Here is a 49,302-nt window from a genome sequence, read left to right as displayed (position 1 = left end):
GAGGCTAGGGCCCCCCCCAGGGGCGCCCACGACACACCCGCAGGGGTGGCGGCTTTTGGCTCTTTGCTTGGTAGAAAATGCGTGCATTTTCTATGCCTCTATCTATTGCTTTTCTATTATTTAGGCTATTGCATAAATATTAGAATAGCAATAGGATAATGCGCATAACGTTGCGCATACTTAAAGGCAACGGAAAGGGCTTGCCTGCCGGGGGGAACGATGCCGCGAAGCGCATCACGACCTAAGCGCAAACCGCTTGCCTTTAAGTTTCCGATTCGGAAACATGCCGAGGCGAGAAGGCATCGCCAGCCGGCGCCAGTTTCCGATTCGGAAACTGATCAAGGCGCGACAGCTTTCGGGAAAGATGAAATGAGGGGAAGTTTCCGAATCGGAAACTGGACGGTAAGGCTAGAGCGTTTCCGATTCGGAAACAGCACACGAGAAAAACGGAATGGAATTTCTACGACTGATATTGGTGAATACGAATCCGGGGATAGCCGCAGCTATGTCCTTGCTTCTGGGCATCCTCCTTGTCTTGAGCATCACCGGAGCCGTGCGAGAGACAAAGGAAACCACAGCCCTGGAGCTATTCCTTATATGGCTGCGCCGCGCCATGGTGATTCTTCTCGCGGTGCTTCTCCCGCTTACCGCTGCCGCCCTCTACCTACTTGCATACTTCTCATTTGGGCAGGACTGGGCAGCAGCAAGCAACTATATGGACTTGTGGCTGGCCGAGCTGAAAGCCGCCATATCCGATATGTGGTGGTCGCTGATAGTTGTATTCCTGATGCCAGTCCTTATCAGGACTATTGCGCTGCGCTGGGTGCGGCCCGCCTTCTCTGCCTGGCGCCGAAAATTCCGTGTTCGCCAAACTGGTGACGCTCTGTCGGACATTCGCGTCGAGGTATCCAGGATCAAGGCAAAGGACTTCAACCCTCGCTCGTTCTATCAAGACGGAAAGGTTTTTCTTGGCCTCAATGCCGAGGGGAGCCCCATCTATATGGACGATGAAGTTTTTAGAAAAAATCACCTGAAAATCATCGGCCCCTCGCAGACCGGTAAAGGCGTAGGCCTGGGCGTTCTGCTGGATCAGGCTATTAAGAAAGGCTGGGGGGCATGGTTCGTTGACCTTAAACCCGACGATTTCATATACGACATTATGCGCGAGAGCTGCGAGATAAATGGCCGCCCTGCTCCCCTGGTGATGGACTTCAACGGAGTTGGTGATGGCTACTATGCGCCGTTCGTAAACGGCACCATGCGCGAACGTAGAGAGCGCGTCGTTAAGGCTTTCACAATGGCTGACACCGGCCAAACTGCCGACTTCTACAAGCGTAACGAGCGCGAAGTTCTTGATTACCTCATGCCCCTATGGGACGGCACGCTGGCAGACCTGAAGAAGCTGCTAAAAGGCAAACACCCGGAAATAAGCGACCAGAAGAGGAACTGGATCCGCGAGAACTGCGGAAGCATCCAGTCGAATGTTAGTGAATTCAGCCAGCTTGAGGCGCTGTGCGCCACTAAGGATCAATCCTTTGATGTTGCGGCAGCACTGCACGGTAGCCAGGTTGTGTATGTGCGTTCGCACATGAAGGACACGATTGTTCGCAAAGGCACTGTCGCGCTGCTTGATGAAGTCGTGCAAGTGGCTCTGCGCCGCCCTCTTCCCAAGCATGTATTGCTGATCATAGATGAATGTCGATTCGTCGTTTCGGACACCATGGCCGATGCCTTGGCGACCGTTCTGTCAAAAGGGATTAGCATGGGGTTGGCGTATCAGTCTGTAAAAGATTTGCTCAACCTTCCAGACAAATCACTTAACGCCGAGTCCATCAAAACCGGCATCGAGACCAACACGCAAGTGACGGTTAGTTATCGCGCAAATGACGACGAAACTGCCGAGTGGGTATCGCTCCAGACAGGCACGGTACAGAAGAGCGTGACCAAGCTAGAAAAGGTAGAAACAAACCGGGGCGGCGCCGAAGAATGGAGCCCGGAGCGGTCGGTTGGGCAGGTCGAAGAACAGCTAATCCCTGCCAACCAGCTTTTGTCGCTCCCGCCCCGAGTGGGCGCGCTAATACGGCCAAACACGCTGGCAACCTTGGTTTATACATGCTGGATCCCGGTTAAAGAATTGCGCGGCATTCCGCCGCGAGGTACAGCTAACGCAGCGGCGGTCACGCAAAAGCCGCAACCGCCAGCCCCAACCATCGCACCCGAGTCAGATCCATTCGCGGCCGAGGTTGCTACCGAGCCGCAAGCGGATCCATTTGAAAGCATGGACTCCGATAACGATCCGTTCGCAAGCATGGAAGTAACTGATAACGACCCCTTCGCTGAAGCAGAAGAGAAGCCGGCTCCGACTCTGGATGCACACGAAAGCGACCCCTTTAACGCGCCCGACTCAGACCCATTTGCCGAGCAACACCAGAGCACTCCAAAAGCAGGCAAGGGAAAATTGAGCGCTGATGAAGAAGCAGCAATAACCGCAGCACTGGCCGGCATCCTCACCGAGGAAAAGCCTAAGCAGCAAAAAAGCCAAACAGAACAAACTGACAAGCAATCCCGAGTAGACCTATCCGCACTCGACGACATAGAAGGTATTTGACATGAGAATTGCAGTTGCACACATCAAAGGCGGCGTTTCCAAATCCACCACCGCTGTTCACCTGGCAGCAGCCGCTGCAAAGCGAGGCCCTACCCTTCTTATAGATGGCGACCCGCAGGCCAGCGCGGCCTCCTGGGCTGCTTGGCGGCGCGACGCGAAGCGTAGTCCCAGCCCCACCACCATCGTTTTGAAAGATCGCGCCGTTCTCGATGAAGGCCGAACCCTCAGCGCGAATTACGAAACGACGATTGTTGACGTTGGTGGCCGCGACTCCGGCGCCTTGCGCGCCGCGCTACTACTCGCTGACCTTGCGATTATCCCTGTAGGCGCTAGCAGCTTCGACGCGGCGACTATGACTGATCTGCAAGAGATTATCGGCATGGCGCGCGATTTTAACCGCGACCTGAAGGTCAAGATTCTACTTTCGAGAATCGACCCCCGCACCAAAAACACCGAAACAAAGGAGCTGATCGAATTCCTTCAAGAAGAAGGCATGGAAATCCTGGAATCAATCATCTGTGAACGTGTTGGCTTTCGCCGCGCCATTAAAGAAGGCGCGACTGTCGAAGAGCTTGGCAAAGACCAGCTAGCCATCAATGAAATGCAAGCTCTCTTTAATGAGGTACTGAAGTAATGCAAAAGAAGCCGAATCTGGATGAATTTCTCGTCCCTGGAACAGCCCGCCCCGAGCCGAGCGTATCAAGCGATAACGGTCGCGTTCTGTACGCCCCAATAGACAAGCTGCGCCCAAACAAGCAGCAAGATCGGGACGACATGGACAGCGAAGCGAGCGCGGATCACATCAAGGCGCTCGCTGAATCCATCAAGCTCAAGCTTCCAAATGGCCAGCGATACGGGATCCGTCGCCCTATCGAAGTTCGCCCCGCCGACGAAGAAGGCATTCATGAAATCATCGCCGGTGAGAACCGTTGGCGCGCCGGTCAGTTGGCTGGCGAAACAGAGGTTCCCATCATCATCAAAACCGGTGATGAAATCGAAGCGCGCCTGGATCACGTTACTGACAACGCGCTGCGCCGCGACCTAAACCTGTGGCAACAGGCTTGCTCGATCCAGCGCGACCAGGACGAATTCAAGATGACAACCGAGCAGGTCATTGTTGCTCACGGACTCCGCAATAAGTCGCAGCTGAGCAAGTTGATGGCCGTCTTCAAGCTTTCTGAAGAGGCTCAGACGTTCGTTAAGAAGGGGCTTTGCCAGGACGTGAACCTGGTCTATGACCTCCGCAAGCTGCAACCCGAGCAGCTATCAAAGTTAGCCACTCGCGTGATGAACAAGGGCGAATCCTTCCCTGTTGCACTTAAAGCCGTTTTGCCGAAAGAGCCCAAGACTCCGAAAGAACCCAAATCAACGCCGGGGCAGGGCGGCGACGCGGGACCTGAGAGCAACGGCCAGGAGCAGGGGGACGCGCCTCAAGCAAACGCAGGGGTCACTATCAACGTGGACATGAACGCAGCACTAGCTCTCGCCGTATTGCTTGACATAGACGCCCCCGAGGGCGTTGCTGCAGCCGAGCTAACTCAGTTGCTCCACGACAAGATTCGCGGTCTGGTTGGAGATACTGAGTAATGCCCTTGGTGCGCCTGGCAACAGCAAGCGATTATGAGTCATTCGATTTCATGGGGCGCACCATGTACCGCGTCAGTTGGTGTGATCGTCTGTGTCCAGGCAACCCCTCGGAAGACCCGGCAACTGGCGCAGAGCTGTTCAATGAATGGCAATGCGCTATAGCTGCCGGCCATGACCCGCAATCTGATCCAGGGCAACGCCTGGATCAGATTGTTGAATGGTGTTTAAACGCAGATAATAAAGATGCATTTAAACTTGCCGCCACCATAGCAAACAAGTTTAAAAGAAGCGCGGAACATATAACTCTAGAGTTTTCGACGGATGACTATAGAGAGCCAGCCCTGGCATATAGATATGAACTAGCGTTTCTAAATAAGCAGGTTATGGAGTTATCTGCCGAAGTTATTTTAAAACTTCAAAACCTATCCAAAGGTAGTTAGAAATGACAAGCATGGAAAAACAAGCTGAATACGATGTTAGGATAAAGGTTCACGACCTTTATCTAATCATCCTTTGGGATACAAGTTACTTCGCCCCACGCCCTGAGGATAAGCGGATATGCGGCCGGCGCGTAGCTGAAAACCTGTTCTCGCTAGAAGCGTTCGCTAGCAACCCGAAACCAGAGCACAGAATTGCACAAGCTCTCGCCGAGAAACTTCGACCAGAGTTGGCGAAGCAAATCAAGGATGTTGAAGAAAAGCTTAAAGCGAGTCTGATCCAGGTAAACCAGGAGCTAGCGGATCCACTGATTAAAGCGGTCGATGTGTCTTTGCCTGAGGGCAATACATACGAACTCAAGATCGACAAAGGACGCGGAACGCCGCTGGTAAATAGCTTCATCCGCCTGTTTGTTCTTGCTGACCAGATAACCGCCTCGCTTAAAGAACTGCATTATCGCGGAGCGCTTACAAAAGGCGAATACAAAAAGCGCGAAGATCAATATGCCAAACCTCTTCGCAAGGTCATGCACGAATTGAACCTGATCATCAAGCGCTATCACCAGCAGCGAAAAGCAATACTCGCCAAGTAATGTCTCTATCAGAAAAACCTGCAGAAGCCGCCCTAATAGGGCGGCGACTCTATCACGAACGAAAGAATGCAGGATTGACACAAGAACAGTGCGCGGAAGTAGGCGGCGTTAGGCGAAGAACACAGCTTGCTTACGAAACCGGAAGGTCTTCTCCAGACGCACTTTATCTTCAACGCCTGCACAACTTCTCAGGCGGCGCGAACCGAATAGATATTTTCTATGTAGTAACGGGGCGCCGAGTTTTATTTACCACTCGGAGTTTCGGATGACTGATTTAATTATTGTTGAATCCCCTGGAAAAGTTAGAACTATTGAAGGCTACCTGGGCGCTGGGTACAAAGTAGCGGCGAGCGTCGGCCATATCCGCGACCTACCAGAGAAGCGCATGGGAATCTCGCCTCCAGACTTTCGCCCCGAGTATGTTTTTACCGAGCGAGGCAAGGAGGTGGCCAGCAGGCTCAAGCGACTGGCAGCGGAGTGCCAGAACGTCTATCTGGCCACTGATGACGACAGGGAAGGGGAGGCCATTGCTTGGCACATTCAACAGGCCCTGGGCCTGCAAAACCCCAAAAGAATTACGTTCACTGAAATCACTCCGAGCGCCCTAAAACAGGCGCTCGCCCAACCAGGAACCATCAACTTAGGCAAGGTGGCAGCTCAGGAAGCCCGGCGCTGCCTTGATAGACAGGTCGGATATATGGTGAGCCCGGTTGTTGCTGAACAGCTTGGCGACCGCAGCTTTTCAGCTGGGCGCGTTCAATCCGTTGCTGTTCGCCTCGTCGTAGACAGAGAGGAAGAGATTGCTGCGCATGTGTCCATTGCACATTTCGGCGCCACTCTATGCTTTGGAGACTGGACAGCGAAGTGGCAAACAAAACCCTTGCTCCAGGACGGCGAAGAATACTGGACGGACAGGGCGTTTGCAGAGCAGGTTGCTCAGCTGAAGAGCGTTCGCGTCGTTTCATGCCAAGCAACCGAAAGCAAGAGCAGTCCACCCGCGCCATTCATAACCTCAACCCTGCAAAAGGCTGCGGGGAACGCCTGTGGCATGAGCCCCAAAGACACCATGAAGGCCGCGCAGGCGCTGTATGAGCAGGGCGCTATTACCTACATGCGAACGGACAACCCAAACCTTTCCAATGATGCTTTGAAAGCGATTGCCGACTACTGCAGAGAAAACGGCCTGCCACTAGTTGAAACCCCGCGAAAGTTCAAAGCGAAGGGTAATGCTCAAGGTGCTCATGAGTGCATTCGCCCCTCCAAAATGTCCGTAACCGAAGCCGGCGAAACCGATGAACAACGCAAGCTATACCGTTTGATATGGCAGCGAACGATCTGCAGCCAACTTCAAGATGCTCGGTTCGATGTGCGCACCGCCATCCTCGAAAGCGTCGATGAAATCGACGGCAAGGTCATCACGCTCCTGGCCAGAGGCAAGAAGCTGGCCTTCCCTGGCTGGAAAAGCCTCGTCGCTCAAGATGCGGCCGAGGATCCAGACAAAGCCGCTTCGGACGAAGCAACCGAAGCGAGCAACCCCGTCCCCAACGTCAACGCCGGGGACCAGCTGGAGGTGAAGTCTGGAGAGCTGACGGTTTCCAAAACAAACCCTCCAGCACGATACACCGAGGTGTCATTGGTCGATGAACTGGAGAAACGCGGCATCGGGCGCCCATCGACCTATTCCGCGATTATCGAGAACATAATCGACACCAGAGGGTATGTTGAAAAGATCGACAAAAAGGTGCCTGGGCCTTTAAGGCCAACGCCTCGCGGTGTGCGCTTAATTAAGGCTACAAGGGGTAAATTCAAATTCTTAGAATATGACTTTACCCGAATAGCAGAAGAACAATTGGAAGCGATAGCAGAGGGCAAAACAACGTTTAAGGCGCTCATAAGTAACGTGCACGGAAAGTTAGTAAATGAAATTTCGGACTACAAGAAAAACACGCCAGCAGCTCACCCGTGCCCGCAATGCGGGCGCGGCCTGATGCTGAATATGCCCCAAAAGAAAAAAGATTCGCCCTGGTGGGGCTGCAGTGGTTTTGAACCGGATGGCGAAGGTTGTGATTACGCAGCCGAGGATAACAACGGAACACCTGGTAAATCCCGCGCTCCCGAGTTATCAGAGTTTGAATGCAAGTCGTGTGGCAAACCCCTTATTCATCGCACTAAAGAAGGGGAGGGCGGTTGGAGTTTTTTCAGTTGCTCAGGATACAAAGCCGGCTGCAAACAAAGCTATCCTGATAAGAATGGCTCGCCCGCATATGAATCACCCAAAGTAAAGGATGATGAATAAAAGATGGACAAGGCAGCTTTACGAGAGCAACTAGAACGCGACGCAAAACGGTTTACAGAGATATACGGCGGCGAAGTCGTAACATACGCTGCAGCCCCTAAGCCGGAGCGTAAAGCGTGGAAGCGCAAGCCCAGCTTACGCGATCTTGCCTATACGGAAGAGCTCCGCAAGATCGAGCAACAAAAGGAATGATTGCATTTCTCCATCCTGGATCCCGACGATTCGGGTAAAAATGCTATCTCAAGGCCGCTTTAAGCGGCCTTTTTTGTGGTGCGCCAGGCATGGCGCGTAGCGCCGTGACTGGCGCTGTCGGGTTCACTGTGGTGGTGAGCCTGGCGACTTGGAGGTGAAAGTCCTCTACACACCCGGCAAGGGGAAGTGTTAGCTGAAGGCAAGGGTGTCGCGGGCGACTGCGAATCTGAAGGAAGCCCGAGGCAAAATGCTGGCCTGACGAACAGGAAGCGGATGAGGCGGCGCAGCGGGGTGAGGTGGCCATAATCGCCAAAGCCCGATACTTGCACGGAACGCTGCGACGTAGATCCGACAGGCATAAGCAGGAAGGTCGCGCGAATTACCCTGGGAGATCTGTACGCTTGCCATTGTGCTACCGATTGTCGAGAGGCGACGGGATGGGCGTGCAGAAGTCAGCCGAGGCCGTAGTAAGTGGCGGTCAACCACGCCATCAAGGGCCGAACAGGTCATGCCGCCAGTAGGCGTCAGCGTCTCGTCGATAACCGAAATGCAGAAATTTCTCCAAGAGAAGACTGTCACCCCGAGTCCCGGCCAGAGGCCGAGGATGACGCCTGACAGCGCAGAGGTATCGGCGGCGTCGGTGACGTGGATGAACGCGGAGCCGGACACGCTGATGGAGCGGGTGCTTGCACCGGCGAATCTCAAGCGTGCGTATCAGCGCGTGGTCAGCAACAAGGGGGCGCCGGGTGCCGATGGCATGACGGTCGCCGACTTGGCAGGCTACGTGAAACAGTATTGGCCCATCCTGAAGGTCAGGCTGCTGGCAGGTGAATACCATCCCCAGGCAGTGCGGGCGGTCGAAATTCCCAAACCGCAGGGCGGTATGCGGCAACTGGGCATTCCCAGTGTCGTGGATCGCCTGATCCAGCAAGCCCTGCTGCAACAGCTCACGCCGATCTTCGATCCGCTGTTCTCGGACTATAGCTACGGCTTCCGTCCGGGCAGAAGCGCTCACCAGGCTGTCGAGATGGCCCGCACCCATGTGGCGGCGGGTCATAGGTGTTGCGTGGAACTCGATCTGGAGAAGTTCTTTGATCGGGTCAACCACGACATCCTGATGTTCTGTGTTGAGCGCCATGTCGAAGACAAACAGGTGCTCAGACTCATCCGCCGTTACCTCGAAGCGGGCGTCATGTCGGACGGGGTTGTCAGCCATCGGCAGGAGGGGGCGCCGCAAGGCGGCCCGCTTTCGCCGCTGCTGTCGAACATCCTGCTCGATGAACTCGACCGTGAGTTGGAGCGGCGAGGCCATCGCTTCGTGCGCTATGCCGATGACGCGAACATTTATGTCCGTAGTCCGCGTGCTGGCGAACGAGTGCTGGCCAGTGTCGAGCGGTTCCTGAATCACCGTCTGAAACTGAGACTGAATCGGGACAAGAGTCGCGTGGCTGGGTCGTGGAAATGCGACTACCTGGGGTATGGGATGAGTTGGCACTCGCTGCCTAGACTGCGAGTGGCAACCATGAGCCTGCGCCGTGTGCGCGACCGTCTCAGGGAACTGCTGCGAGGGGTGCGGGGCCACAAGATGGCGAATGTCATCGAGCGGGTAAACCCGGTGCTGCGAGGCTGGGCAGGCTACTTCAAGCTCAGCCAGAGCAAGCGTCCACTGGAAGAGCTGGATGGCTGGGTCAGGCACAAACTTCGCTGTGTCATCTGGCGGCAATGGAAGCAGCCCTCTACGAGGGCGCGCAACCTGATGCGCCTGGGATTGAGCGAGGAGCGTGCCTGCAAGTCGGCCTTCAATGGCCGAGGCCCGTGGTGGAACTCAGGAGCGCCGCATATGAATCAGGCGCTGCCGAAGAAGCTATGGGACAGACTTGGACTGGTCTCGATACTGGATACGATCAATCGGCTTAACCGCATGGCCTGAACCGCCGTGTACGGAACCGTACGCACGGTGGTGTGGGAGGACGGCGGCCGTGAGGCCGCCTCCTACCCGATCGCGTTTCCACGCTGAAAGCCGCATAAACACTGGAACACCCGTCCTGCTTAGGCTAGGATTACCCCGTCAGCGTTTAGAGCACATGGCTGACTGAAATGCTCTCTCACTAACCGTTACAAGGAAATAACCATGTCTGGTATCAACCTCGACTTTCAATCGTTTCAATCCATTTTCGATTTCGCTCCTGGTGTTGAGTCTGCTGTTGCAGAAACTCATGAGCCGTATGCAATTGCATACCTCACCTATCTCGGTGCAAAACCTTTCGGTCATGCCCAGATTCACCAGAAAGCTCAAAATGATGGTTCCATCAAATCTGAAAAAGTCGAAGCTTTTTCTGATAAGCAATTCCTGTATGTATGCCGCACCATCAATGGCATTACTCGGGTTTTCAAATTTTATGCTCCTACCGGCCTGCTTCTTGTTGAAGCTTGCCGTATTGCAGAAGAGCATTACAAAATGTCTACCCTCGATCTTCAATGATCTAGGTTAGACACAGACGAGATAGCTTCGGCTATCTCGTTTTTTTTTGCCCTCAAAAAAAATTCTGCTATATTCAAGCTGCAGCGTTAGAGCACTCGGCTGCATATTGCTCACCATTAATTGAAGGAGTTCCATCATGGGCCACACTGAAGCTTATCAATTCATTGATCCGCGTGACGGTGAATATGGTGTTTGCTACAGCAAGCCTACACTGGAGCAGGCCGAACAAGCCGCAGCAGAGATAGGTTATTCTGGAGCAATTCAGAAGATAGTTATCGCATCCCCGCCAAAACCTTCCCCTCGCCAAGCTAAACGCGAAGAAGAATGTGAGTGGCTGGATATCGACGGTTATCCTGGTATTCCTGGCGGTTTCAGGAGCTGAGTGCAACACGGTTATTGAATTGAAGCTGGAGCATCATGCCGCATAGCCATGGCTTCTTGCATCACCTCGCTCATGACTTCAATCGGGCATTTGAAGTCGAAGCGCTTGCGCGGGCGCATATTCAATTGCAGTGCAATGGCATCCAGCTCTTCCTGGCTGTGTACCGACAGGTCTGTGCCCTTGGGCAGGTACTGGCGGATCAAGCCATTGATGTTTTCGTTGCTGCCGCGCTGCCAAGGACTGTGCGGGTCGCAGAAGTAGATCGCCACCCCGGTCTTCTGGGTGATCTCGGCGTGCCGCGCCATCTCCCGCCCCTGGTCGTAGGTCATGCTCTTGCGCATCGCCAGCGGCATGCGATTGAGCGCCGCGCTGAAACCTTCCATCGCCGAGGTCGCCGTCGCGTCGTTCATCTTCACCAGGATCAGGTAGCCACTGGTGCGCTCTACCAAGGTGCCTACGGACGAGGCGTTGGCCTTGCCCTTGATCAGGTCGCCTTCCCAATGGCCCGGCATCAGTCGGTCTTCGATCTCCGGCGGGCGCACGTGGATACTGACCATCTCGGGGATCTGGCCGCGCCGATCTACACCGCCAGAGCGCGGCCGGCGGGCCGTCTTGCCTTGGCGCAGGCAGATGATCAGCTCCTTGCGCAGTTCGCCGACCGGCAGGGCATAGATCGCGTTGTAGATCGTCTCGCGACAGACGTAGGCATCTCTAAGGCTGGAAATGTTCATGCTGCGCAGCTTGCCGGCAATCTGCTCGGGAGACAAACGCTCACGCAGCATGTGGACCACCAACTCGAAGCGCTCACTGCCCGGCAGCAGCTTGCGCTTGGGCCGGCAGGCTTGGCGCCGAATCCTCATCTGTTGTTGGGCGCTACGGGCCGCGTAAGCACCAATGCCGTCTTGATTGCGTCTCAGCTCGCGGCTGATGGTCGAGGGCGATCGGTTGATCAGGCGAGCAATCCCGCGCAGGCTGAAACCTTGGGCTTGACCGAGTTGAATGGCGGCGCGCTCTTCGACGCTGAGTTCGGAATAGGACATGGGGCAACACCGTACCGGAAAGGTCAGGTGTTGCACTCAGTTTTTGCGGCCGCCCCTTTTTAGGTGATCCAGGAACACAAAAAAGGGGCTAATTATTAGCCCCTTTCTTTTTGCCTGGCGGCGCCCCCGGTTATTTCGCTTGGCAGACTACGCTAGCCAACCAAAATAACCGGGTCGATTAATAGCGATCCTCTAGGATTGAGCCTAGCCAGTACCCCCCAGCCACCAGCGCAAACAAGACCACCGTCTTGGTGTACCAGGCCGCCCACCAGGCAACTTCAGGTTCAATGCCCCTAAACGCAGGTGTAAGTGCGGATTTCGGTGAACGTGACCGCTCATTTCGCTAACAACGTGACCGGTGCCTCCACCCGATTGCGCGGGGTTTAAATTCTAACCGCATCGGTCACGATGCGGCTTCTTCCTCCGTGTTTTTCCGCCGCAGTGACTCACCTTTCATCATGATTCGGTAGGCGTTGTGCACCAGGCGGTCGAGCAATGCGTCGGCCAGCGTGGGGTCGTTGATCCAGCCGTGCCAGTGCTCGACCGGCAATTGGCTGGTCAGGATGGTGGAGCGGCTACCGGCGCGGTCGTCGATCACTTCCAGCAGGTCATGCCGGGCGTTTTCCTCCAGCGGGGCCAGGGCCCAGTCGTCCAAAATCAGAACGTCGACCTTAGCCAGCTGTTGCAGGGTGCGCCCGAAGCTACCGTCGCCGTGGGCGATGCGCAGTTGCTCTAGCAGGCGCGGGGTGCGCAGGTACAGCGCGCTGTAGCCCTGGCGGCAGGCCTGGTGGCCCAGGGCGCAGGCGAGCCAGGTCTTGCCGACGCCGGTTGGGCCGGTCAGCAACAGGTTGTGCCGTTGGCGGAGCCAGTCGCCGCTGGCCAGGGTCGCGATCAGGCGCTCGTCCAGAGTGCGGCCACGGCGGCGATCGAGGTCTTCCAGGCAGGCGCCGGCGTACTTGAGCTTGGCCTGTTTGCGCAGCCGCTCCAGACGCTTGTCGTCGCGCCAGGCCAGTTCGCGATCGAGCAGCAGGCCGAGGCGTTCATCGAAGCTCAAGCTGTGGCTGGCCGGCAGCGTCCACTGCTCTTCCAGCGCTCGGGCCATGCCGCTCAGCCGCAGTTGGTGCAGCTGGCTCAGGGTGTGTTGGGTCATCATCGAACAGTTCCTCTTGGGTGTAGTAATCGGCGCCACGGACGTTCTCGTGGCTGCTGGGTTGCGCTGCCGGCGTCGCGGGCTTGGGCAGTGGTTGTTGGTCGAGCCCTTGCTTGAGCAGGTTGCGCACGGTGCGGCCGTTAAGCGCCCGCAGTTGCACGGCGCGGCTGGCCGCCGCCTCCAGGCGCGCGTTACCGTACTGGCGGGCCAGCGAGAGCAGGCCCAGGCAGGCGCGATAGCCCATCTCCGGGTGCGGTTTGTGGGTCAGTTGGTACTCGACGATCTGCCGGGCGTGCGGGCCGATTCGCTCGCCCCAGTCGAGCAGGCGCTGCGGCGTCCACTCGCGGTGCGCCTTGTGCGACGCCGGCATGTGTTCGCTCTGGGTGCTGTAGGCGCCGCGCCGCTGAAGTCGCAGGTGGCTGGCGACCCGCCGGTTGCCGTGCAGGATTTCCACGGTATGCGCGCTCAGCCGCACATCGACGCTCTGTCGGGCCAGGGCCGAGGGCACGCTGTAGAAGCCGCCGTTCACTTCGATGTGGTAGTCGATGTTGACCTTGCAGCGCTTGAAGGTCACCACCTCGTAGGGGTGCTGTGGCAGTGGCCGCAGCACCGGTTGATCGAGCCGCTCGAACCACTCCCGGCGGCAGCCGTCGAGCTTCTTGAACGGGCGCTGGTTCAAGTCCTCAAGCAGCTCGGCAATCGCCTGATTGAGCGCATGCAGGCTGAAGAACTGCTGGTGGCGCAGCCGCGCCATGATCCAGCGTTCGACGATCTGCACCGCCACCTCGGCCTTGGCTTTGTCCTGCGGCTTACGCGGCCGCGCCGGCAGCATCACCGTGTCGTAATGCCGGGCACACTCCAGCGCGGCGCGGTTCAAGCCCGGCTCGTAGCGATCAGGATGGGCGATCAGGGCGCGCGGGTTGTCCGGCACGACCATCTCGCTGACCCCGCCAAAGTAGCTGAACGCCTGGCCCAGCGCGGTCAGCCAGTCCACCTGGGCTTCACCCGGCGTGGCGCAGGCATAGGTGTAGTTCGAGGCCCCCAGCGCCGCGACGAAGATATGCGCCCGGCTGATCTCGCCGGTGGCTGGTGTCATTTTCAGAAGACGACTGCACCAATTGACGGGGCGTAACGCCAGATGTGCAGGCGACTCCTGACAACGCAATATCAGAAGTCATCTGCACCAATCTCGACTATGCTCAATACTCGTGTGCACCAAAGCGAGGTGTGAGCATGGCGTCAGACACATCATTGATTGCCGAGCAAGGCGTGGCCACCCTGCCCGATGCGGCTTGGGCGCAGGCCCGGCAACGGGCGGAAATCATCGGGCCGCTGGCAGCGCTTGATGTGGTCGGGCATGAAGCCGCCGATGCCGCTGCTCACGCGCTTGGCCTGTCCAGGCGGCAGGTGTATGTCCTAATCCGCCGTGCCCGGCAAGGTGCTGGGCTTGTGACGGACCTGGCTCGCAGCCGATCCGGCGGCGGAAAAGGCAAGGGACGCTTGCCGGAATCAGTTGAGCGCATCATCCGCGAGTTGCTGCAAAAGCGCTTCCTGACCAAGCAGAAGCGCAGCCTGGCGGCCTTTCACCGCGAAGTCACTCAGGTGTGCAAGGCTCAAAAACTGCGAGTGCCGGCGCGCAACACCGTGGCCTTACGGATCGCCGGCCTCGATCCGCTCAAAACCATGCGCCGCCGGGAAGGCCAGGATGCCGCCCGCGACCTGCAAGGTGTAGGCGGCGAGCCTCCTGCCGTGACCGCGCCGCTGGAGCAGGTACAGATCGACCATACGGTCATCGACCTGATCGTGGTCGATGAGCGCGACCGGCAACCGATTGGCCGCCCGTACCTGACCCTCGCCATCGACGTGTTTACCCGCTGCGTGGTTGGAATGGTGGTCACGTTGGAAGCGCCATCCGCCGTCTCGGTCGGCCTGTGCCTTGTGCATATCGCCTGCGACAAGCGCCCTTGGCTGGAAGGGCTGAACGTGGAAATGGATTGGCCGATGAGCGGCAAGCCCTTGCTGCTCTACCTAGACAACGCGGCCGAGTTCAAGAGCGAGGCCCTGCGCCGGGGTTGCGAGCAGCATGGCATCCGGCTGGACTATCGTCCGCTGGGACAGCCGCACTATGGCGGCATTGTGGAACGGATCATCGGCACGGCGATGCAGATGATCCACGACGATCTACCGGGAACAACCTTCTCCAACCCGGACCGGCGCGGCGACTACGATTCCGAAAACAAGGCCGCTCTGACATTGCGCGAGCTGGAGCGCTGGCTCACATTGGCGGTCGGCACCTATCACGGCTCCGTGCACAACGGCCTGTTCCAACCGCCGGCGGCGCGCTGGGCTGAGGCCGTGGCGCGTGTCGGTATACCGGCCGTCGTCACCCGCGCCACGGCTTTTCTGGTCGATTTTCTGCCCATCATCCGCCGCACGCTGACCCGCACCGGCTTCGTCATCGACCACATCCACTACTACGCCGATGCGCTCAAGCCGTGGATAGCTCGGCGCGACCGCTTGCCTGCGTTCCTGATCCGGCGCGACCCGCGCGACATCAGCCGCATTTGGGTGCTGGAGCCGGAGGGTCAGCACTACCTGGAAATTCCCTACCGTACCTTGTCGCACCCGGCTGTCACCCTATGGGAACAACGGCAGGCGCTGGCGAAATTACGGCAGCAAGGGCGCGAGCAGGTGGATGAATCGGCACTGTTCCGCATGATCGGGCAGATGCGCGAGATCGTGACCACCGCACAGAAGGCCACGCGCAAGGCGCGGCGCGATGCGGATCGACGCCAGCACCTCAAGGCAACGACACCGCCTGTCAAAGCGATGCCACCGCCGGACGCAGAGATGGCTGACCCGCAGGCAGACAAGCAGCCACCAGCCAAGCCGTTCGACCAGATCGAGGAGTGGTAGCCGTGGACGAATATCCCATCATCGACTTGTTACACCTGTTGCCGGCGGCGCAGGGATTGGCCCGGCTGCCGGCGGGCGAGCGCATCCAGCGTCTTCGCGCCGACCGCTGGATCGGCTATCCGCGCGCGGTCGAAGCGTTAAACCGGCTGGAAACCCTGTATGCGTGGCCGAACAAGCAGCGCATGCCAAACCTGCTGCTGATTGGCCCAACCAACAACGGCAAGTCGATGATCATCGAGAAGTTCCGGCGCACGCATCCAGCCAGCGCCGACGCCGACCAGGAGCACATCCCGGTACTGGTCGTTCAGATGCCGTCTGAGCCGTCGGTGATCCGTTTCTATGTTGCGCTGCTCGCCGCAATGGGCGCGCCACTGCGCCCGCGCCCCCGACTGCCAGAAATGGAACAACTGGCGCTGGCACTGCTGCGCAAGGTCGGCGTGCGCATGCTGGTGATCGACGAGTTGCACAACGTCCTGGCCGGTAACAGCGTCAACCGCCGGGAATTCCTCAATCTCCTGCGCTTCCTCGGCAATGAACTGCGCATCCCACTGGTCGGGGTCGGCACGCGTGACGCCTACCTGGCCATCCGCTCCGATGACCAGTTGGAAAATCGTTTCGAGCCGATGATGCTGCCGGTATGGGAGGCCAACCACGATTGCTGCTCACTGCTGGCCAGCTTCGCCGCTTCGCTTCCACTGCGGCGACCCTCGTCGATTGCCACGCTGGACATGGCCCGCTACTTGCTCACACGCAGCGAGGGCACCATCGGCGAACTGGCGCACTTGCTGATGGCGGCGGCCATCGTCGCCGTGGAGAGCGGCGAGGAAGCGATCAACCATCGCACGCTGAGCATGGCCGATTACACCGGTCCCAGCGAGCGGCGGCGGCAATTCGAGCGGGAACTGATGTGAAGCCAGCGCCACGCTGGCCACTGCATCCGGCCCCCAGAGAAGGCGAAGCCTTGTCTTCGTGGCTCAACCGCGTGGCCATTTGCTATCACATGGAGGTGTCCGAGCTGCTGGAGCACGATCTTGGTCACGCTCAGGTCGATGACCTGGATACCGCGCCACCACTGGCGCTGTTGGCGATGCTCTCCCAGCGGAGCGGCATCGAGCCGGACCGGCTGCGTTGCATGAGTTTCGCCGGCTGGGTGCCTTGGCTACTGGACAGCCTTGATGATCAGATTCCAGACGCATTGGAAACCTATACGTTCCAGCTCTCGGTGCTGCTGCCGAAACTCCGCCGTAGGACGCGATCCATCACGAGCTGGCGTGCCTGGCTGCCCAGCCAGCCGATACATCGCGCCTGTCCGCTCTGCCTGAACGATCCGGAGAACCAAGCCGTACTGCTCGCGTGGAAGCTGCCCCTGATGCTGAGTTGCCCGCTGCATGGCTGCTGGCTGGAATCCTATTGGGGCGTGCCAGGGCGGTTTATCGGCTGGGAGAACGCCGACGCCGAACCGCGCACCGCCAGCGACGCGATTGCGGCGATGGACCAGCGTACCTGGCAGGCACTGACAACCGGTCACGTGGAGCTGCCGCGCCGAAGCATCCACGCCGGATTGTGGTTTCGGCTGCTACGCACGCTGCTCGATGAGCTGAACACCCCGCTTTCCGCGTGCGGAACCTGCGCGGGGTATCTCCGCCAAGCCTGGGAAGGCTGCGGGCATCCGCTGCGTGCTGGGCAAAGTCTGTGGCGACCGTATGAAACCCTGAATCCGGCAGTACGGTTGCAGATGCTGGAGGCGGCGGCAACGGCAATCAGCTTGATTGAGGTGAGGGACATAAGCCCGCCGGGCGAGCATGCAAAGCTGTTCTGGTCCGAACCCCAAACCGGTTTCACCAGTGGCCTGTCGGCGAAAACGCCGAAGCCCGAACCCGTCGATCACTGGCAACGGGCAGTCCAGGCCATCGATGAGGCCATCATTGAAGCGCGGCACGACCCCGAGACGGCACGCTCGCTGTTCGCGTTGGCTTCCTATGGTCGGCGCGACCCCGCTTCCTTGGAACAGTTGCGCGCCACCTTCGCGAAGGAAGGCATCCCCCCGGAATTTCTGTCACATTATGAGCCTAGCCTACCCTTTGCATGCCTTAGACAGAATGACGGGTTAAGTGACAAATTTTGACGTGCAGAGCTTCCCGATGCAAACTGTCACATAATCGAACGTATACGTGACGGGTGAAAAGGTGCTGATCGGCTACATGCGGGTATCGAAGGCGGACGGATCCCAGTCCACCAATTTGCAACGCGATGCGCTCATCGCCGCTGGTGTGAGCCTTGCGCACCTTTACGAGGATCTGGCCTCGGGCAGGCGCGATGATCGCCCAGGGTTGGCTGCTTGCCTGAAGGCGCTTCGTGAAGGGGACACGCTGATCGTGTGGAAGCTCGATCGGCTTGGCCGTGATCTGCGCCACCTGATCAACACCGTGCACGACCTAACTGCGCGTAGCGTGGGCCTGAAGGTCCTGACCGGTCACGGTGCGGCGGTCGACACGACGACTGCCGCCGGCAAGCTTGTGTTCGGTATTTTTGCCGCGCTGGCCGAGTTCGAGCGTGAGTTGATTTCCGAGCGAACAGTCGCTGGACTTATCTCGGCGCGCGCTCGCGGCAGGAAAGGGGGGCGCCCCTTCAAGATGACCGCCGCCAAGCTACGCCTGGCGATGGCCAGCATGGGGCAACCGGAAACCAAGGTGGGCGATCTCTGCGAAGAACTCGGGATTACCCGGCAGACGCTCTACCGGCACGTGTCGCCCAAGGGCGAACTGCGGCCAGACGGCGTAAAGCTGCTCTCCCTCGGTTCAGCCGCATAAATGGAGGCGACCTGGAACGGGGCGCTGTTCAGTGCGGCAACGATCCGATTACCGGTGTCGACCCAGAGCAGCCGTAGAGCTTTTGGGAAAGCTGTCGTTCAACGTTTGAGTTGAGGGCGCGGCCCGTCAGGGCCATCGGCCCTCGAACGAATTGTTAGGCGTACCTGCATTCTTGGCCAATTTGTTCAGCCAAGGTAGAAAGACCATTTACAGTTAACGTTGGCTCGATTCCCCACGGATCGAATAATGCCTCAGGGGAACGTTTAATCCACGCCGCACGCATTCCTGAAGAAATGGCTCCAATTACATCGAATGGATTACTTGATACAAGCCAAGCATCCGCTCCCAAAGCACCAGCCCTTCTCAAAAAATGACTATATACGCCGGGGTTTGGCTTGTATGACTTCATTTCATCAACACTCACCACGCCGATAAAGTGGTCCCGGATTCCAGCATTCTTTAGCAATATCTCTACCGCATCGGCGCTGCCATTCGAGAACGCGAACATTCTAAAGCCGGCTTTCTTTGCGCGAGCCAACCCGTCTTCTACATCGTCGAATGCCGGCAGTACTTTATATGCGCCCAAGAGTTCCTCCTTCTCTTTCAGGCCAAGCGGGACTTTAAAGTATGAACTCGCGTAATCGAGAGCATTGCTGGTACATACGGAAAAGTTTTCATAATTCTGCATTAACCCACGACGAAATGAATATTCGAGTTGTTTCTCACGCCAAGTACGAGAAAATTCAGAGGCTTTATCGCCAACATGTTTTTCCAACGCAACGATAACGCCATGCGTATTGATTAGAGTTCCATAGACATCAAACGCAAGTGTAATAGCCATGTGATTCCTTTTCATTATTGCGGTGCCAAGATTGGACGCCTAACTTTGTTTTAGGGCGACTGCCCTGCTGCGTAACATCGTTGCTGCTCCATAACATCAAACATCGACCCACGGCGTAACGCGCTTGCTGCTTGGATGCCCGAGGCATAGACTGTACAAAAAAACAGTCATAACAAGCCATGAAAACCGCCACTGCGCCGTTACCACCGCTGCGTTCGGTCAAGGTTCTGGACCAGTTGCGTGAGCGCATACGCTACTTGCATTACAGCTTACGAACCGAACAGGCTTATGTCCACTGGGTTCGTGCCTTCATCCGTTTCCACGGTGTGCGTCACCCGGCAACCTTGGGCAGCAGCGAAGTCGAGGCATTTCTGTCCTGGCTGGCGAACGAGCGCAAGGTTTCGGTCTCCACGCATCGTCAGGCATTGGCGGCCTTGCTGTTCTTCTACGGCAAGGTGCTGTGCACGGATCTGCCCTGGCTTCAGGAGATCGGAAGACCTCGGCCGTCGCGGCGCTTGCCGGTGGTGCTGACCCCGGATGAAGTGGTTCGCATCCTCGGTTTTCTGGAAGGCGAGCATCGTTTGTTCGCCCAGCTTCTGTATGGAACGGGCATGCGGATCAGTGAGGGTTTGCAACTGCGGGTCAAGGATCTGGATTTCGATCACGGCACGATCATCGTGCGGGAGGGCAAGGGCTCCAAGGATCGGGCCTTGATGTTACCCGAGAGCTTGGCACCCAGCCTGCGCGAGCAGCTGTCGCGTGCACGGGCATGGTGGCTGAAGGACCAGGCCGAGGGCCGCAGCGGCGTTGCGCTTCCCGACGCCCTTGAGCGGAAGTATCCGCGCGCCGGGCATTCCTGGCCGTGGTTCTGGGTTTTTGCGCAGCACACGCATTCGACCGATCCACGGAGCGGTGTCGTGCGTCGCCATCACATGTATGACCAGACCTTTCAGCGCGCCTTCAAACGTGCCGTAGAACAAGCAGGCATCACGAAGCCCGCCACACCGCACACCCTCCGCCACTCGTTCGCGACGGCCTTGCTCCGCAGCGGTTACGACATTCGAACCGTGCAGGATCTGCTCGGCCATTCCGACGTCTCTACGACGATGATTTACACGCATGTGCTGAAAGTTGGCGGTGCCGGAGTGCGCTCACCGCTTGATGCGCTGCCGCCCCTCACTAGTGAGAGGTAGGGCAGCGCAAGTCAATCCTGGCGGATTCACTACCCCTGCGCGAAGGCCATCGGTGCCGCATCGAACGGCCGGTTGCGGAAAGTCCTCCCTGCGTCCGCTGATGGCCGGCAGCAGCCCGTCGTTGCCTGATGGATCCAACCCCTCCGCTGCTATAGTGCAGTCGGCTTCTGACGTTCAGTGCAGCCGTCTTCTGAAAACGACACCGATGTCGTTTTCAGAAGGCGACTGCACCAGTTCACTGGGCTGGCCGCCGTGTGTGCATAGAACTTCTGACCGGGAACGGTCAGAAGTTCTATGCACGAAGCGCCGCGAGAGATCGGAATTGCTCAGAACTCTTGTGCACGGCGCGACAAAGCCGGAACCGCCGAAAATTCCGGCGATCAACCGGCAAGCTGCTTGATGCGCTCGGCCAGGCGGCCGAAAGCCTCGTTCACGTATTCCAGCACCTTGGGTTCTGCGCCCTGCGTGCGCAGCGAGTCTTTGAAGGCTTCCAGGTCGGACAGCCATTGCCGATGCAGGCGGCCCAGCTCGTCGAGCTGAGGCCGGAAGTCTTGGAGACTGCCGCTCGCACGAAACGCCTGGTAGCCACGCTCAAGCGTGGCCGCCGTGGTCAGCAGTTGCGCGCCCATTTGCTTGTGCTGTTCGGAGAACTCGGCCATGCCGTCATAGGGCCGCGAAGCCTTGCGGCGCTCGGCTTCGGATGCCTCTTCCATGATGCGGGCGTAGCGGTAGAACCCTGGGAACTCGCGGGACAGCGCCATGAGCTGCTGATCGGATGTGCCGACCCAAATCCTGTGCAGGTCAGGCCCGTACCCCATCATGCGATTGATGATGGCATGGGCCTCGCTGACACCCTGGGCGGCAAGCTGCTGCATGTGTTGGTCGATCTTCGCGGCCAGTCGGCGGAATTCGTTCATGCTCATGTCCGTCACAAAAGGCGCGTTGATTGCCCTTGCGCCGTGAGAAGTGCCACCGCCTTCTTATCGAAGGAAACGAAGGTTTCCCCGCCAAGCCAGTTGCCTTCGTAGGCAATGACGCCATCGGCAAAGTCTCCGCCCGCGTCGAGCACCAGCAAGCCAGCCTCCACGGCAGGCCGGTTCACTTCCACATTCGCGGCGGCCAGTAGTGCCCGGATCGCGCTGGCCGCGTCGGCTTGCTGGAAGCCGTAGACACGCAGCAGCACCCAAACAAATTCGCATAGGCACGGCAGCGCGACCGCGATCAACTCGGCGTCGGTCAAGACTGCGGCGGCAACGTCCGCTTGTGCGGGATCGTCACGCACAACCGCACGCACAAGGACGTTGGTATCGACTGCGACCTTCATTGCTTACCTGCCCAGCCTTGCGCCGCCGCCTCGTTGATTTCTTCGATGGTGGCAACCTTCTGCGTCTTGCCCGCGAGCAGGCCGACAAAGCTGGCTATCGTCCCTGCGGGCCGTGCCGCCTTGAGCACGCCCCGACCGTCTGGCAACAAGTCCAGCTCGATCTTGTCGCCTGGCCTGATGCCGAGGTGTTGCAGTACGTCCTTCCGAAACGTCACTTGTCCCCGTGCGGTAACGGTCAATGTGGTCATGGTGGTTTGCCCTCGCAATCAAGGTTGATGCTTCACATAGTAATGCAAAAATGCCTTACCGTCAATGTCCGTCAAACGATCATTAGTCGGCCATGCCGGACACTGTCCAGCAAAGTTATTGCACAACGGGTTGTCGGACATTAAGATAGGCGGACGGAATGACGGACAAGAGAGGCGGCAAATGGCACTGATCGGCTATGCGCGGGTATCGACGGCGGAACAGGACACCGCCTTGCAGACGGATGCGCTACGCAAGGCAGGCTGCGAGCGCGTTTTCGAGGACACGACTTCCGGGGCCAAGGCCGACCGCCCCGGCTTGGCTGATGCGCTGGCCTACCTGCGCGACGGCGACGTGCTGGCCGTCTGGCGGCTGGATCGGCTCGGGCGCTCTATGCCGCACCTAATCGAAACGATAGGCGCGCTGGAAGCGCGAGGCGTCGGCTTCCGTTCTCTGACGGAAGCCATCGACACCACCACGCCAGGCGGGCGGCTCATCTTCCACGTGTTCGGCGCGCTGGGCCAGTTCGAGCGCGACTTGATCCGCGAGCGCACCAAGGCCGGGTTGACTGCCGCCGCCGCTCGTGGGAGGAAGGGCGGGCGAAAGCCGGTTGTCACCGCCGACAAGTTGCAGCGAGCGCGGGAGCACATCGCCAACGGGCTTAATGTCCGAGAGGCCGCTACACGGCTCAAGGTGAGCAAGACGGCCCTGTACACCGCGCTGCAATCCACCAGTGCGGCCGACTCCTGATATTCCGTGCAGTCGTCTTCTGAAAATGACACTGTCTTTGGATGCCTTGGCCTGTTAAAATATCCGTCAATTTTTCAATGTTTAGGTACTGTCCATGAATCAACGCATCGGCTATGCCCGCGTTTCGACGGACGATCAGCACCTTGATTTGCAGCGTGACGCGCTGACGAAAGCCGGGTGCAGCGTCACCTACGAAGAGAAGGCCAGCGGCAAGACAGCAGACCGCCCGGAGCTTGACCAGTGCCTCAAGGCGCTGCGAGCTGGTGACACCCTTGTGGTGTGGCGGCTGGATCGACTCGGGCGCAGCCTGAAAGACCTGCTGCGGATCGTTGACGATCTAAAAGAGCGCGGTATCAGCTTTGTGAGCCTCACCGAAAGGATCGAGACGGATACCGCAGCGGGCAAGATGGCTTTCCATTTGTTCGGGGCGCTGTCTGAGTTCGAGCGGAGCTTGATCCGCGAGCGCACACAGGCCGGTCTAGCTGCCGCCCGCGCCCGTGGCCGGGCAGGAGGCCGTAAGCCGAAATTGGACGATAAACAGGTACGAGAGATTAGAAGGCTAATGACTGACCCGACGATACCTGTCAGCCAGATAGCCAAGAGCTACAAAGTTTCCAGAACAACGATCTATAAGGTCGCTCCTGTTCGTCAACAGAATTCAACCATCTAACTACAGGGTCAACCGTGGCTATAGAAAAGAAATTTAGAGATTACAAAGACGAAGCCGAGGCATGGATTACGCTCGCCACTGGCGAGTATTACCCAGACATTTTGCCGGATGCCTGCCGACTCTATGAGCCTGTGCTGGTCGAATTCGGTTTGTTGTTGAAAGCCTCCCACTCCTCAACAAATTTCTTTAGCTCCATCATGGAGACAAGAAATCAGTGGATGCGCACGCAGCTTTGCCGGGTGTTCAAGAAGTACGTCAGCCCGCAAACTCCCGTTGAAATGCTCAAGCGCAAGAGTGATGCCGCCAAAATTTGCGCTCAATTTGGCGATGCGTTCCGAAGCATCGTGGAGGTACAGCAGAAGTTTGATACGCGCCCCATGCCAGATGAAGCTCTCTGTGCTGTCCTATGGGAATACAAAGATCGTGGCAAGAAGGGCTATGACCTGACGGAGCGGCTGTTTGACGTGCTTCGTAGTCAGCACGTCGGGCTTGTCGTTACTGGGCCTGAGCGTGCTGGTAAAGACGTGTTGTTGGGCAACATATTCAAAGACTACCCGAAGCCTGATCGTCCAGTAGATTTTGTAATCTATGACGGGAAAAAGGTGCTTGCAATCGGCTTGGCGCGTTATGACTCAGATCGTGGCGGTGCGCAAGAAGATGATCGTACAGGCCAGTATCGAGAGGTCGCGCAAGAGATTATTGGGTACGCTGACAGCCACGGGATGCAGCATATCAAGGTAATTTATGTGAACGATGGGCCGGGCTTGTTGCTTGGCTCGATGTGGAATGACTATTCCTACATCGAAGATCAATGGCCGGGCCGCGTTAAGGTTGTGACCTTGCGAATGGTGCCTGATCGAATTACTGCCGAATGGTTGGGGTCTTGATATGGCAGTTCCTATTCCCGGGAAGGGGAAGCGTAGCAATGGTGCACAAGGTCACCCTGCTGACACTGGTGGCTTCCGCTTAGAGTACCCCGGCAAGAAGTCGGTAGAGGAAATTCTGGCAACCCCAGCGGGTCGGTATGTACCAAATCCGGCCTACTTTGGTGGTGATAACAGGCTTTACCACGCGGATAACCTTGCCGTGTTGTCTGCGCTTGCGCAGGATGAATCAGTCGCAGGGAAGGTTAAGCTGGTCTACATCGACCCGCCGTTTGCAACTGCTTCTGCCTTTGAGTCACGCAAGCAAAAGCACGCCTACGATGACCATTTGGTCGGGCCTGCTTTCGTAGAGTCCCTGCGCGAGCGACTGGTTTTAATTCATCGTTTGCTTGCTGATGATGGTTCTCTATACCTCCATCTTGATGAGAGGATGATTTTTCACTTCCGGGTTGTTCTCGATGAGATTTTCGGAGAAAAAAACTTCCGAAACTGCATTACCCGGAAAAAGTGCAATCCGAAGAATTACACCCGTAAGACATACGGAAATGTGGCTGACTATATTCTCTTTTATACGAAGAGTGACAGCTATGTTTGGAATCGGCCTGTTGAGCAATGGGACGACGCCAAGGCTTTGAAGGAGTACCAATACGTTGATCCTGATGGTCGCCGCTACAAGAAAGTGCCTGTCCATGCGCCAGGCGTTCGTAATGGCGAGACAGGCAAGGATTGGAGGGGGAAGCCGCCTCCGCCCGGTAAGCACTGGCAGTACCCGCCTTCAACATTGGATGAAATGGATGCCAGAGGTGAGATTTATTGGTCGGCCACTGGAAACCCAAGGCGAAAGATTTATTTGGAGAACAGCGCGGGAATTCCAGTGCAGGATATTTGGATGGATATGAGGGATGCTCACAATCAGAACATCCATATCACCGGTTATCCAACCGAGAAGAATCCGGCATTGTTGGCGCGAATAGTCGAAGCATCATCTAACCCCGGCGATCTGGTTATGGATTGTTACTCGGGTTCAGGAACGACGATTGCAGTTGCCGCCAGTCTTGGCCGCCGTTGGATTGGTGTTGACCGTAGTGATGAAGCAATCAGAACTACCCTACATAGGTTCGAGCTTGGCACTGAGCGCATGGGCGACTTTGTGAATGCGAAAAAGCAAGGTGCGCTGTCGTTGCATGAACCAATAACCGACTTTGTTCTGTACGAGCCGGAGACTGAGGCGGTTCTGGTCGTGGAGAGTGACAAGCCCGTTAAAAAGACCCGCCGCGTTGCTAAGTCGTCGGAAATCACTGAGGCTCTCGCAGCTCGATGAGTAGATCGGGCCAACTTGCCCCAACCGTGGTGATAGAGGCGGAAGCGTATCTAAGCCAGTCATGCAGAGTCATGGCTGGTTTGATACGCACACATGGCCCTTGCCGTCTTGCTGATCGTGAGTTTCGGCCTTTCCAGACGTTGGCCAATTCGATCATCAGTCAGCAGCTATCAGCCAAGGCCGCCGACACGATAGAGCGCCGAGTGCAGGCCATCGTGCCCGGTTTCACTCCTGCCGAGTTTCTGGCAGTCCAGCCCGAGGCGCTACGGGCTGCCGGGCTTTCATCGGCCAAGGCCCGCTACATCCTCGAACTGGCTCAGCGTGTCAGCGATGGGCGGCTGAACCTAGAGGCAATGCAGGAAGCGCCAGATGCGGACGTTATCGCTGCACTGGTGGATCTTCCCGGCATCGGTCAATGGACAGCGGAGATGTTCTTGATCTTCGGCCTTCGCAGGCCGGACGTGTTGTCTTTGGGGGATGCTGGTTTGCAGCGAGCGGCCCGGTTGCTGTTTGGGGATGATGCGAAGCTAGAGCGCGTGGGGCAGTCGTGGCAGCCCTTTCGTTCTGTGGCGTCTTGGTATCTCTGGCGACACTTGGACGCTTGACCATCCCCTGCCACCGAACCCGGGGTTTGGGGAGCAACGGAACAGAAAGTGCACTTAAGCCCAGCGCCTGCCCGCAAACCCTTGTGGCGTCTGGTTAGTTCGGGAAAACCATCCTTTTGTCGAACCCTGGCAGGCACTGACGCCAGGCCGTCCAAACGCATGAAAAGCAGTGCAGAAAAGTCGTTCAGTAAAACAAAGTCTGGATAACCGCCCCTATTTTCGGCAGCGGTGAACTCTAGCTAAGCCTTACGTTGGTTTTTGGTTCCACTGCTCCCCAAACCCCCAGCCCTAGGCTCAGTCCTCTCCCAGCCACCATACTGGTGATGACACTAGGTTCGTTCTGGCTGTGCTATGCAGGGCCACCCCAATATCTCTACAGACCCGCCTAATGGCGGGTTTGTTGTCGTTTCTGGCCCATCCCCAGCAACGCTAGATAGCTAGCTATCACAGCAGCGCCGTCAGGTACGGCAGCGCCTGCGCCGCAAGTACGCCACCTGCCGCGTTTTCCAACACGGCTTTGATGCTTCCTGCGGTCGCCTTGATGATGGCCCACTTGGGCTTCGGCGATGCAGCCTGAGCCTGCAATGTCGCCAGCTCTGCCTGCAATTCATCGCGCACCTCGGCTTCGATGCGTCCCTGCTGGATAGCATCGCGCAGCAGCTCAATCAAAGCTGACAGCGCAGCCATGTCACCGCCTGTTTGAGTCTGGGTCTGGTTAGAGCTATTCGATCCGATCTGAATTTGGGAGCCGCTTACGTCTCCGAAGTGGTAATGCTGCTGCTGCACAGTCTGCTTCTCCTGCTGAGTGAACGTCATGCCTTCCCCGAGCACGCCTTTAGCCTCCAGATCAAGCGCCCATTCGAGCACCCGACTCCGCACCTTCTCGATGACACCCTGCACCTGCACGGTGGAAAACCTGAGCGCCGGGCGCATCGTCACACCGTTCGCCTCGCGCATCATTTGCATCAGCGTGTGCTCGATGTTGGCCGGAAAGTGGCTGTAAATTCCGGTTGTGCTCTGAGCAAGCTGCATCAGCTCCGGCACCGACTGTCTTACAGCGAAGTCCGACAGCAGCTCGGCCATGTCTGGCGGCGCAAAAAACGGGATCGGGCCATGAATCGGGTTTTCGGCCATCAACTGCCCCTGTACCCGACGATAGTCCGGCACTTCCCCTGAGTAGTAGCCGTTCAGTTCGCTGCTGATCCAATCGACCAGCTCAGGCACGGCCAGACGCCGCGCAACAACCAGCGCCCGGCGTAACAAATCGCCGGGCGACACCGAGGCATCAATTGCCGCATTCACCAGTTCCGGGACAAGAGCAGGCATCCTTCCTCCAAATTCTTGATAGCTAGCTATATATCTAGCTCGTTATCATCCGTCATTTCGGGAGCAGTCGCACCGCTTTTGCACCCATCCTCTTTGATAGCTATCTAGCTAGCTATCAAACTATGTGGCGACATTGTGGTAACAAGGTGGAAGGCAACACCAAGCCACCACCATAGCGCCACCATCCCGCCACGCTGTCACCACACAGGCAGCACCATCTGACCACCTTGTCACCACCTTCTAACCACCAAGCGCACACCATCCCAACACACTCTCACCACCATATTTAGATAGCTAGCTATCTTGAAAGATATATAGCTATCTCAAGGTGTGGGCGTATATAAGACTGCTCCTACCTACGCGCCAGCATGGCTACCTATTGAGCTCCGGGAGGCGTCCATATAAGTTTCCTTAGCGTACGATTTTGTCCGTTTTCTCTACCGTCCCCTATTGGAAGCCATGAAGGCCGGGGCCGATGTAGTTTTCGACCCTCACGGCGCCGAAACTGAACCTTTCATCGCCGAGGTGGAAATGCTCTTGGGCGGCGTCCCTGTGGTCACTTACTCGGACGGTACTGAACAGTTTTTGGATGACTCTGCAGAGCCGATTCATGCCTACTCGCCCCGGCTCGCAGCCGGCGAGCTGGAAGAGTTCTGCAAGGCGAACATCGAGAGGTACGAGGCATTCAACGCAGAGCATGGCGACGAAAAGCTCATGACTGAGCGCGTTCCCCTCACTCGGTTCTGGTGAAACGCCCTGCAGGATCCGCGCGGCCGGCGCCGGCCGGTCGGCCGGTGGCCATGGCCACCAGCTCCAGCAGCTCGACCAGCGCCTGCAGGCGCTGATCGCCCGCCCTGTTTGTTTCCCGAGAGACGTACAGCACCAGGTTGTTTGTGTGTGCTGACGTACAGGCCCAGCCCGTCGCCTCGGCGCCGGCCAGGCCGGCGACAGGCGCAGAAACGAAAAAAGGCGCCATAGGCGCCTTTGTTCGTAAAGCTATCCGGACACCACTTGCGACCCGCCTTGCGCGGGTACGGCTTTCGCCGCTGGGAAGCGCTCAATCTCATCCGGTCAGTCGCTTCGATGTGTTCACATTAGTGAATCCACCGCCGCAGGTCAATCAAATTTGATCAACGGTCATCGTGCAAGGCAGCCGATTATGATTGCATTATTCTTCCCGGGCGCCGGCGCCGGCACACCAAATTGATTGCATTTCAGATAACGGAATGCAATCATTCTTTTCGATGGCCACAAGCTGCAGGCCGCGAGAATGATTGCATAATGAGGACACCTGATGGCACTGACAATCCGAGACCTATCCGAGGCTGACATTGCTAGCTTCCAGGAGTTGACCGGCAAGAAAACCGCATCCGGCGCGCTAATCCAGGCCGCGCAGATTGGCGTTACCGCTTCGGCTGAGCTGAAGCGGGCCCGGCAGACCATCAAGACGCTGCAAGCTAACCTCGACACCTACCGCCAAACACTCCAGCAGCTAACGCCGCTGTGCCTAAAGGTGGTGGATCTGGCCGCTCAAAAGGATCTGTTCCTGGAGGAAACCGGGCATGACAAAAATTGAACTGATTGCCACCCGCCTTCCCTGGCTCAGAAACGTTGTGTCGGTATGCCAGTTCGTGGCGCTGCTGAGCCTCCTGCTAGGCCCGTTCATTAAGGCTGAAGCGTCGGGCGTGGACTGGCTGTTTTTCGCCATAGCGATCCCGATGACAGTGTTTGCGCTTCTTTGGGAATACTTCACTCGCGTGGTGTCCACGCGGCCGACGCAGGAGTCGCAGCAGTGAACGACCACCAGCCATGGATCCAGCACTACCGCGCCAACGGCGTTGTGCTCAATGAAACTGACTACGGCTACGGGCCCGTCTTCATCCTGGGCGATGACCTGGCAGAGAAAGAGCAGCAGTACGTCATCAAGATCAGCCCTAGTCGCCCGGACGGTGGCCGGCGCCTAGCTGTAGCCGTCGCCCTGCAGTGGTCGGATAAACAGCCCGGTGAAATAGCGGATTACACCCTGCAGCCAGAGAGCAGCTGCCTCGACTGCGCCCCCGGCGAACTGGAAATAAGCGACAGCGGCCTGCTGAGCATGATGGCCAGGCAAGACACAGCATCGAGCATTCACTATTGCTGTGGCTGGATGCTGCAACTGCCAATCGCCTACGTCGAACCCGCACGCCAGGCTATCGCCTTGGCGATAGCTGCCCTTCCGAAAGAGTGATCACCCCTGATGAAGCCCGAGCCCGCCGAGAAAGCCAGCGATACGCCTGAAATGATTGAGCTGCACGCGCCTGGCGGCGTTGTCATCTATGTGCCTGCTGGCGATTGGGAGGAAGGAACTATGCCCGACCCTCAGCCCTGCGCTAATTACGGGGCCCTAGAAATACTCAGCGAGTATGAAGAATTGATGCTTTGCGACCCCTGCCACATGTGGTTTTCCATCTGCGACGATCACGCAAGTAACGATTTCTGATTGCATTCCTTCATCCTGGTGGATCCTCGAGGACGGAAAAACGATTGCAAACGCCCTGCAGGATCCGCGCGGCCGGCGCCGGCCGGTCGGCCGGTGGCCATGGCCACCAGCTCCAGCAGCTCGACCAGCGCCTGCAGGCGCTGATCGCCCGCCCTGTTTGTTTCCCGAGAGACGTACAGCACCAGGTTGTTTGTGTGTGCTGACGTACAGGCCCGGCCCGTCGCCTCGGCGCCGGCCTGGCCGGCGACGTGCTCCAGCTCCAGCAGCTCGACCAGGATCCGCCACCAGCGCCCGCCAGGGCGCCGCCCTTGAGCGTAGAGCGGTCAAGTTGAATGGCGGGGGCCCCGCCGCGCAGCGGTGGGTTCCGCGCCCGTAGGGCCGCCGCAGGCGCATTCTGCTTGACGGCGCGCAGCGACCACACAGCCTCAGCTAGGGAGGTAGGGGGCGCTCTTCCCCCTGCCTCCCGACGCCTCGCGGGCGAGAGCGGGGTTTACAAGGGGCGGCGCCCCTTGGTGTTGATCTGCCGTCCAGGGTGCAACCCTGGCCTGCCCGGAGGGCGCTCTTAGACCTGCAGGTGCAGGGAGGCGCAGCCCCCTGCCGAGGGTTCGGGGCGAGTAGCCCCGAGTTGCCGCGCCGTGCCGAAGGCACGAAGTGCGCGGGCATCACCCGGTGGAGCGTAGCGACACCCCCTCTTCTGATGTTTTTAAAGCGTCCTGATTAAGGGCCGACACTTAAATTGAATGACCCCGACACTTAACTTCTTCCTTCCCGCGCGCGTGCGCGCAAGGTGGCGCCGCGGGGCGCCGCACACTCGGGAAAATCCTTTTTGGTGGTGGTTGCCGGCATCGAGGTCGCCGGCATCGATGCCGAAAGGCTCCTGCAGGCGTAGGTCAGGCAGGAGGGGGCTCCAGCTGGTGGGTCAGCCGGCTAGCTTCTTGGTCAGGATCGCTTCTGCGATTCGTCGGCACTCTGCGCCGTCTCTGGTGGGGTCTTCCTGCTTCAACGCCATCACCAGGTCATTGAGCATCCTCCCATAGGTCTCAGCGTCCACCCTCGGGGGTGCCGAGGCACCTGGGGCGCTTCGACGAGGCAGGCCGTCATGGGTGCGCTTGCCGACAACCAACATGCGGCCTATGGCCAAGGCGCTACGAGACCACTGCCCAAGGTTGCCGCCTTGCTTTCTCGCCTTCTTGGCCAGGCGCTCGCTAGCGCGCTGACGCTCATGCTTCAGCCATTTGAGCAGACCGAACGCGCCGAACAGGAGAGAGTTGACCGCCTTCACAGCGGCCAGCCCTTTGTAAGATCCATCCTCCTGCAGCTGCCTCGGCTGCGAGACGGTGAGGATATTGCCGAACTTGAGGTCTGCGACAGCGCGCTCGATCCGGCGAAGGCCCATGCCAGTAAATTGAGCCAGAAACTCAAAGGTCAGCGACTGGAAACCTGAAGAGGTCGGCACGCCGCATCGCAGCGACGTTAAGTCGGTGTATTCCAGGATTGCATTCAACACCAGAATGCACGCCTCACGGCGCTCGCTGCGCTGCTGTCGCTTGCTGCGATTGGCCGCATTCAGAGAAGGGAGACGGGATGGCGAGCGGTAGTATTGGCGCACTTCTTCCTGAAGGCGCTGCAGGATCTTCGGCCGATTATTCAGCGTCGAGGGCTTCACCAGCTCCAGTCGCGGGGCGCCCGGTTGGTGGCCACAGAAGTTCCCGCCATTGTTTACGCGCGGAACATACGTCCTTGTGTTTATCGACATAGCCCCCCGCCTGTTCGGCGGCGAGCTATCGATAAACGGCATTTTTCAAACTTGCGCGCAGGCGCAGTGATAGCCATAATCAGCTCACCAAGTCAGGGAACAGGTGTCCTCCGCCAAGATTCAACCTGTTCTAGTTTTCCCAAAAAGCCCGGTTACCAGCCGGGCTTTTTGGTTTCTGGTCTTAAGTCTCTACGCTACTTGAAGCCTCACTTCACGAAAGCCGACGCGGGCCGCGTCGGCACTTACCGATTCCAAGCTCTTGTAGATCTTCTGTCTGGTGGATCGCGCGATAGTCATGTATTCGTGCGCGCCATCGGCGCGCTCGACCATCAGCACCCAGGCACCCTTTTCGAGAGGGGCCGGGGCCACAATCGCCGCCCGTAGGGCTCCCCCCTCAAACAGCTTGCGCATCGCAGAAAGGTCCACTGCCATCGCACCCTCATTCATGCTCGATCTGGTAAACCGATTGAAGACTAAGCGCGAAAACATGAAATTGCAAATTCATGAGCATGGTTAGGCAAATTCGTGCAGCGTCAGCGGGCTCCAGCCAGCTCGAAATCCTCAGGCAACGACACGGCCACGGTGCGAAAACCTATCCGGTAGGCATCCATCATCGCCGCGTTCACCCGGTTATAGGTCTTCACCTGGCTGCTCTGTGCAGCGAGCGTCACGGCGACAACCTCTCCGCTCTGCTTGGTGACCTTCAGCAGCCAGCCAGCACCATCGGCCGGCTCAACGGTCGCGCTGGCCAGCACGCCACTGTCAAAAAGTTCTTTCAAGAATGCTAAGCGCACGATTCATCCTTTCTACTGCTCGTTCTCAAGAGGCCGGGCGCTGCCCGCCTCTCGCGCCGCCTTCGGCGGCTTCTCTCCAACCCGCTCTCGCCCGCGAGGCGTCGGGAGGCAGGGGGAAGAGCGCCCCCTACCTCCCGCCTTCAGGCTTTACGCCCCTCCAGGCCGTCAAGGGGCCGTGTCCTCGCCCTTCCAGGGCTGCGGGCCGCACCTACCCCTTGACCGCCTTCCAGGGCATCCTGGAGCCCTACAGGCACCCTCAGCCACAGCAGCTTGTCGGCATGAACAACTAGATCCACCACCTGCGCCCTCTCCAAGCGGCGCGACAGCGCTGCCGGCAGATCCAGCACCTGGATCAGGTCGGCAGCGGCAGCACTAGATGTTGTGTCGATCGGATCCTCCGGCGACACCATATCTAGTGTTTTCACGGTCAGTCCTGAGCCTTGGGCTCGTGTACGCGCAAAACCAGCCTGCCACTCACGGCTATTCCTGGAGTTAGCTCGATGTTGATGCCCTTCCCATCGCCATTGGTGAATCCTGCGCCTACGCGCGTCCAGTGGGTTTTACGATCATCCTCGGGCCCGTATTCATGCGCGATCAGAGCGTCATAGCGGGTCTTCTGTGCAGCCTCTTTGCTTGCCATTGCGATACACCTCGTTGATGGTTGTTTGCTCTTAAGGCTCGCCGTACAGGGCAAGCTTTGCTTCTTCGACAGCCTCGGCCGAGGCGTCGGCCAGGTCGTCCATTGACGCATCCTGGTAGCCGCTGGCTGCCAGGAACACAGCCCCATCAAGCGGGGGCATGGATCTAGCTAGGCTGTGAACTTTGCAGGCACAGTCGTAGTTCCATTGCTCGAAAACCTGGCTATATCTGACGCCTTGCACGACCTCGGCCGCGAGATCCTGAGCCAGGACGTAACGGCCCTTGTGGTGCAACAGCACCTTGCCGGCCACCTCGGTCAATTCAGCCCCGGTAACGCCCTTGAGCTGCGCTAGGTAGAAGTCACACCAGGTCTCAACACTGCGACGGTGATCGGCGAGCCATTTCTTGTCGTCATCAGTGAGCATCGTTTCATCCTCGTAATTGGTGCCCGGATGCCCCAGGCCGCTCACCACTAAGCAGGTGACGCAAACCGCTAGGCTCAACATCAGCGAGCGGTTATTCGTGCTCTACTGGGTAGAGCCCTCATTGGCGCGTCGCTGCCCTTCCTGCAGGTAACGCTCTTTATCGCTGTCGCTCACACTGAAACTTGGAGAGTCCTTGCAATAGGTGCGGATCTTTTTCTTCTTTTTGTAAATCATCGGCGGTTGCCAGCACTTCTGATAAACTTTCGGGCACTCGCCTTCAGTGAATCCGGTAGTTGCGCACATCTTCCAGGCACCGCGCATGTCGTTCTTATCGTTCCAATCAAAGTCGAACTCACTTCCAGCGAACGCATTACCGACCAAAGCGACCGCTATAACTATGCCACTCAATAACTTTTTCATCCGTTACGTGCCTCCATTTTGGCCAAGCCAGCTTTAATACGGCTGACATAGTTTTGCGTTTCCGCATATGGGGGAATGCCGTTGTATTTCTCGACCGCACCAGGGCCGGCATTGTAAGCCGCTAAAGCAAGATCGATTACGTTGAACCTGGCAAGCATATCGGCAAGATATTGAGTGCCAACTTTGATATTCGACTCAGGATCAAACGGATCAATGTTGAATTGGCGAGAAAGATCATCACTGACTTGCATCAGGCCCTTATTACCTTTGGGGCTTACCGCATCGGGGTCATACTGCGACTCTGCAAGAATTAGCTGATGTACCAGGGCCGGATCGAGGTTGCGCTTTTTGGCGTACTTAGCGACTAGCTCAGCATAAGGAGAGTCCGCCAAGTTGCTCGGCGGCACGCCAAAGAGGCTTGACCCATCATCACCGCGCTGCAGTTCAGGCGGCGCGACAGGCTGCGGCTCAGCCCGCTTGAAGGCATCCCGCATAGCATTGATCTGCTCTTGCGACCAGCTGCTGCGGCGGTTGTCTTGCATGAAGCCCGAGAACTTCGGCGCCGCACCTACCGCCCCACCTGGAGCCCCTGTCACGCCAGCCTGAGGCGCCTGAGGCGCCTCAGGAAACAGATACTCGTACAGCTCAGCCGCCTCGTCCTGCTCTGCTTCTGCAGCAGCAGTACCGACCAGGCAAAGCGCGAGCGCTGCCGCCAGCAGCGCCTTAGTTGGTAACAGCAGGGAGAACGACATAATTAACTTGCTCCGGCTCGTTATCGAAGCCCACGGGGCGAGTAAGATCCCGATAGACAACATTTCGGCTGGTGAGATTGAAGAAGTCGCCAGTACCAACCACCTTGGTCGAATTACAGCCAGTCAGGACAGAAATAAGCGCCAGGCCAATTAACGTTTTTTTCATGACTTGCTCTCCGAGAAGGAAATAAGCTTGTGATTTCTGTCAATGACAATCCAGTTGTCATTACCAATCAAAATCTGCAACGCATCAATGATTGGCATTGTTCTATGTACTTTCGCAATTGGCGGAATCTTGCGCTGATAAATACTGATCGCATCTTTCGGCGCAGGGTGCGCAATCACCAGCTGGTAGCCTGTCGGCTCCAGCAGATAAAGAGCGGCATCGCCAACAGTCCGAACGTCTTCAGGATAAACCGTGCGCGCATAAAGACTCAGTGGATCGATTTGAATTGGCTGCTCGTCTGCCGCCATTGAAAAGGCCGGCATGATCGCCAGAAAAACCAGCGCCTTAATCAACATATTTTGCATAAAGATCGCTCCAAGGCTCTACATACATTTCTTCTTCCACAATTACGCGGAAAGACTGACCAGGCCGAATCGTAATTGTCGGGACAATATTCAAATACTTTTGAATGAGCGGCGAGAACTCTCTGCGCGCATTTTCTCCAACATCACCGGCATAACTACCCTCTTCATCACCCGTTCCGCTATAGCTAGATTCACTGCTGATAAGTGCATATGCAGCGACTCCCAGGAACTGAGCCATAAAGTGGTAATCCACCTGGTCTTCAATTGCGCCAACGCCTTCACGATCAACGGCTGCCGCTTTCGTGAAGTCGATTACATCGCCATTAGGCAGCACGCCTTCTTTAACCAGGAATGCAACACGATTAGAAATCGCTTCGTTTACGTTGCGGGTGCGGGCAACGCCAATATTAATTTCTGTACCTTTGGGGAACAGAACATATTGACGACTAATGTCATAAACATCGTGACTGACAATTGCCTGCAGCGATCCGGTCGTATAGTCGGATATCGCCTTACGCATTAACGTTGTTGGAATAACCGTGCCCGGTGGCACTTTTAACTTTCCGGCAATATCGGCGTTGTACTTGTTGGATTTGGTGAAGCCAACAACATTCTCCGGCGCTCGACTGAAGCTGCTGGTTAGCTGCTGCAGCTGCTCTTTGGCCGGCCCCTGGCCAGCGTCCGCCCGGCCGGCCGCACCAGGCAGGCTAGCAGCCCCCTTACTCGCTAGATCCGCGCGTAGGCGCTGTGCCTCTTCGATACGGCGGCGAACCTCTGCGCGTCGCTCTTCCAAGCTCCCGTTCTCGTTGAACGGGCGATTGAGCGAATCCAGGGCGCCCACCAGGTCGCCATCAGCACTCTCGGTGCGCATCGAGCTCGCTGACGATCCTGTGGCAGGTGAAGAGGACACATTGGATCCCGCCTTACCCAGGTTGCTCTTCTGGAGCCCCCAAGCGCTCTGCGCGCTTTGCAGGGCGCGCAGACGCTCACGCTGCTCCCATTGACGCATGGCCTTCTCAGCGGCCGACAGCGTAGCTTCCCCCCCCCCCTGCCCCGCCTCCACAGAGCTTTGCCCGCGCTGTGCTAGCTGATTAAAGGACTCTTCCAGGGGCGTAAGAGCAGCCTCCGGCTGTTCTTCCGCCTGACGGCTCGGCCGGCGGTTTGCTACAAGCTGGCTGAACTGGTCTGCTCGATCACCTGACTGGCCTGCCTGTTGTTCTTGAGCGGGCTCCTGTTTGGCCGGCTGCTTGTTACCCATCTTGGAAAAGATGTTGATAAGCGTCAGAACAAAAAGCAGGGCCAGGACTACGCCAAATGCGATACCAAGCCAGAGTTGCAATTTACGGCGGTAAGTTGCTGGCTTTTCATCAATGCGCGGGGCGGCTTCTTCGGTCATATATCCCCCTTAGAACTCACCGTTTGTACGACCATCGGCGCGCGCAATGCTGATTTTTGCGTCATCAACTCGCAGGGTGAACTTCGGATAAATACCCGAAATCACATACATGCCATAAGCGTCGTCGTATTTAGTCGGAACAATTGCGTTCTTCTCGCCAACTTCTGTTTCAACAGACAGAAGTCCGCGATTCGGTTGGAACAGGCGGATATAGGTAAAACGGCCATCATCATAAACATCGGAAATCAGGCCCTGAGCAGCAAACCCCTTACCCTGATCCCAGCTATAGCGGGTATATACGTGATAACGGAAGCGGCGCAGCGCTTCCATAACGGCCTTGCGCTTGTCGTCTTCAGCATCCCGGCGTTGCTGCTGCAACTGTTGCTGCAGACTTGCAACTTGAGCGCTCGCCGCTGCTGACCCTTGAGCCAACAGCGAAGACTGGTGGTTCAAGGCTGCCCGTGCGCCTGTGCTGAAGAACATGCCATCTGCAACGACCTTGACGCATACGTCATTGCGGGCCGCGTCGTCTACGCGATTTGCCACAATGTCATAAGCGTTGCCATCAGCCGTCCAGGCGCGAATAACCGCCTTCTGGCCCTGCTCTTCACGACTATTCGGCTTGATCATTACCTGGTTCGCCGCGCCCTCTGCGTTCCACAGGTCGGAGCTGCGCACAGGGTCGGTAATGTTGTCGGCCGGCAACTCAACTCGGGTACCGAGGTTGAGGGCGCTGTTGATTTGAATAATGCTGTCAGGCTTCCAGTGAATAACACGGCAGGTAGAGGCTTGGGCTCCCACAGCCATCATCATCAGCATAGAAACACTGATCGCGGAAAGTTTCTTGTTCATCATTAGTTAGCCTCTGCACTGGTGTAACTGGATGGATCTTCAATAAGTTCAGCCTGGACAATCTCCACCCCAACAGGGTTGACGCGCAGCCAGGATTTTTTCTTGCTAGCAAGTTCTTTTTTAGGCAACAGCCGCCACTGCGCCCGCAAAATAAGCTTTTCAACACCATTGGGCTTAACCAAACCAGTTGCTGTCTTGGTTGTCCTGGTGAAGTAGATATTTGAGCGGATTACTTCGCCATTTTGCTTATCGAACACCGCAGGTATCTTGTCGTAGTGGTCGGAGAATCCCCACTCAATTTCAATGCGATCTGCATTTTTATTGACGGAAATATCAGCCGCTTTCTGTGCCGCATTAAACCCACCGGGCTGAGTGCTCACAAAATCGTTATACATAGGCTGCGACATAAATACGCCAGCCATCCCATAATCACGCTTGATCGTTTCCGGCTGCTGGCCATAACGCGACTTAATATAAGTCTCGAATGCCTGATCGATGGTCGCCCGAAAGTAGAGCTGTTCATCTTCTGGCGCAAAACCGTCAACGTCAGAGGTGCCATCTGGATAGAGCTTCACATAAAGCAGCTCTGTGTTGTTCTCCGCCTTCTTAAAGCCGTACCAAGCGAATGCAATCGAGAAGATCACTGCAAACACTTGCAGCAAGCAGAGGACGAACCAGCGATTACGCTCCGCGCGCAACTGTGAGTTTTGCTTTGGTTTATCGGTTTGCGCCTGAACCGTCTTGAGTTCGGCGTCATCCAAACGTGCGTTCATAACAACGCCTCCTTACCTGAGAAACTTACGAATAGCCATGTTGGTGGCCTTACCCAATCCGCCGCTGAGATTGCCAACTCCGCCCGCAATCATTGAGGCAAAAGCAAAAGACGACAGAATAAATAGGATCGCTATTAGCAACATTGCGGAAGCATCAGCCAAAAGGTACATATTCTCTTTGGCAATCTGGACAACCTGAGCCGGATCCCCATAATCACCCGCGAACGTCACGCCGATGCTTTCCAGGATCGACTTAATAGTGATGGCCGCGACAACCATCGTCGCCTTCAGGATTATCAAAAGAAAAACAAATCCGCAGAAGAACTTAAACCATCCATCAAATAGCGGCCGAGTAGCAGGCAACAACAAGAACGGTATGAATATCAATCCTGTTACCTTGGCCAGGGCATACCCAAATTCAGCCCACATAGAAGCCAGCCAAAAAACCATATCCAGCACAGCGCATACAATGAACCACTGCCCCGCATAGATAATTAGCCTGATGGAATCAAACACGTCCAGGTCATCAAGAACAACAGCGCCCAGCGCTTTATTCAGCCACTGCGACAAAAAGAAGTTATCCGTATTTCCGACAAGGTATTGTTGATACCCATTTGAAAGACCAACCCCAACACCCCAAATAGCTTCAGTAAATGCGTTGTAACCCCCCATCAGTCCGAGGGTTAGGAAGAAATAGCAAAGCGCTTCCAAATGAGAGGCCGCGTTAAATCCTTCAAATATGAACTTCACGAACTCGGCAAACATCAAGAGAAATGCCAGAGCCAGAAACATCATCCAAGACCAGGTGTAAATATCATTTCCGGTGTCTTGCATGATGCCGTTTACAAAATCGGCCAGCGCCCCATCGAATATTCCGCGCATTGTTTCGGACAAAGCGGCCTCAGCCGGCTGCATGAACGCCAAGGGCATCAGAAAGGCAACCGCCAGCCCCAGCGACAGCACCAGCGAGCGGCGTTGCTTCGGATCGATACGCTTCAAAAGGGGCGCAGGAGCGCCCTCTCCTGAGCGCTCTACGGCGACGCTCCGCCAGGCCATGACCATGACGCCAGCCAAACAGAGCGCAACCAGAAGACTCATTATCTGGATCACTCTGCCCCCCCTTTCCCGAGCGGGCAGCGGCGCACGATATTTGCGGTCTGGAAACCCTTGCACTCCATGAACCACGGATCGTCCTGCGACTCGCGCACACCGAGGACGTTGACCTGGATCCACCAGCCTTCGGCCGCAACAGCCTTCTTCGTCACCACTCCTGTGCGCCGTGCGCTGAAATAACCGCCCTTCTTGGCGCCCTCCCACTCCTTCTGCAGCTCAATCAAGGTCGCTTCGGCCTGGGCCTTGCTCATGCCGCCGTAATGCTTCTTTGCGTAGGCATCCGACCCTCGGGCCGGATACCGCTCATTCGCCTTTGCAGTGAACTCAGCAACGCATTTGTCACGCTCGCCCACAGTGGCGAACCCTTTTGCCTGGCAGACCTTGATACCGTTCTGAATCATTTTCTCGCGTGCGCTTTCATCGCCCGCCACAGCAAAGCAAGAGAAAAGCACTGCGACAAAACCAACTATTAATCTATTCATTAGGCACCTCAGAAATTAACAAGCCGCGATTCATTAACGATGATCGGGCGAGTTTGGCGCGCTTTAACTTCGTTCAAAGTTGCACGACGCCCCAGGTTTTGGTTTGAGAAATAGTGAGACTCCATTTGATTAGAGTATTGGAGCTGGGCGTTATTTATCGCGTTCTGCTGCTGCAACGCCTCAATCACCAGTTCGTTTTGCTCAGCCATTACCTGCAGCGTTGCAAGATGGTCTTCCGCCCCGAGCGCTGCACGCTTGCTGGACACATCCCCATAGCGCTCCATCTGCACTTCAAGTTCGTCAACCATGTCCTCGACAAACATGCTTTGGCCAACTGCCAACTGCTCGCGCGCATAACTCTGGCGTGCCGTCTCAGTGATATGCTGCAAAGAATTGGCGTCATAACCGAGCGACGCCAATTCATCCTCTATGTCGCCCAAGCGCCCCGCGCGGTGATACAGGTTTTCCAGGTCGCGGTTGACCTTGACCCATCGAGTAGAGTCGAAGTCCGGTTTCATGCCGGGATAGCTATTGATAATGTGCCCATAGCGAGCGTAAATCTGCTCCCACTGCCTCTTATCAATGCGGCTCTTCAAGCCCTCCATCTGGCGCAGCATGTGGTCGTACTCGCGCATGGTTTGCTCGTACAACTTAATCGCCTCTGCCAACTGGCTTTCATTAAGCACCGTTTGAGACATCAGCTCTTCATAGTGCAGCAGCTGGTTCATGTAGTCGGTAACTGCCTGAGCAATAGAGGCAACGTCAACGACCGGAAAACCACTGGCATTGACAGTAACCGGCGCAACACTGACAACAGCCGCCGCAACAGCAGCCCGCAAAGTAGCTTTAAGTTTCATTTCACTCTCCCTTAAAGATGCGACTTACCATTTGCTTAACCGCTTCATCAATATCATTCGGATATTGCTCAAGCATCTGTTTAACAATGACTGCCTCGGTCGGACGACTAGTGGCAATCACATATTCTTCAGGCGCAACATTGATATTTACCGTTTTGGAAATTCCAACTTCACGCTGGATGATGTAAGCCTGCTTGCGAGGCGTCAGCGAAGCGATTGCTTCGCACTCACCATCCTTGAGTTGAAACGCTTTCTGGTACAGCTCTTTATCCATTTCCTGGTCTGGCATAAAGATCCAGGTCGAGGCCGAGCTACGCAAAGTGTTCCACTCTGGAATATTCATGTAGTGCTCAGGGCTTTGAGTCCAGAAGCCCATACCCCCAAAGTGCTTGAACCAAGTTCTTGCCTTTGCAACCGCACGCTCAACTGATCCAGGAATGCCAAAAATGTATTGGGCTTCATCAATTTCCAGGAATTTAGGAACGCTGCGATATTTCGGATTCTCAAACAGCCGAATGACACGATAAAAAATTTCGTTCATCACCAGCTGGGCCAGCTCCGGCATATCTTTCACACCGGCCAGGTTGTATACGGCCAAGCGCTTATCCATCTGGCCGATACCGTCAACTTCGTTATCGAAAAGATTTCCGTACATTCCACCCCGCACCCAGCGGCCCAGCTTCTGCTTCAAGCCCTGAGAGCAGTGATCAGCCAGCGAACTCATGTTCTGCATCTGAGGCGGCAAGTGGAGTACCGCCTGCAGGGCGCGGTCGAGGTCACGTTGTTCATGCGCATCCAAACTGCGCAGCGCCTCGCTGTCATTCAGCTTCAACATGATGCGAATTTGCGACAGCATGTGGTGAGTGAAATGCGCGTCATCCGCCCCGGCCGACGCCACGAACGGATTGAAACCGCGATCAGTTTCCGGGTTCTCGATACGGAAAATGCCGCCGTCATCCTTGAAGAACATCGCTAGCGGTTCATCACCTGGATCCACACCGATTGACTGGTACAGCGACCCCAGCCCCTGGCCGTTGCCGTACTTCATAAAATGGCCGGCCATGACGTTCTTGGTGAATGACTTCCCGGAGCGTGTCGGGCCAACCCCAAGCACCAGGCACTTATCGCCAATGAATGGGGTGTAGTGAAACGGCGTGCCGTCATCGCTTTCCAGGATGTAGATTGCTTCTTCCCTGCTCTCCCCCCAGCTCTTGATGCCTTCGCTGCTCTTGAAAACCAGTGACGTAGCGCCGGCCTGAGAGGTAGTGAATTCGGAGCTACGAAAGCAGCGATTCGGGTAGCCAGGCAGCAGCATCGGGAAGAGGTCGATCTGTCCAGCACTCTCCCAAACAGGATGAAACCCGCTTTGCGTTAGTGCGGTGGCCATCTGACGACAAGTCTGGCGAAGCTTGGCCGGATCACGGTCGAAAACGATGACATGCGAATGGAAATGCCCGTAGCGATCAGGGGTATTCGCTGCCTCCTCCAGCTCCTCGACCTTCTTTTTGAGGATCCCGCTCTCGTTGACCTTCCGCTCAATTTCCGATGAAACATCGTCGCCCTTCATCAGCGACGACAGCTTCATTTGGCTGCGATGCAGCTCGTTCTCTTTGCCTGTGAGCATCAACGCCTTCTGCAGCGCAGTCAGCGGACTGAAGCGGGTCATCACCAGATAGTTACCGCGCTGCAGGATGGGCTTAACGTCCCCCTTCCCCCACATGCCCTCCGGCACATACTCAGCGCCATAGCCCACCATCGAGGCGATGCGGGCATAAACGGGCTCGGCTCCCTCGATCTTCAGGCACTCCATGCCATCGATGTTGACAGGGTGAATGTCACCATCCGCCAACAACCGGTCCCAGTCGTCACCAGGAACAGCTTCGCCCAGGGCACTATCCAGGTACTCGGGGCGCAGATTGACCAGGGCGCGATATAACGCCCATTGACTTTGAATATCGAGACGCTGGTTGGATGCAGAGACAATCTGCAACTTCGCATCCAGATCTTCCAGGGAGCTATCCAGCAAATCGCACTGGCGGCGCAGCTCGTCTTGCTCCACCAGCCAAGCCCCCCAATTTGTAAACTTGGCCTTCAGCAGCTCCCGCGACTTCTTCTCAAAAGGCGCCGAGAAAAGCGCCTTGAGAGTGCCGGTGGCCAGCACCTTGTTGAGGTTCTCTGCGGTTGGCACTTCCAGCAGCCAGAACAGTCGCCCGCTGCTCAGGTTCCGTTCGCTATTGAGGAAGTCCATGCGCCGCTTCGACAGCATGTTGCTGCGTGGATTTTCCCGCTCACGGAGCGCGACCTTTGCCCCCTCGAAATGCCAGTAGTATTGCGAAACAACCAGATCCTGGTTGAGGGTCTGAAGCAGGTTGCGCAGCAGCACGGAGGCTTTTTCTAAGTCCCCCTCACTCAGCCCCTTGGGATCTATACCTGCCAGCTCCAAACCGCCGATTAGGCTGCCAGCGTGCGACAGGGTGAAGTCTTTCCAGGCTCCGGCAAGATGCAGCGCCTCATTGATCGGAGTGCCTTCGCGTGCTGCCTCACCCATGATTAGAACCCCTGATACCAAGCGAGCAGCAGGGCCAGGTTAAAGAGCGCAATGCCCCCAACACAGACGCGAGCAATCCAGGCAACAGCAGCAGAGCCGGCTTTCGGGGCCATCACCCACAGCGTGATGCCAGCAGCCGCGGAAATGAACACGATGAACAGAACGCCAGGCCCACCAACGAAGTTGACCAGCTCCTGCATGAAGCCAGCAAAGGCCGCGAGCGGGCCATCGCCCGGCGAGCCGAGGTCTACGTCATTGTTAGCCGCCAGGGCCAGCGGAGAGAGAAACAGGCTGGCGAGCAGCCAAAAAGCGCGATTCAGCATCGTTTAGTTCCTTTGTAAGGGTTGTGTGATGGTGGTTACTTGCAAGTTGCCGTCAGGACGGCGGGACAGCAGCAGCACCCGGCGCCGGACGCTGCGACTGACTGAGAGCCTGGCCGCAGCAAAGAGGCTGCGAATCCAGACCATGTAAGCCTCGGGGTCATCCTTGTGGACGAGGTAGACAGGAATCAGCACCAGGAGGCCGATAACCAGGCTTGAAGCGATCCCGAGATAGATGGGGAGATAGATGCAGAAAACGACAGCGGCGAAAGCCACTAGAAACATGGTTGCGATGAAAACCCGCGACGGAATTCCAAGGATTAAGTCCCGCTGCGTAAAGACCGCTTTATTTTTGAGGTTTGGGTTTCTATGCTCGGCCATTTATCAACAACTCCTTGTCTAGAAGTATACAGAGTTATGCGCATAACTATACACATATCTAGCGCTTTGGCAATGCCAAGCCCTGCCGGTATTGCTGCATGAGCAAATCAACGCCGACGAACATCACGCTTCCAGGGCAAGTCCTGGAGGACACGGATCAAAAATTGGTGGGCCCGCTGCAGTCCGAACGCTTTTTCGGACGACCATCGCGCTCGATGGTCATTAGGGCCTTGCTTGAAATCGCACTAGAGAACAGCGCTCGCTTCGACCCTCTGAAGCCCCGCGATTACGAGACCCTGAAGGGTGAGCTGCGCCGGATCCTGACGGATCGCACGGAGACTTAACTTGGCATCGTCCATTGACGCCTAACGACTGGCGGGGAGGAACTTACCCCGCCGGACTTCTATCGCCAAGACCTTCCACGTCAAAAAAACGAAATGTGCAACTTTCCTCACACATTTCAGCAGGTTACTAGCCAATATATTGGCGATTCATAGGGATATTTGCCGGCTTCCCATGTAAGCATTTTGCTATCCCCGATATCAGGCTAGCGCGTTCAAGGCATCGCGCAGAGCGGCCGCGACGCTGCCATATCCAGCACTGTCAGACCCTCCAGCTCGCGCCCCGTTGACCAGGTGCCGCCATTCATACCAGCCCATATCAGGCACCCCGTAAACCTCAACGACATTCACCATATCCAGGTCAAGCCGGAGCATGACCTGCTCACCAGTGCCTCGCGCCGCCTCGTCGCGCCACGCAGGCGCGGCCGGCCCGGAGAGATAGCCAATACCCGCCCGCTGACACAGCATCACCCAGCTGCTGTAGGCAATCTCTTCCTCGGCGGTAGTCCAGCGATTGACCTGCCGGCGCGACACCCCGAGGAAATCACCGGCCGACCGGGGATCGAGGCCAGCCATTTTCAGTATCTGCCGCACCTCAGGCGCAGTCGGCGCCGCCCACCCATCAACGAACAGGCGAAGACAGGCCCCGCGAACATACTCGGTCGGCACCTGGTAGGTTCCTTGAGTCTCCATAATTTTCTCCAGACGTGTGAAAGCGGCGGGCTGCTATAGCAGCCCGCTCTCTGCGAATGAATAGGATCGACTAGTACCGACCACGATGTGGTCAATCAGGCGAACATCCACAAGAGACAGTGCGTCTTTGAGCTTCGCGGTCAAATGACTATCAGCCCGCGAAGGCTCAACGCACCCGCTTGGATGGTTGTGCACGGCTATCGCAGCAGCAGCGTTGCAAGCAAGAGCTTCTTGCACCACTACGCGGGGATAGACGCTAGCGCTATCTATAGAGCCCTGAAAAAGGCGCTTAAAGCTTAATACCCGATGCTTAGCATCCAGGAAGAGCATACCGAAATGCTCATTGCTTTCCGCCCCTAACTGCAGACGCAGATAGCAACGCACCGCCTCAGGCGACTCTAGAACCGTTGTCCCCTGCAGCTTACGCTCCAGGATCTCCAGCGCCTGCGCGATTACGCCCCGTTCTTCATCGGTAAAGTGTTGCATGCGGAATTCTCCGTTTGTGACGCCGAGCCATTCGCACGGCACGGGCAGTATAGCCACCCTAAAGCCCTCTGAAATAGTCCCCTCGCTCCTGCAGCTCACGCTCAAGCAGCTCGTCAACAAAAAGCGGTGCCTGCTTCTGCAGGCGAGCTTCCAGGCGCTTGAGGCGCACTGACGCCTTACGCTCGGCCGTCCAACGCCTAACCGCCCTGGATTGCGGAAAGTCAACACACAACCCGTAACCCTGCGGCCTGGCTGCCCAGCATTCGAGAATCGCCTGCGGCGCTCTTTCACCAGGAGGCACATGCACCACCATAAGCTCCTGCCGCCCCGGGCACGGCGTATACGGCAGACACCAGCGCACGGAATACCGCCACCGAAGTTCTACCGCGCCCTGGGCATTTGCTTCGCTCGATTTCATCCTGGATCACCTTGCAGGTGGGCCCGGCACGCGCCGGGCCGAACTGCTTCAGTCGATGATATGGGCGATGGTGTCCCACTCGGCATGCTCGCGCGCGAACGCCAACAGCCAGTGATAATGATTCGCCAGGTCATCGGTCTGGTAGGTTGCCCATACGCGATTGAGCGCAAAGAGACAAGCAACGATGCCAGAGGCATCGGCGGTCAATTCGCCTTCGTTACCACTACCCTGACTTAGGAGCATAAGACGCTCAGGGGAAGTCGGCGCCATGTAAAAACCGCCATTTGACAGCTCGTAGAACTCCCAATACCCGCCCTCATAGGCGCTAGAAAGCTCACCCATGGCATCCATCACGGCATGCTCAACGACCATCATCAGACGGCCGAAATGGCGAGGCAGGGTGTTCAGGCGAGAGCGCACAGGGACGCGGCGAGAAGAGACGGTAACGAGGGTGTCTTGTTGCTGGGTCATGTCGGAATTCTCCGGTAGAGGGTCGAACCATTCGTCCAACCTACGAGGCCCATTATACGGCCACGCAATACGGCATTCAAGAAAAATGATTGCATTTTTCAGAGAAAGACCAGCTGCCGGCGCCGAATTATGATTGCAAAAACAGAAAGCGCAACCTCCCGCAATCATCCCCTACCCCACCCATACTGATTGCATTCCTTCATCCTGGTGGATCCTCGAGGACGGAAAAACGATTGCAAACGCCCTGCAGGATCCGCGCGGCCGGCGCCGGCCGGTCGGCCGGTGGCCATGGCCACCAGCTCCAGCAGCTCGACCAGCGCCTGCAGGCGCTGATCGCCCGCCCTGTTTGTTTCCCGAGAGACGTACAGCACCAGGTTGTTTGTGTGTGCTGACGTACAGGCCCGGCCCGTCGCCTCGGCGCCGGCCTGGCCGGCGACGTGCTCCAGCTCCAGCAGCTCGACCAGGATCCGCCACCAGCGCCCGCCAGGGCGCCGCCCTTGAGCGTAGAGCGGTCAAGTTGAATGGCGGGGGCCCCGCCGCGCAGCGGTGGGTTCCGCGCCCGTAGGGCCGCCGCAGGCGCATTCTGCTTGACGGCGCGCAGCGACCACACAGCCTCCCCAGCGAAGGGGCATGAACGGTTCGCCGGGCATGCCCCCCGAGCGACCGGGGCGGCCCCCGGCGCGGGTCCAGGGGCGCGCAGCCCCTGGGATGTTTGCCTGCCGTCCAGGGTGCAACCCTGGCCTGCCCGGAGGGCGCTCTTAGGTCGCGCGAACGTGCTCCAACCGTTCTTCATCAAAAAGAAAGATCGGAATAATTTTCTCGTCCTCGATCCGGCAAATATGCGTGACCTTCCGCCCCCACTTGTAACTCCGGGCGCAGTGAATCAGCAGCTGAACCCCGCCGAGCACCTGATGCCCAGCCAATTCGTAGCTCACCAACCCTGCAGAAGCGATCATGTACTGAATCCGCCGAACAGCATCGCCGGGGCCATTTGCATGAAGACTGCTCGCCCCACCCGTGTGGCCCGTGTTGCTCAACTGCAAAAACGCATCAGCAGCAGCAGCGTCACGAATCTCACCCACCCAACCACGGTCAGGTCGCTCCCGCAGCATCAACTTAATCAGCGCCGCTAGCGTGATTGGTTGAACCCCCTCCTTGGGGCGCCGCTTAGGCGCCTCATGCTCTACCGCACCCGGAAGCATCTGCTTCAAATGCAGTTCCATAGTGTCTTCAGCACTGATGACGCGCTCGCGCGGATCAATGAAGGTCGCACAAGCTCGTAGCACGGTAGTTTTACCGGAACCGGTATTGCCCGAGACAAGCATCGTATCGCCCGCCCGCACCCTCTCCCCGATGTAGTCAACCATTTCCTGGGTCAACGCCCCAAAACCGACAAGATCCTCAAAGGTATACGAAACGCGAGGCTTGCAACGAAGCGTTATGGTCGAGCCCCCCGGCGAGACAGCCGGCAATGTGCAGCACAAGCGCGAACCATCAGGAAAGCGAGCATCCAGAATCGGGTTATCTTCATCCACAAGCTGATTGAGGCGATTGGCGATCTGGTAGATCAGCTCTTGCAGCGCCCGCTCAGAACCGAAAGTTGCCTCGACACGCTCCAGCCGCCCACCTCGTTCAATCCAGATTTCGTCATAGCGATTAACCATGATTTCGGTGACTGCCTCGTCCTCGTAGTAAGGCATCAGCGGCTCAAAATAGTGGAGCAGCAAATCCCACCCGCGACGGTCATTTTCAGAGACAGAACCCACAGCTGTTTCAATCATGCTCATAGCGAATACAACCCCTCTACGGTAAAGGCAAAAAGATTCGACGCATGCACCTGGCTTGCATCGAAATTTCGACTCGTCTCAAGAACCAAACGGGTACTGCCTTCCCGCATCCGATAAATCGGCCAAACAGCCAAATCGAATTTCTCGCGGTAAAGCCTGCACAACGGCTCCCCAGGAAAGACGTACAGCACCCGGTCGTAATGCTCTGCTCGAATATTCTTCAGGTGAGACAAAAAAATGTTGAACACCCTGGCGCTCGACTTGTGGTTCAGCTCGACCTCCAAGGCGATTTTCTCTCCATTCTTCATGGTCAGAATCGCATCAGGGAGCCGCACCGTCCTGAGGTGCTTAAGTGTCTTCTCGGGACGGATTGACTCAACCTCAGGTAGTCGCCGAATGATCGCAGCCTGCACAGAGAACGAATGGACTAGCGACACCCAGGATGGAAGCCGGCGCCGACGCTTCAGCTCCAGCTCAGGCAACAGCATCAAGGCATACTCATAACCCGCTTCGCCAAGCCCATAGATCCGCCGACGAATTCCAGGCGCAATCTCGACCTGGACAAATCCAGACACCTCAAGGCGCTTGAAAAAAGCACTCTGGCCGTTTGCATCCACCCCCAGCATGTCAGCCAAGGTTTCGCGATCTGAATAGTCGAACCAAGCGAGCCACCGAATGACCGACTCCATTTTTTCCTTGCCACGATCCAGCGCTTCGGCCCGAGTCCATGAGGACACGGGCGTCGCTCCTTTTTGATCTAACTCCAACTCAACCTCCCAAACGAAGCGCGCAACCTGAAGCGAGCCCAGCCCGCCGAAGGCTGGGCGAGGGCAAAGCTCAGGGCTGCGCGCGAGAACACCGGCGAGAAAAACACCGACAAAGTGAGCAAGCGATGCGCAGGGCCAGCCCGCCGAAGGCTGGGCGAGGCCAAAGCG

General features: G+C 57.2%; 60 protein-coding genes. 27 read left to right on the top strand and 33 right to left on the bottom strand.

Translation table 11 applies throughout. From position 1 onward, the window contains the following. Positions 1-451 precede the first annotated feature (451 nt). The 11 genes from F753_RS0124665 to F753_RS49475 all read left to right on the top strand — a co-directional run bounded on the left by F753_RS0124665 (position 452) and on the right by F753_RS49475 (position 10,577). On the top strand, positions 452-2,608 hold the full coding sequence (locus tag F753_RS0124665) for a type IV secretory system conjugative DNA transfer family protein (protein ID WP_023444289.1): 2,157 nt from the start codon (positions 452-454) through the stop codon (positions 2,606-2,608). A gap of 1 nt (position 2,609) precedes the next feature. Beyond that, positions 2,610-3,242: a nucleotide-binding protein gene (locus F753_RS29510; protein ID WP_023444288.1), complete on the top strand. Its 633-nt coding sequence runs from the start codon at positions 2,610-2,612 to the stop codon at positions 3,240-3,242. After that, a complete protein-coding gene (locus tag F753_RS48760) occupies positions 3,242-4,195 on the top strand; it encodes a ParB/RepB/Spo0J family partition protein (protein ID WP_023444287.1) in 954 nt (317 codons plus the stop codon). Before F753_RS29510 ends, F753_RS48760 begins: the two co-directional genes overlap by 1 nt. Further along, positions 4,195-4,635: a hypothetical protein gene (locus F753_RS49490; protein ID WP_156924022.1), complete on the top strand. Its 441-nt coding sequence runs from the start codon at positions 4,195-4,197 to the stop codon at positions 4,633-4,635. Before F753_RS48760 ends, F753_RS49490 begins: the two co-directional genes overlap by 1 nt. 2 nt (positions 4,636-4,637) lie before the next feature. After that, a complete protein-coding gene (locus F753_RS29505) occupies positions 4,638-5,225 on the top strand; it encodes a hypothetical protein (RefSeq protein ID WP_023444286.1) in 588 nt (195 codons plus the stop codon). After that, the gene (locus F753_RS50285) at positions 5,225-5,494 is read left to right on the top strand and encodes a helix-turn-helix domain-containing protein (protein WP_156924021.1); all 270 of its coding nucleotides are present in this window, start codon (positions 5,225-5,227) and stop codon (positions 5,492-5,494) included. Before F753_RS29505 ends, F753_RS50285 begins: the two co-directional genes overlap by 1 nt. Next, the gene (topA, locus tag F753_RS29500) at positions 5,491-7,521 is read left to right on the top strand and encodes a type I DNA topoisomerase (RefSeq protein ID WP_023444285.1); all 2,031 of its coding nucleotides are present in this window, start codon (positions 5,491-5,493) and stop codon (positions 7,519-7,521) included. Before F753_RS50285 ends, topA begins: the two co-directional genes overlap by 4 nt. A 3-nt stretch (positions 7,522-7,524) precedes the next feature. After that, positions 7,525-7,713 carry a hypothetical protein gene (locus tag F753_RS29495; RefSeq protein ID WP_023444284.1) on the top strand — a complete coding sequence of 63 codons (189 nt, stop codon included), beginning with the start codon at positions 7,525-7,527 and terminating at the stop codon, positions 7,711-7,713. 508 nt (positions 7,714-8,221) lie between these two features. Beyond that, positions 8,222-9,643, top strand: coding sequence for a group II intron reverse transcriptase/maturase (gene ltrA / locus F753_RS29490; protein ID WP_017517123.1), 1,422 nt, complete (start codon positions 8,222-8,224; stop codon positions 9,641-9,643). A 201-nt stretch (positions 9,644-9,844) separates the two neighbouring features. After that, a complete protein-coding gene (locus F753_RS49480) occupies positions 9,845-10,195 on the top strand; it encodes a hypothetical protein (protein WP_128578999.1) in 351 nt (116 codons plus the stop codon). A gap of 136 nt (positions 10,196-10,331) precedes the next feature. Beyond that, complete coding sequence (locus F753_RS49475; protein ID WP_156924020.1) at positions 10,332-10,577, top strand: hypothetical protein; 246 nt, start codon at positions 10,332-10,334, stop codon at positions 10,575-10,577. Positions 10,578-10,588: 11 nt separating this feature from the next. Here F753_RS49475 and F753_RS29480 read toward each other — a convergent pair whose 3' ends face one another. From F753_RS29480 to istA, 3 genes are all read right to left on the bottom strand, one after another. After that, complete coding sequence (locus F753_RS29480; RefSeq protein WP_011805384.1) at positions 10,589-11,617, bottom strand: IS30-like element ISPfl2 family transposase; 1,029 nt, start codon at positions 11,615-11,617, stop codon at positions 10,589-10,591. 403 nt (positions 11,618-12,020) lie between these two features. Then, on the bottom strand, positions 12,021-12,770 hold the full coding sequence (gene istB, locus F753_RS29475) for an IS21-like element helper ATPase IstB (protein ID WP_031297278.1): 750 nt from the start codon (positions 12,768-12,770) through the stop codon (positions 12,021-12,023). After that, positions 12,658-13,905, bottom strand: coding sequence for an IS21 family transposase (gene istA / locus F753_RS29470; RefSeq protein ID WP_425337490.1), 1,248 nt, complete (start codon positions 13,903-13,905; stop codon positions 12,658-12,660). Before istA ends, istB begins: the two co-directional genes overlap by 113 nt. A gap of 95 nt (positions 13,906-14,000) precedes the next feature. Here istA and F753_RS29465 point away from each other — a divergent pair, with 95 nt between their 5' ends. The 4 genes from F753_RS29465 to F753_RS29450 all read left to right on the top strand — a co-directional run bounded on the left by F753_RS29465 (position 14,001) and on the right by F753_RS29450 (position 18,493). Continuing rightward, complete coding sequence (locus F753_RS29465) at positions 14,001-15,683, top strand: Mu transposase C-terminal domain-containing protein (RefSeq protein WP_031297276.1); 1,683 nt, start codon at positions 14,001-14,003, stop codon at positions 15,681-15,683. Positions 15,684-15,685: 2 nt separating this feature from the next. Beyond that, complete coding sequence (locus tag F753_RS29460; RefSeq protein WP_023444279.1) at positions 15,686-16,594, top strand: TniB family NTP-binding protein; 909 nt, start codon at positions 15,686-15,688, stop codon at positions 16,592-16,594. Positions 16,595-16,614: 20 nt separating this feature from the next. Then, on the top strand, positions 16,615-17,808 hold the full coding sequence (locus F753_RS29455) for a TniQ family protein (RefSeq protein WP_202636815.1): 1,194 nt from the start codon (positions 16,615-16,617) through the stop codon (positions 17,806-17,808). Between the two features lie 61 nt (positions 17,809-17,869). Beyond that, positions 17,870-18,493: a recombinase family protein gene (locus F753_RS29450; RefSeq protein WP_003155741.1), complete on the top strand. Its 624-nt coding sequence runs from the start codon at positions 17,870-17,872 to the stop codon at positions 18,491-18,493. Between the two features lie 154 nt (positions 18,494-18,647). Here F753_RS29450 and F753_RS29445 read toward each other — a convergent pair whose 3' ends face one another. Further along, positions 18,648-19,334, bottom strand: coding sequence for a haloacid dehalogenase type II (locus tag F753_RS29445; protein WP_023444277.1), 687 nt, complete (start codon positions 19,332-19,334; stop codon positions 18,648-18,650). Between the two features lie 179 nt (positions 19,335-19,513). On the opposite strand from F753_RS29445, the gene intI1 reads away from it, so the two are divergent. After that, complete coding sequence (intI1, locus tag F753_RS29440) at positions 19,514-20,527, top strand: class 1 integron integrase IntI1 (RefSeq protein WP_000845048.1); 1,014 nt, start codon at positions 19,514-19,516, stop codon at positions 20,525-20,527. A 380-nt stretch (positions 20,528-20,907) separates the two neighbouring features. On the opposite strand, the gene F753_RS29435 is transcribed toward intI1, so the two are convergent. The 3 genes from F753_RS29435 to F753_RS29425 are packed head-to-tail and all read right to left on the bottom strand — an operon-like array spanning position 20,908 to position 22,099. Beyond that, positions 20,908-21,444: a hypothetical protein gene (locus F753_RS29435; protein ID WP_003159187.1), complete on the bottom strand. Its 537-nt coding sequence runs from the start codon at positions 21,442-21,444 to the stop codon at positions 20,908-20,910. Between the two features lie 11 nt (positions 21,445-21,455). Further along, positions 21,456-21,851: a type II toxin-antitoxin system VapC family toxin gene (locus F753_RS29430; RefSeq protein ID WP_003159186.1), complete on the bottom strand. Its 396-nt coding sequence runs from the start codon at positions 21,849-21,851 to the stop codon at positions 21,456-21,458. Then, positions 21,848-22,099 carry an AbrB/MazE/SpoVT family DNA-binding domain-containing protein gene (locus F753_RS29425; RefSeq protein WP_003108276.1) on the bottom strand — a complete coding sequence of 84 codons (252 nt, stop codon included), beginning with the start codon at positions 22,097-22,099 and terminating at the stop codon, positions 21,848-21,850. Before F753_RS29425 ends, F753_RS29430 begins: the two co-directional genes overlap by 4 nt. Positions 22,100-22,280: 181 nt before the next feature. Between F753_RS29425 and F753_RS29420 the strand changes: the two genes are divergently transcribed. From F753_RS29420 to F753_RS29400, 5 genes are all read left to right on the top strand, one after another. After that, a complete protein-coding gene (locus F753_RS29420; protein ID WP_023444276.1) occupies positions 22,281-22,847 on the top strand; it encodes a recombinase family protein in 567 nt (188 codons plus the stop codon). Between the two features lie 94 nt (positions 22,848-22,941). Beyond that, positions 22,942-23,517: a recombinase family protein gene (locus F753_RS29415; RefSeq protein WP_023444275.1), complete on the top strand. Its 576-nt coding sequence runs from the start codon at positions 22,942-22,944 to the stop codon at positions 23,515-23,517. A 14-nt stretch (positions 23,518-23,531) separates the two neighbouring features. Continuing rightward, positions 23,532-24,404, top strand: a complete 873-nt coding sequence (locus F753_RS29410) for a hypothetical protein (protein WP_023444274.1) — start codon at positions 23,532-23,534, stop codon at positions 24,402-24,404. Position 24,405: 1 nt separating this feature from the next. Then, the gene (locus F753_RS29405; RefSeq protein ID WP_023444273.1) at positions 24,406-25,722 is read left to right on the top strand and encodes a site-specific DNA-methyltransferase; all 1,317 of its coding nucleotides are present in this window, start codon (positions 24,406-24,408) and stop codon (positions 25,720-25,722) included. A 71-nt stretch (positions 25,723-25,793) separates the two neighbouring features. Then, positions 25,794-26,327 (top strand): DNA-3-methyladenine glycosylase family protein, encoded by a 534-nt coding sequence (locus F753_RS29400; protein ID WP_167332056.1) that lies wholly within the window; start codon positions 25,794-25,796, stop codon positions 26,325-26,327. A 444-nt stretch (positions 26,328-26,771) separates the two neighbouring features. Here F753_RS29400 and F753_RS29395 read toward each other — a convergent pair whose 3' ends face one another. Continuing rightward, positions 26,772-27,653 (bottom strand): AbiTii domain-containing protein, encoded by an 882-nt coding sequence (locus tag F753_RS29395; protein WP_023444271.1) that lies wholly within the window; start codon positions 27,651-27,653, stop codon positions 26,772-26,774. 450 nt (positions 27,654-28,103) lie between these two features. Between F753_RS29395 and F753_RS29390 the strand changes: the two genes are divergently transcribed. Further along, a complete protein-coding gene (locus F753_RS29390) occupies positions 28,104-28,403 on the top strand; it encodes a hypothetical protein (RefSeq protein ID WP_209320142.1) in 300 nt (99 codons plus the stop codon). Here F753_RS29390 and F753_RS29385 read toward each other — a convergent pair. After that, positions 28,387-28,629 carry a hypothetical protein gene (locus tag F753_RS29385; protein ID WP_023444269.1) on the bottom strand — a complete coding sequence of 81 codons (243 nt, stop codon included), beginning with the start codon at positions 28,627-28,629 and terminating at the stop codon, positions 28,387-28,389. The two genes, F753_RS29390 and F753_RS29385, sit on opposite strands and share 17 nt — an antisense overlap. Before the next feature lie 318 nt (positions 28,630-28,947). On the opposite strand from F753_RS29385, the gene F753_RS29380 reads away from it, so the two are divergent. From F753_RS29380 to F753_RS29370, 4 genes are read left to right on the top strand one after another with little or no spacing between them, the layout of a single operon-like run. Next, entirely contained in the window at positions 28,948-29,229 is a 282-nt protein-coding gene (locus F753_RS29380) for a hypothetical protein (RefSeq protein ID WP_023444268.1), read from the top strand. After that, entirely contained in the window at positions 29,216-29,449 is a 234-nt protein-coding gene (locus tag F753_RS29375; protein WP_023444267.1) for a hypothetical protein, read from the top strand. Before F753_RS29380 ends, F753_RS29375 begins: the two co-directional genes overlap by 14 nt. Continuing rightward, the gene (locus tag F753_RS48755; RefSeq protein WP_023444266.1) at positions 29,446-29,880 is read left to right on the top strand and encodes a hypothetical protein; all 435 of its coding nucleotides are present in this window, start codon (positions 29,446-29,448) and stop codon (positions 29,878-29,880) included. The genes F753_RS29375 and F753_RS48755 overlap by 4 nt, the downstream gene beginning before the upstream one ends. Before the next feature lie 9 nt (positions 29,881-29,889). Then, the gene (locus tag F753_RS29370; RefSeq protein ID WP_023444265.1) at positions 29,890-30,132 is read left to right on the top strand and encodes a hypothetical protein; all 243 of its coding nucleotides are present in this window, start codon (positions 29,890-29,892) and stop codon (positions 30,130-30,132) included. Positions 30,133-31,051: 919 nt separating this feature from the next. Here the strand turns inward: F753_RS29370 and F753_RS0124650 are convergent. The 19 genes from F753_RS0124650 to F753_RS29295 all read right to left on the bottom strand — a co-directional run bounded on the left by F753_RS0124650 (position 31,052) and on the right by F753_RS29295 (position 44,171). Further along, a complete protein-coding gene (locus F753_RS0124650) occupies positions 31,052-31,798 on the bottom strand; it encodes a hypothetical protein (protein WP_156924019.1) in 747 nt (248 codons plus the stop codon). Positions 31,799-32,077: 279 nt separating this feature from the next. Continuing rightward, complete coding sequence (locus tag F753_RS29365; protein WP_023444263.1) at positions 32,078-32,320, bottom strand: hypothetical protein; 243 nt, start codon at positions 32,318-32,320, stop codon at positions 32,078-32,080. 101 nt (positions 32,321-32,421) lie between these two features. Then, on the bottom strand, positions 32,422-32,682 hold the full coding sequence (locus F753_RS29360) for a hypothetical protein (RefSeq protein ID WP_156924018.1): 261 nt from the start codon (positions 32,680-32,682) through the stop codon (positions 32,422-32,424). 140 nt (positions 32,683-32,822) lie between these two features. After that, on the bottom strand, positions 32,823-33,107 hold the full coding sequence (locus F753_RS29355) for a hypothetical protein (protein WP_031297268.1): 285 nt from the start codon (positions 33,105-33,107) through the stop codon (positions 32,823-32,825). A 2-nt stretch (positions 33,108-33,109) separates the two neighbouring features. Further along, complete coding sequence (locus F753_RS29350; RefSeq protein WP_023444260.1) at positions 33,110-33,322, bottom strand: hypothetical protein; 213 nt, start codon at positions 33,320-33,322, stop codon at positions 33,110-33,112. A gap of 31 nt (positions 33,323-33,353) precedes the next feature. Next, on the bottom strand, positions 33,354-33,746 hold the full coding sequence (locus tag F753_RS29345; protein ID WP_156924017.1) for a hypothetical protein: 393 nt from the start codon (positions 33,744-33,746) through the stop codon (positions 33,354-33,356). Between the two features lie 102 nt (positions 33,747-33,848). Beyond that, positions 33,849-34,166 (bottom strand): hypothetical protein, encoded by a 318-nt coding sequence (locus F753_RS29340; RefSeq protein WP_023444258.1) that lies wholly within the window; start codon positions 34,164-34,166, stop codon positions 33,849-33,851. Further along, positions 34,163-34,918 carry a lytic transglycosylase domain-containing protein gene (locus F753_RS48750; protein WP_167332055.1) on the bottom strand — a complete coding sequence of 252 codons (756 nt, stop codon included), beginning with the start codon at positions 34,916-34,918 and terminating at the stop codon, positions 34,163-34,165. The genes F753_RS29340 and F753_RS48750 overlap by 4 nt, the downstream gene beginning before the upstream one ends. Beyond that, positions 34,890-35,084 (bottom strand): hypothetical protein, encoded by a 195-nt coding sequence (locus F753_RS49700; RefSeq protein ID WP_167332054.1) that lies wholly within the window; start codon positions 35,082-35,084, stop codon positions 34,890-34,892. The genes F753_RS48750 and F753_RS49700 overlap by 29 nt, the downstream gene beginning before the upstream one ends. After that, positions 35,081-35,449: a hypothetical protein gene (locus F753_RS29335; RefSeq protein WP_023444256.1), complete on the bottom strand. Its 369-nt coding sequence runs from the start codon at positions 35,447-35,449 to the stop codon at positions 35,081-35,083. The genes F753_RS49700 and F753_RS29335 overlap by 4 nt, the downstream gene beginning before the upstream one ends. After that, a complete protein-coding gene (locus tag F753_RS48745; protein ID WP_023444255.1) occupies positions 35,430-36,845 on the bottom strand; it encodes a TrbI/VirB10 family protein in 1,416 nt (471 codons plus the stop codon). The genes F753_RS29335 and F753_RS48745 overlap by 20 nt, the downstream gene beginning before the upstream one ends. A gap of 9 nt (positions 36,846-36,854) precedes the next feature. Further along, positions 36,855-37,697 (bottom strand): TrbG/VirB9 family P-type conjugative transfer protein, encoded by an 843-nt coding sequence (locus F753_RS29330; RefSeq protein WP_031297264.1) that lies wholly within the window; start codon positions 37,695-37,697, stop codon positions 36,855-36,857. Between the two features lie 2 nt (positions 37,698-37,699). After that, positions 37,700-38,470: a hypothetical protein gene (locus tag F753_RS29325; RefSeq protein WP_023444253.1), complete on the bottom strand. Its 771-nt coding sequence runs from the start codon at positions 38,468-38,470 to the stop codon at positions 37,700-37,702. Positions 38,471-38,482: 12 nt separating this feature from the next. After that, positions 38,483-39,580 carry a hypothetical protein gene (locus F753_RS29320; protein WP_023444252.1) on the bottom strand — a complete coding sequence of 366 codons (1,098 nt, stop codon included), beginning with the start codon at positions 39,578-39,580 and terminating at the stop codon, positions 38,483-38,485. Continuing rightward, positions 39,577-39,984, bottom strand: coding sequence for a hypothetical protein (locus F753_RS29315; RefSeq protein ID WP_156924016.1), 408 nt, complete (start codon positions 39,982-39,984; stop codon positions 39,577-39,579). Before F753_RS29315 ends, F753_RS29320 begins: the two co-directional genes overlap by 4 nt. Positions 39,985-40,073: 89 nt before the next feature. After that, positions 40,074-40,922, bottom strand: coding sequence for a hypothetical protein (locus F753_RS29310; protein ID WP_023444250.1), 849 nt, complete (start codon positions 40,920-40,922; stop codon positions 40,074-40,076). Between the two features lies 1 nt (position 40,923). Next, entirely contained in the window at positions 40,924-43,470 is a 2,547-nt protein-coding gene (locus tag F753_RS29305) for a VirB4 family type IV secretion system protein (RefSeq protein WP_023444249.1), read from the bottom strand. 2 nt (positions 43,471-43,472) lie between these two features. Beyond that, positions 43,473-43,793, bottom strand: a complete 321-nt coding sequence (locus F753_RS29300) for a hypothetical protein (protein WP_023444248.1) — start codon at positions 43,791-43,793, stop codon at positions 43,473-43,475. A 3-nt stretch (positions 43,794-43,796) separates the two neighbouring features. After that, on the bottom strand, positions 43,797-44,171 hold the full coding sequence (locus tag F753_RS29295) for a hypothetical protein (protein ID WP_023444247.1): 375 nt from the start codon (positions 44,169-44,171) through the stop codon (positions 43,797-43,799). A gap of 98 nt (positions 44,172-44,269) precedes the next feature. On the opposite strand from F753_RS29295, the gene F753_RS29290 reads away from it, so the two are divergent. Then, complete coding sequence (locus tag F753_RS29290) at positions 44,270-44,515, top strand: hypothetical protein (protein WP_023444246.1); 246 nt, start codon at positions 44,270-44,272, stop codon at positions 44,513-44,515. A gap of 198 nt (positions 44,516-44,713) precedes the next feature. Here F753_RS29290 and F753_RS48740 read toward each other — a convergent pair whose 3' ends face one another. The 5 genes from F753_RS48740 to F753_RS49695 form a co-directional block, all read right to left on the bottom strand. Continuing rightward, positions 44,714-45,205 carry a hypothetical protein gene (locus F753_RS48740; protein WP_023444245.1) on the bottom strand — a complete coding sequence of 164 codons (492 nt, stop codon included), beginning with the start codon at positions 45,203-45,205 and terminating at the stop codon, positions 44,714-44,716. Between the two features lie 33 nt (positions 45,206-45,238). Beyond that, positions 45,239-45,691 carry a RadC family protein gene (radC, locus tag F753_RS29285; protein ID WP_023444244.1) on the bottom strand — a complete coding sequence of 151 codons (453 nt, stop codon included), beginning with the start codon at positions 45,689-45,691 and terminating at the stop codon, positions 45,239-45,241. A gap of 466 nt (positions 45,692-46,157) precedes the next feature. Continuing rightward, positions 46,158-46,580 carry an antirestriction protein gene (locus tag F753_RS29275; protein WP_023444242.1) on the bottom strand — a complete coding sequence of 141 codons (423 nt, stop codon included), beginning with the start codon at positions 46,578-46,580 and terminating at the stop codon, positions 46,158-46,160. A 758-nt stretch (positions 46,581-47,338) separates the two neighbouring features. Then, positions 47,339-48,367 carry a TadA family conjugal transfer-associated ATPase gene (locus F753_RS29270; protein WP_023444241.1) on the bottom strand — a complete coding sequence of 343 codons (1,029 nt, stop codon included), beginning with the start codon at positions 48,365-48,367 and terminating at the stop codon, positions 47,339-47,341. Next, on the bottom strand, positions 48,364-49,302 hold a 939-nt coding region (locus F753_RS49695; protein ID WP_023444240.1), incomplete at its 5' end, for a hypothetical protein. The genes F753_RS29270 and F753_RS49695, both read right to left, overlap by 4 nt.

Source organism: Stutzerimonas chloritidismutans AW-1 (assembly GCF_000495915.1).
In the GTDB taxonomy this organism is placed as follows: domain Bacteria; phylum Pseudomonadota; class Gammaproteobacteria; order Pseudomonadales; family Pseudomonadaceae; genus Stutzerimonas; species Stutzerimonas chloritidismutans.
This window is presented reverse-complemented; position numbering and strand designations above follow the sequence as displayed.

Coding starts and splice junctions, on each gene's coding strand:
- F753_RS49490 (WP_156924022.1), top strand. CDS start 4,195: ATGCCCTTGGTGCGCCTGGCAACAGCAAGCGATTATGAGTCATTCGAT.
- intI1 (WP_000845048.1), top strand. CDS start 19,514: ATGAAAACCGCCACTGCGCCGTTACCACCGCTGCGTTCGGTCAAGGTT.
- F753_RS48760 (WP_023444287.1), top strand. CDS start 3,242: ATGCAAAAGAAGCCGAATCTGGATGAATTTCTCGTCCCTGGAACAGCC.
- F753_RS29310 (WP_023444250.1), bottom strand. CDS start 40,922: ATGAAACTTAAAGCTACTTTGCGGGCTGCTGTTGCGGCGGCTGTTGTC.
- F753_RS48745 (WP_023444255.1), bottom strand. CDS start 36,845: ATGACCGAAGAAGCCGCCCCGCGCATTGATGAAAAGCCAGCAACTTAC.
- F753_RS29505 (WP_023444286.1), top strand. CDS start 4,638: ATGACAAGCATGGAAAAACAAGCTGAATACGATGTTAGGATAAAGGTT.
- F753_RS29345 (WP_156924017.1), bottom strand. CDS start 33,746: ATGCTCACTGATGACGACAAGAAATGGCTCGCCGATCACCGTCGCAGT.
- ltrA (WP_017517123.1), top strand. CDS start 8,222: ATGCCGCCAGTAGGCGTCAGCGTCTCGTCGATAACCGAAATGCAGAAA.
- F753_RS29380 (WP_023444268.1), top strand. CDS start 28,948: ATGGCACTGACAATCCGAGACCTATCCGAGGCTGACATTGCTAGCTTC.
- F753_RS29290 (WP_023444246.1), top strand. CDS start 44,270: ATGAGCAAATCAACGCCGACGAACATCACGCTTCCAGGGCAAGTCCTG.
- F753_RS29425 (WP_003108276.1), bottom strand. CDS start 22,099: ATGACCACATTGACCGTTACCGCACGGGGACAAGTGACGTTTCGGAAG.
- radC (WP_023444244.1), bottom strand. CDS start 45,691: ATGCAACACTTTACCGATGAAGAACGGGGCGTAATCGCGCAGGCGCTG.
- F753_RS29395 (WP_023444271.1), bottom strand. CDS start 27,653: ATGCCTGCTCTTGTCCCGGAACTGGTGAATGCGGCAATTGATGCCTCG.
- F753_RS29270 (WP_023444241.1), bottom strand. CDS start 48,367: ATGAGCATGATTGAAACAGCTGTGGGTTCTGTCTCTGAAAATGACCGT.
- F753_RS50285 (WP_156924021.1), top strand. CDS start 5,225: ATGTCTCTATCAGAAAAACCTGCAGAAGCCGCCCTAATAGGGCGGCGA.
- F753_RS29350 (WP_023444260.1), bottom strand. CDS start 33,322: ATGGCAAGCAAAGAGGCTGCACAGAAGACCCGCTATGACGCTCTGATC.
- F753_RS29445 (WP_023444277.1), bottom strand. CDS start 19,334: ATGGCTATTACACTTGCGTTTGATGTCTATGGAACTCTAATCAATACG.
- F753_RS29385 (WP_023444269.1), bottom strand. CDS start 28,629: ATGGCGCCTTTTTTCGTTTCTGCGCCTGTCGCCGGCCTGGCCGGCGCC.
- F753_RS49700 (WP_167332054.1), bottom strand. CDS start 35,084: ATGAAAAAAACGTTAATTGGCCTGGCGCTTATTTCTGTCCTGACTGGC.
- F753_RS49475 (WP_156924020.1), top strand. CDS start 10,332: ATGGGCCACACTGAAGCTTATCAATTCATTGATCCGCGTGACGGTGAA.
- F753_RS29375 (WP_023444267.1), top strand. CDS start 29,216: ATGACAAAAATTGAACTGATTGCCACCCGCCTTCCCTGGCTCAGAAAC.
- F753_RS29325 (WP_023444253.1), bottom strand. CDS start 38,470: ATGAACGCACGTTTGGATGACGCCGAACTCAAGACGGTTCAGGCGCAA.
- F753_RS29315 (WP_156924016.1), bottom strand. CDS start 39,984: ATGATTCAGAACGGTATCAAGGTCTGCCAGGCAAAAGGGTTCGCCACT.
- F753_RS29415 (WP_023444275.1), top strand. CDS start 22,942: ATGAATCAACGCATCGGCTATGCCCGCGTTTCGACGGACGATCAGCAC.
- F753_RS29480 (WP_011805384.1), bottom strand. CDS start 11,617: ATGTCCTATTCCGAACTCAGCGTCGAAGAGCGCGCCGCCATTCAACTC.
- F753_RS29400 (WP_167332056.1), top strand. CDS start 25,794: ATGGCTGGTTTGATACGCACACATGGCCCTTGCCGTCTTGCTGATCGT.
- F753_RS29275 (WP_023444242.1), bottom strand. CDS start 46,580: ATGACCCAGCAACAAGACACCCTCGTTACCGTCTCTTCTCGCCGCGTC.
- F753_RS29405 (WP_023444273.1), top strand. CDS start 24,406: ATGGCAGTTCCTATTCCCGGGAAGGGGAAGCGTAGCAATGGTGCACAA.
- istB (WP_031297278.1), bottom strand. CDS start 12,770: ATGATGACCCAACACACCCTGAGCCAGCTGCACCAACTGCGGCTGAGC.
- F753_RS49480 (WP_128578999.1), top strand. CDS start 9,845: ATGTCTGGTATCAACCTCGACTTTCAATCGTTTCAATCCATTTTCGAT.
- F753_RS29335 (WP_023444256.1), bottom strand. CDS start 35,449: ATGCAAAATATGTTGATTAAGGCGCTGGTTTTTCTGGCGATCATGCCG.
- F753_RS29295 (WP_023444247.1), bottom strand. CDS start 44,171: ATGGCCGAGCATAGAAACCCAAACCTCAAAAATAAAGCGGTCTTTACG.
- F753_RS29330 (WP_031297264.1), bottom strand. CDS start 37,697: ATGAACAAGAAACTTTCCGCGATCAGTGTTTCTATGCTGATGATGATG.
- topA (WP_023444285.1), top strand. CDS start 5,491: ATGACTGATTTAATTATTGTTGAATCCCCTGGAAAAGTTAGAACTATT.
- F753_RS29365 (WP_023444263.1), bottom strand. CDS start 32,320: ATGGCAGTGGACCTTTCTGCGATGCGCAAGCTGTTTGAGGGGGGAGCC.
- F753_RS29370 (WP_023444265.1), top strand. CDS start 29,890: ATGAAGCCCGAGCCCGCCGAGAAAGCCAGCGATACGCCTGAAATGATT.
- F753_RS29305 (WP_023444249.1), bottom strand. CDS start 43,470: ATGGGTGAGGCAGCACGCGAAGGCACTCCGATCAATGAGGCGCTGCAT.
- F753_RS29420 (WP_023444276.1), top strand. CDS start 22,281: ATGGCACTGATCGGCTATGCGCGGGTATCGACGGCGGAACAGGACACC.
- F753_RS29495 (WP_023444284.1), top strand. CDS start 7,525: ATGGACAAGGCAGCTTTACGAGAGCAACTAGAACGCGACGCAAAACGG.
- F753_RS29510 (WP_023444288.1), top strand. CDS start 2,610: ATGAGAATTGCAGTTGCACACATCAAAGGCGGCGTTTCCAAATCCACC.
- F753_RS29465 (WP_031297276.1), top strand. CDS start 14,001: ATGGCGTCAGACACATCATTGATTGCCGAGCAAGGCGTGGCCACCCTG.
- F753_RS48750 (WP_167332055.1), bottom strand. CDS start 34,918: ATGTCGTTCTCCCTGCTGTTACCAACTAAGGCGCTGCTGGCGGCAGCG.
- F753_RS29435 (WP_003159187.1), bottom strand. CDS start 21,444: ATGAACGAATTCCGCCGACTGGCCGCGAAGATCGACCAACACATGCAG.
- F753_RS29430 (WP_003159186.1), bottom strand. CDS start 21,851: ATGAAGGTCGCAGTCGATACCAACGTCCTTGTGCGTGCGGTTGTGCGT.
- F753_RS0124665 (WP_023444289.1), top strand. CDS start 452: ATGGAATTTCTACGACTGATATTGGTGAATACGAATCCGGGGATAGCC.
- F753_RS48740 (WP_023444245.1), bottom strand. CDS start 45,205: ATGGAGACTCAAGGAACCTACCAGGTGCCGACCGAGTATGTTCGCGGG.
- F753_RS29300 (WP_023444248.1), bottom strand. CDS start 43,793: ATGCTGAATCGCGCTTTTTGGCTGCTCGCCAGCCTGTTTCTCTCTCCG.
- F753_RS29340 (WP_023444258.1), bottom strand. CDS start 34,166: ATGAAAAAGTTATTGAGTGGCATAGTTATAGCGGTCGCTTTGGTCGGT.